General features: G+C 42.9%; 54 protein-coding genes and 1 other RNA gene (1 of these 55 running past the window's edge). 33 read left to right on the top strand and 22 right to left on the bottom strand.

The annotated features are described in order from the left end of the window. On the bottom strand, positions 1-1,842 hold the 5' portion of the coding sequence (gene hrpB, locus K1M91_RS17245) for an ATP-dependent helicase HrpB (RefSeq protein ID WP_232803500.1). Its footprint begins 618 nt before the window's first position; only the first 1,842 of its 2,460 coding nucleotides appear in the window; it begins with the start codon at positions 1,840-1,842; the stop codon falls past the left edge of the window. Positions 1,843-2,005: 163 nt separating this feature from the next. On the opposite strand from hrpB, the gene sfsA reads away from it, so the two are divergent. The 8 genes from sfsA to panD all read left to right on the top strand — a co-directional run bounded on the left by sfsA (position 2,006) and on the right by panD (position 8,538). After that, positions 2,006-2,722 (top strand): DNA/RNA nuclease SfsA, encoded by a 717-nt coding sequence (gene sfsA, locus K1M91_RS17240; protein WP_232803499.1) that lies wholly within the window; start codon positions 2,006-2,008, stop codon positions 2,720-2,722. Positions 2,723-2,879: 157 nt separating this feature from the next. Beyond that, on the top strand, positions 2,880-3,329 hold the full coding sequence (dksA, locus tag K1M91_RS17235) for an RNA polymerase-binding protein DksA (protein ID WP_232803498.1): 450 nt from the start codon (positions 2,880-2,882) through the stop codon (positions 3,327-3,329). Positions 3,330-3,400: 71 nt separating this feature from the next. After that, complete coding sequence (gene gluQRS, locus K1M91_RS17230; RefSeq protein ID WP_232803497.1) at positions 3,401-4,300, top strand: tRNA glutamyl-Q(34) synthetase GluQRS; 900 nt, start codon at positions 3,401-3,403, stop codon at positions 4,298-4,300. A gap of 297 nt (positions 4,301-4,597) precedes the next feature. Further along, positions 4,598-5,896, top strand: a complete 1,299-nt coding sequence (gene pcnB, locus K1M91_RS17225) for a polynucleotide adenylyltransferase PcnB (RefSeq protein ID WP_303511573.1) — start codon at positions 4,598-4,600, stop codon at positions 5,894-5,896. Beyond that, positions 5,893-6,393, top strand: a complete 501-nt coding sequence (gene folK, locus K1M91_RS17220) for a 2-amino-4-hydroxy-6-hydroxymethyldihydropteridine diphosphokinase (RefSeq protein ID WP_232803496.1) — start codon at positions 5,893-5,895, stop codon at positions 6,391-6,393. The genes pcnB and folK overlap by 4 nt, the downstream gene beginning before the upstream one ends. Positions 6,394-6,425: 32 nt before the next feature. Further along, a complete protein-coding gene (panB, locus tag K1M91_RS17215; protein WP_232803495.1) occupies positions 6,426-7,220 on the top strand; it encodes a 3-methyl-2-oxobutanoate hydroxymethyltransferase in 795 nt (264 codons plus the stop codon). Positions 7,221-7,230: 10 nt separating this feature from the next. Continuing rightward, the gene (gene panC, locus K1M91_RS17210; protein ID WP_232803494.1) at positions 7,231-8,085 is read left to right on the top strand and encodes a pantoate--beta-alanine ligase; all 855 of its coding nucleotides are present in this window, start codon (positions 7,231-7,233) and stop codon (positions 8,083-8,085) included. 72 nt (positions 8,086-8,157) lie between these two features. Further along, positions 8,158-8,538 (top strand): aspartate 1-decarboxylase, encoded by a 381-nt coding sequence (gene panD / locus K1M91_RS17205; RefSeq protein ID WP_232803493.1) that lies wholly within the window; start codon positions 8,158-8,160, stop codon positions 8,536-8,538. A gap of 64 nt (positions 8,539-8,602) precedes the next feature. Here panD and K1M91_RS17200 read toward each other — a convergent pair whose 3' ends face one another. The 4 genes from K1M91_RS17200 to hpt form a co-directional block, all read right to left on the bottom strand. Next, positions 8,603-9,259, bottom strand: coding sequence for an SAM-dependent methyltransferase (locus K1M91_RS17200; RefSeq protein ID WP_232803492.1), 657 nt, complete (start codon positions 9,257-9,259; stop codon positions 8,603-8,605). Then, entirely contained in the window at positions 9,256-10,029 is a 774-nt protein-coding gene (locus K1M91_RS17195) for an ABC transporter permease (protein ID WP_232803491.1), read from the bottom strand. The genes K1M91_RS17200 and K1M91_RS17195 overlap by 4 nt, the downstream gene beginning before the upstream one ends. 1 nt (position 10,030) lies before the next feature. Further along, positions 10,031-10,951 carry an ABC transporter ATP-binding protein gene (locus tag K1M91_RS17190; protein WP_232803490.1) on the bottom strand — a complete coding sequence of 307 codons (921 nt, stop codon included), beginning with the start codon at positions 10,949-10,951 and terminating at the stop codon, positions 10,031-10,033. Positions 10,952-11,020: 69 nt separating this feature from the next. Continuing rightward, a complete protein-coding gene (gene hpt / locus K1M91_RS17185; RefSeq protein ID WP_232803489.1) occupies positions 11,021-11,548 on the bottom strand; it encodes a hypoxanthine phosphoribosyltransferase in 528 nt (175 codons plus the stop codon). Positions 11,549-11,788: 240 nt separating this feature from the next. Here hpt and K1M91_RS17180 point away from each other — a divergent pair, with 240 nt between their 5' ends. Then, the gene (locus K1M91_RS17180) at positions 11,789-12,409 is read left to right on the top strand and encodes a TetR/AcrR family transcriptional regulator (protein WP_232803488.1); all 621 of its coding nucleotides are present in this window, start codon (positions 11,789-11,791) and stop codon (positions 12,407-12,409) included. Positions 12,410-12,464: 55 nt separating this feature from the next. On the opposite strand, the gene K1M91_RS17175 is transcribed toward K1M91_RS17180, so the two are convergent. The 3 genes from K1M91_RS17175 to K1M91_RS17165 all read right to left on the bottom strand — a co-directional run bounded on the left by K1M91_RS17175 (position 12,465) and on the right by K1M91_RS17165 (position 14,960). Next, positions 12,465-13,082 (bottom strand): flavin prenyltransferase UbiX, encoded by a 618-nt coding sequence (locus K1M91_RS17175; RefSeq protein WP_232803487.1) that lies wholly within the window; start codon positions 13,080-13,082, stop codon positions 12,465-12,467. After that, positions 13,082-14,440 (bottom strand): UDP-N-acetylmuramate:L-alanyl-gamma-D-glutamyl-meso-diaminopimelate ligase, encoded by a 1,359-nt coding sequence (mpl, locus tag K1M91_RS17170; RefSeq protein ID WP_232803486.1) that lies wholly within the window; start codon positions 14,438-14,440, stop codon positions 13,082-13,084. The genes K1M91_RS17175 and mpl overlap by 1 nt, the downstream gene beginning before the upstream one ends. A 136-nt stretch (positions 14,441-14,576) precedes the next feature. After that, on the bottom strand, positions 14,577-14,960 hold the full coding sequence (locus K1M91_RS17165; RefSeq protein WP_232803485.1) for a hypothetical protein: 384 nt from the start codon (positions 14,958-14,960) through the stop codon (positions 14,577-14,579). 157 nt (positions 14,961-15,117) lie between these two features. Between K1M91_RS17165 and K1M91_RS17160 the strand changes: the two genes are divergently transcribed. The 7 genes from K1M91_RS17160 (at position 15,118) to K1M91_RS17130 (ending at position 21,134) form a co-directional block, all read left to right on the top strand. Next, the gene (locus tag K1M91_RS17160; protein WP_232803484.1) at positions 15,118-16,023 is read left to right on the top strand and encodes a hypothetical protein; all 906 of its coding nucleotides are present in this window, start codon (positions 15,118-15,120) and stop codon (positions 16,021-16,023) included. Positions 16,024-16,450: 427 nt separating this feature from the next. Beyond that, positions 16,451-16,735: a hypothetical protein gene (locus tag K1M91_RS17155; RefSeq protein WP_232803483.1), complete on the top strand. Its 285-nt coding sequence runs from the start codon at positions 16,451-16,453 to the stop codon at positions 16,733-16,735. 64 nt (positions 16,736-16,799) lie between these two features. Further along, entirely contained in the window at positions 16,800-17,501 is a 702-nt protein-coding gene (locus K1M91_RS17150; protein WP_232803482.1) for a DUF2796 domain-containing protein, read from the top strand. A gap of 36 nt (positions 17,502-17,537) precedes the next feature. Next, entirely contained in the window at positions 17,538-18,233 is a 696-nt protein-coding gene (locus K1M91_RS17145; protein ID WP_232803506.1) for an ABC transporter ATP-binding protein, read from the top strand. Between the two features lies 1 nt (position 18,234). Continuing rightward, positions 18,235-19,491 carry an FtsX-like permease family protein gene (locus K1M91_RS17140; RefSeq protein ID WP_232803481.1) on the top strand — a complete coding sequence of 419 codons (1,257 nt, stop codon included), beginning with the start codon at positions 18,235-18,237 and terminating at the stop codon, positions 19,489-19,491. Positions 19,492-19,494: 3 nt separating this feature from the next. Further along, a complete protein-coding gene (locus K1M91_RS17135) occupies positions 19,495-19,980 on the top strand; it encodes a DUF3299 domain-containing protein (RefSeq protein ID WP_232803480.1) in 486 nt (161 codons plus the stop codon). 293 nt (positions 19,981-20,273) lie between these two features. Next, positions 20,274-21,134: a TIGR03899 family protein gene (locus tag K1M91_RS17130; protein WP_232803479.1), complete on the top strand. Its 861-nt coding sequence runs from the start codon at positions 20,274-20,276 to the stop codon at positions 21,132-21,134. A 27-nt stretch (positions 21,135-21,161) separates the two neighbouring features. Here K1M91_RS17130 and K1M91_RS17125 read toward each other — a convergent pair whose 3' ends face one another. The 6 genes from K1M91_RS17125 to K1M91_RS17100 form a co-directional block, all read right to left on the bottom strand. Beyond that, on the bottom strand, positions 21,162-22,463 hold the full coding sequence (locus K1M91_RS17125) for a GGDEF domain-containing protein (protein WP_232803478.1): 1,302 nt from the start codon (positions 22,461-22,463) through the stop codon (positions 21,162-21,164). Positions 22,464-22,809: 346 nt separating this feature from the next. Next, on the bottom strand, positions 22,810-23,205 hold the full coding sequence (gene gcvH, locus K1M91_RS17120; RefSeq protein ID WP_232803477.1) for a glycine cleavage system protein GcvH: 396 nt from the start codon (positions 23,203-23,205) through the stop codon (positions 22,810-22,812). Positions 23,206-23,360: 155 nt separating this feature from the next. After that, positions 23,361-24,569 carry an FAD-dependent monooxygenase gene (locus tag K1M91_RS17115; RefSeq protein ID WP_238481463.1) on the bottom strand — a complete coding sequence of 403 codons (1,209 nt, stop codon included), beginning with the start codon at positions 24,567-24,569 and terminating at the stop codon, positions 23,361-23,363. Beyond that, positions 24,566-25,774 carry a 2-octaprenyl-6-methoxyphenyl hydroxylase gene (gene ubiH, locus K1M91_RS17110; protein WP_232803476.1) on the bottom strand — a complete coding sequence of 403 codons (1,209 nt, stop codon included), beginning with the start codon at positions 25,772-25,774 and terminating at the stop codon, positions 24,566-24,568. Before ubiH ends, K1M91_RS17115 begins: the two co-directional genes overlap by 4 nt. An 18-nt stretch (positions 25,775-25,792) precedes the next feature. Next, on the bottom strand, positions 25,793-27,100 hold the full coding sequence (pepP, locus tag K1M91_RS17105) for a Xaa-Pro aminopeptidase (RefSeq protein ID WP_232803475.1): 1,308 nt from the start codon (positions 27,098-27,100) through the stop codon (positions 25,793-25,795). 242 nt (positions 27,101-27,342) lie between these two features. Further along, positions 27,343-27,915 carry a UPF0149 family protein gene (locus K1M91_RS17100; RefSeq protein WP_232803474.1) on the bottom strand — a complete coding sequence of 191 codons (573 nt, stop codon included), beginning with the start codon at positions 27,913-27,915 and terminating at the stop codon, positions 27,343-27,345. A 167-nt stretch (positions 27,916-28,082) separates the two neighbouring features. On the opposite strand from K1M91_RS17100, the gene zapA reads away from it, so the two are divergent. The 17 genes from zapA (at position 28,083) to K1M91_RS17005 (ending at position 44,743) form a co-directional block, all read left to right on the top strand. Continuing rightward, positions 28,083-28,397 (top strand): cell division protein ZapA, encoded by a 315-nt coding sequence (gene zapA, locus K1M91_RS17095; protein WP_232803473.1) that lies wholly within the window; start codon positions 28,083-28,085, stop codon positions 28,395-28,397. Positions 28,398-28,419: 22 nt separating this feature from the next. Beyond that, a non-coding RNA gene (gene ssrS, locus K1M91_RS17090) (6S RNA) lies at positions 28,420-28,603 on the top strand. A gap of 57 nt (positions 28,604-28,660) precedes the next feature. Next, positions 28,661-29,275, top strand: coding sequence for a 5-formyltetrahydrofolate cyclo-ligase (locus tag K1M91_RS17085; protein ID WP_232803472.1), 615 nt, complete (start codon positions 28,661-28,663; stop codon positions 29,273-29,275). 36 nt (positions 29,276-29,311) lie between these two features. Next, positions 29,312-29,965, top strand: a complete 654-nt coding sequence (gene rpiA / locus K1M91_RS17080; RefSeq protein ID WP_232803471.1) for a ribose-5-phosphate isomerase RpiA — start codon at positions 29,312-29,314, stop codon at positions 29,963-29,965. Positions 29,966-30,094: 129 nt separating this feature from the next. Further along, positions 30,095-31,324, top strand: a complete 1,230-nt coding sequence (gene serA / locus K1M91_RS17075; RefSeq protein ID WP_232803470.1) for a phosphoglycerate dehydrogenase — start codon at positions 30,095-30,097, stop codon at positions 31,322-31,324. A 582-nt stretch (positions 31,325-31,906) separates the two neighbouring features. Next, positions 31,907-32,491 (top strand): type IV pilus modification protein PilV, encoded by a 585-nt coding sequence (pilV, locus tag K1M91_RS17070; protein ID WP_232803469.1) that lies wholly within the window; start codon positions 31,907-31,909, stop codon positions 32,489-32,491. Next, positions 32,484-33,491: a PilW family protein gene (locus K1M91_RS17065; RefSeq protein ID WP_232803468.1), complete on the top strand. Its 1,008-nt coding sequence runs from the start codon at positions 32,484-32,486 to the stop codon at positions 33,489-33,491. The genes pilV (K1M91_RS17070) and K1M91_RS17065 overlap by 8 nt, the downstream gene beginning before the upstream one ends. A 3-nt stretch (positions 33,492-33,494) precedes the next feature. Further along, entirely contained in the window at positions 33,495-33,950 is a 456-nt protein-coding gene (locus K1M91_RS17060; protein WP_232803467.1) for a hypothetical protein, read from the top strand. 95 nt (positions 33,951-34,045) lie between these two features. Continuing rightward, positions 34,046-37,411, top strand: a complete 3,366-nt coding sequence (locus K1M91_RS17055) for a PilC/PilY family type IV pilus protein (protein WP_232803466.1) — start codon at positions 34,046-34,048, stop codon at positions 37,409-37,411. Continuing rightward, the gene (locus K1M91_RS17045) at positions 37,411-37,830 is read left to right on the top strand and encodes a type IV pilin protein (protein ID WP_282561178.1); all 420 of its coding nucleotides are present in this window, start codon (positions 37,411-37,413) and stop codon (positions 37,828-37,830) included. The genes K1M91_RS17055 and K1M91_RS17045 overlap by 1 nt, the downstream gene beginning before the upstream one ends. Further along, complete coding sequence (locus K1M91_RS17040) at positions 37,811-38,164, top strand: TapY2 family type IVa secretion system protein (RefSeq protein ID WP_232803465.1); 354 nt, start codon at positions 37,811-37,813, stop codon at positions 38,162-38,164. The genes K1M91_RS17045 and K1M91_RS17040 overlap by 20 nt, the downstream gene beginning before the upstream one ends. 359 nt (positions 38,165-38,523) lie before the next feature. After that, positions 38,524-39,084: a type IV pilus modification protein PilV gene (gene pilV, locus K1M91_RS17035; protein ID WP_232803464.1), complete on the top strand. Its 561-nt coding sequence runs from the start codon at positions 38,524-38,526 to the stop codon at positions 39,082-39,084. Beyond that, the gene (locus K1M91_RS17030) at positions 39,077-40,078 is read left to right on the top strand and encodes a PilW family protein (protein WP_348983276.1); all 1,002 of its coding nucleotides are present in this window, start codon (positions 39,077-39,079) and stop codon (positions 40,076-40,078) included. Before pilV (K1M91_RS17035) ends, K1M91_RS17030 begins: the two co-directional genes overlap by 8 nt. Before the next feature lie 11 nt (positions 40,079-40,089). Continuing rightward, positions 40,090-40,536 (top strand): PilX N-terminal domain-containing pilus assembly protein, encoded by a 447-nt coding sequence (locus tag K1M91_RS17025; RefSeq protein ID WP_232803462.1) that lies wholly within the window; start codon positions 40,090-40,092, stop codon positions 40,534-40,536. Between the two features lie 101 nt (positions 40,537-40,637). Continuing rightward, positions 40,638-44,006, top strand: a complete 3,369-nt coding sequence (locus tag K1M91_RS17020) for a PilC/PilY family type IV pilus protein (RefSeq protein WP_232803461.1) — start codon at positions 40,638-40,640, stop codon at positions 44,004-44,006. Position 44,007: 1 nt separating this feature from the next. After that, a complete protein-coding gene (locus tag K1M91_RS17010; RefSeq protein WP_282561177.1) occupies positions 44,008-44,418 on the top strand; it encodes a type IV pilin protein in 411 nt (136 codons plus the stop codon). Further along, on the top strand, positions 44,399-44,743 hold the full coding sequence (locus tag K1M91_RS17005; RefSeq protein ID WP_232803460.1) for a hypothetical protein: 345 nt from the start codon (positions 44,399-44,401) through the stop codon (positions 44,741-44,743). The genes K1M91_RS17010 and K1M91_RS17005 overlap by 20 nt, the downstream gene beginning before the upstream one ends. Before the next feature lie 153 nt (positions 44,744-44,896). Here K1M91_RS17005 and K1M91_RS17000 read toward each other — a convergent pair whose 3' ends face one another. The 8 genes from K1M91_RS17000 to K1M91_RS16965 all read right to left on the bottom strand — a co-directional run. Then, positions 44,897-45,418, bottom strand: coding sequence for a GspH/FimT family pseudopilin (locus K1M91_RS17000; RefSeq protein WP_232803459.1), 522 nt, complete (start codon positions 45,416-45,418; stop codon positions 44,897-44,899). A 157-nt stretch (positions 45,419-45,575) separates the two neighbouring features. Then, the gene (locus tag K1M91_RS16995; protein WP_232803458.1) at positions 45,576-46,286 is read right to left on the bottom strand and encodes an SIMPL domain-containing protein; all 711 of its coding nucleotides are present in this window, start codon (positions 46,284-46,286) and stop codon (positions 45,576-45,578) included. A gap of 58 nt (positions 46,287-46,344) precedes the next feature. Then, positions 46,345-48,288, bottom strand: a complete 1,944-nt coding sequence (locus K1M91_RS16990) for an EAL domain-containing protein (RefSeq protein WP_232803457.1) — start codon at positions 48,286-48,288, stop codon at positions 46,345-46,347. 9 nt (positions 48,289-48,297) lie between these two features. After that, complete coding sequence (locus K1M91_RS16985) at positions 48,298-49,014, bottom strand: transglutaminase-like cysteine peptidase (RefSeq protein WP_232803456.1); 717 nt, start codon at positions 49,012-49,014, stop codon at positions 48,298-48,300. A gap of 12 nt (positions 49,015-49,026) precedes the next feature. Next, the gene (locus tag K1M91_RS16980; RefSeq protein ID WP_232803455.1) at positions 49,027-50,340 is read right to left on the bottom strand and encodes a TolC family outer membrane protein; all 1,314 of its coding nucleotides are present in this window, start codon (positions 50,338-50,340) and stop codon (positions 49,027-49,029) included. 33 nt (positions 50,341-50,373) lie between these two features. Further along, positions 50,374-51,774, bottom strand: a complete 1,401-nt coding sequence (locus tag K1M91_RS16975) for an HlyD family type I secretion periplasmic adaptor subunit (protein WP_232803454.1) — start codon at positions 51,772-51,774, stop codon at positions 50,374-50,376. Next, positions 51,767-53,944 (bottom strand): type I secretion system permease/ATPase, encoded by a 2,178-nt coding sequence (locus K1M91_RS16970; protein WP_232803453.1) that lies wholly within the window; start codon positions 53,942-53,944, stop codon positions 51,767-51,769. Before K1M91_RS16970 ends, K1M91_RS16975 begins: the two co-directional genes overlap by 8 nt. A gap of 91 nt (positions 53,945-54,035) precedes the next feature. Then, on the bottom strand, positions 54,036-57,671 hold a 3,636-nt coding region (locus tag K1M91_RS16965), incomplete at its 5' end, for a type I secretion C-terminal target domain-containing protein (protein ID WP_232803452.1).

Genomic DNA, 57,671 nt, shown 5'->3' with positions numbered 1-57,671 from the left:
CTCAGCGTTGATTTTTGTCAGCGGTTGACTGCTTAATACAATCGACCCTACACGCTCCTGCTTCGTTCCTTTTACCTTATTACTACTGCTGTCCCAACACACCTCTTGATGCGTGTTGAATAAATGTGGCTGATATTGCTTGAGGGTTGACAGCTCAAGAGGAGCAGCCGTAAAAGCCTGTAACGCTTGTTGTTTGCCAACACCGCCAAGTTGCGGGATCACCAACCACTCATGATTAAACAAGCTTTGCTCGGAAAAAAGTTTCACGCCCAAACCTGAACTAAGTAGCCAATTGTCACTATTCGTCCCCGCTCGCTTACGAGCAATGCGATCAGGATAAGCCAGCACCAAAGCCAAGCCTGTTAATGCCACGGGTAAAGCCGCAGGGGGGACTAAATCTAACTTGTTCAAGGTTTGCAGATACTGCTGCTGGTCGACCCTATTAAACTTTGATTCCACTGCGCGGGATAAATCAAATTCCCTTTGCTGCTGGTTTAATAAAACCGCTAATTTTGCTGCTAACGCAGTAAAGCCAACCAGATTAAATTGTTGCTCTAATTCCTTAGCGGCCAATAACATATGTGCTTCGCGCGGCGAGCCAGAAAAAGCTAACATGGCTTGACCATGAGCCGTTAACTGGCCCGCTGGCGTGAGGGCGCCAAGTTGATTGAGTATGTTAACGGCTTGCTGCCAATTGCGCTCAGGCGGTAAAGTCAACCAAGATAGCGCATCTGCTTGCTGCACGCCCCAACCCGCTAGCTCTAACACCAGAGCGCTCAAATCAGCCACCATAATATCAGGTAAACTGTATTGCTCTAAACTCGCATACATTTCTTTATTGATCAGTCGATAACAACTACCTGCTTGAATCCGCCCTGCTCGCCCCATACGCTGTGTAGCAGCCGCTTGACTGATCAAACGTGTGGTTAAGGTGCCAATGCCGGTTTTGTGATCAAGTTTTAAGCGCCGCTCGCGCATCGAGTCCACCACTACACTGATGCCAGCAATGGTTAAACTGGTTTCTGCGATATTAGTAGCAAGCACAATTTTACGCTGACCCGCTGGTGGCTCAGCAATCGCAAGACGTTGTTCATTGAGAGGCATCGCGCCATAAAGAGGGCAAATATTCACGTCTTGCCATTCTTGCTGCTGTAACAATTTAGCGAGGTTAACAATTTCTTTTTTACCCGCTAAAAAAACCAAAATATTACCGCTTTCATTGGCAACGATCTGTTTGATCAACAGCGCTAAATCTTGCTCTATATACTGGTTTTTCGGGCTCCGGTAATGAAGCTCAACCGGATACATACGACCTTCACAAGTTAACACCTTAGCGTCAGGCATTAACTCAGTAAGGGGTTGGTTATCCAATGTCGCTGACATCACTAATATATGTAGATCGTCACGTAATCCAGCTTGTACATCCAAGCATAACGCTAAACCTAGATCTGCCTGTAAGTTACGCTCGTGGAACTCATCAAAGATCACCATCCCTATCCCAGTCAGTTCAGGATCTGTCTGTAGCATTCGAGTGAGCACACCTTCGGTGACAATTTCTAAACGCGTATGCTTTGATACAACCGTTTCACCACGCATTCTATAACCCACTGAATCACCGATTTCTTCATTAAGCTGCTCAGCCAGGTAATAAGCAATATTTTTTGCTGCAAGCCGACGAGGCTCTAACAAGATAATTTTACCTTGAACATGGGACGTAAGATTTAATAAGAATAAAGGTAATGCTGTCGACTTCCCCGCCCCCGTTGGCGCTTGTAATATAATTTGCTGATGACTAGATAAGCTAGACTGTAAGACTGGAAATATACTTTCTATGGGCAACACAACAACGACCGCAGTTAGATAATAGCTGGCACTATCTTAACGCAAGCGCCCTTGACTAAAAACTCTAACCCGCCCTCTATTTTATTTATCTCTTTAAAAAAATTGCCTCAATAACGAAAGATCTTTACCCTGCCTGCCATCTACCATCGCCAGTGGAGCATACATGCAATTTACCCCGCCATTACAAGCCGCCACATTAGTTAAGCGCTACAAACGTTTTTTAGCCGATGTCATACTAGAAGATGGCCGCGAAGTCACGGTACACATTGCTAATACAGGAGCCATGACTAACTGTGGTTCGCCGGGTGACACTATTTGGCTAAGTTATTCTGACAACAGTAAAAGAAAATATGCTTATAGCTGGGAGTTAAGCCAAACCCAAACTGGCCAGCTTATTTGTGTAAACACCCAAAGAGCGAACCAAATTGTAAAGCAAGCGTTGCTTGAACAGCGCATTCCCGAACTCGCGCAATATTCAACCATTCAAGCAGAAGTGAAATATGGCGATGAGAATAGCCGTATTGACTTTCTACTAAACGATGATGAGCTAGCAGATTGCTATGTGGAAGTAAAAAGCGTCACCTTATTGGATCAAGAAAACGGCTGGTTCCCAGATACTAAGACGCCGCGCGGACAAAAACATCTAAGGGAGCTGATGGCCATCAAACAAACTGGCGCACGTGCAGTGCTGCTATTTGCAGTAATGCATTCAGGGATAAAAACCGTCAGTGCGGCAAAACAAATAGATCCCATCTATAATCAGTTGATCAATGAAGCACAGCTGGCTGGCGTAGAAATATTAGTCTATCAGGCTGAACTCTCTGCCACAGAGCTTTATCTTAATAAAAAACTAGTTTGGTTAAATAACCAACAAGATTGATGAGTTCGTCATGTGTAATTGGCAGTAAAACCTAGGATTAATTGTAGCTTGAGCAAATAAATATAAATTGCAATTGATCCAAGTCAGCTATTTTGCTATAGATAGCCGCCTTATTTTTGCTTCCATCACTAGTTAAGTGTGAAAAAGGAGAAACGTCATGCCAGAAGGCAAGGCTAAAAAAACACTGGGCGTATTAGCTATTGCTGGGCTTGAACCTTATAAGGAAAAGCCTGGCGAAGAATACATGAATGACGCTCAACTTGAGCACTTTAAAGTCATTCTAGAAGCTTGGCGCAACCAGTTAAGACAAGAAGTGGACCGCACTGTTGGCCATATGAAAGATGAAGCGGCTAACTTTCCTGATCCAGTAGACCGCGCAGCACAAGAAGAAGAGTTCAGTCTTGAATTACGTGCTCGTGACCGTGAACGTAAGTTGATCAAGAAAATTGAGAAAACGTTGCAAAAAATTGAAGATGGCGACTTCGGTTACTGCGACAGCTGTGGCATCGAAATTGGCATCCGCCGTTTAGAAGCAAGACCGACAGCCGATCAATGTATTGATTGTAAGACCCTTGCAGAAATCAAAGAACGTCAATTGGTGGGTTAATCCCCCCTTAGTTGAAATTGAAGGGGCTTCGGCCCCTTTTGTTCACTTTAATGCGTGTATAAATACTTCTAATGACCCCCCCAACCCCACACTGCGTCCCAAATCACTATATTGGCCGCTTTGCCCCTAGCCCTTCAGGGCCGTTGCATTTTGGTTCACTGATTGCTGCTCTCGGTAGCTATTTACAAGCCAAGTCACAGCAAGGCACTTGGTTGGTACGGATAGAAGATATCGATCCACCGCGTGAAGTAGCTGGCGCAGATCAAGCCATTTTGCGGAGTTTAGAACAATATGGCTTACATTGGGATCAAGAAGTACGGTATCAAAGCCAGCAGTCTGACTACTACGAGGATGTGATAGCAGAGCTAAAGCAACGGGGCTTATGTTACGCTTGCCAATGCACCCGAGCGCAGATTAAACAACAAGGTGGTCTATATTTGGGCCATTGTCGCCACCTTGGCCTAGGCGCTAAAGGACACGCTATTCGCTTACAAGCCGATAAGGGCATCACCGCGTTTAATGATAAATTACAAGGTGAAGTGACGATTCCGCACAACATGGCAACGGAAGATTTTATTATTAAGCGTAAAGATGGTTTGTTTGCCTATAACCTAGCGGTTACTTTAGACGACATTCAGCAAGGCATTACCGAAGTTGTCAGAGGCGCAGACTTACTGCTGCCAACAGCAAGACAAATTGGCTTAATGCAACAACTTAATGCGCCCGTGCCTGACTATGTACATTTACCTTTAGCAGTAACAAAGCCAGGCTTTAAACTGTCGAAACAGAATCACGCACCAGCCATTTCAGACTTAGATGTAACCTTAACAACTTGGCAAGCGCTTGCATTTCTTGGCCAACAACCACCACCAGAACTGCAATCAAGTGGTCAACAAACCCTGCTAGATTGGGCGATTGCTCATTGGTCGTTGGATAAAGTTGCGCACCAAGATGAAATAATACTCAGTTAATAAGCCAACTTAAGGTTGCTTGCATAAAAAGAACTGCACGAATGTTGTAAATATGCCAAGCGAATACTGAACAAATACGGAGTTAAGTTGTGTTTAACTTAACCCTTGCATATTATAGGCGCCTAAAATATCAGCGCGATCTAGAGGACATAGACCATTAAGCGTATAAAAGAATTTTGCAAAAAAGTGTTGGGTAAAAAATCTCAACCGCGCACAACTCCAGCTGCGTCAGCAAACACCCCAACTACAACCAAACCTGCCACGCCAAAAGAAGCAAAGGTAAAGGCAAGTGTGCCTGTGACCAATAGCACCTCTATTCATCGCAGTGAACACAGCATTTCACGCAATGACATCAGTGAGAATGCATTGAAAGTATTGTATCGCTTACATAAATCTGGCCACAAAGCTTACCTAGTTGGTGGCGGTGTTCGCGACTTATTACTCGGGTTAAAACCAAAAGATTTTGATATCGCAACCGATGCAACACCGGAACAGGTTAAAAAATTATTTAGAAACTGCCGCTTAGTCGGTCGTCGCTTTCGTCTAGCCCATATACTATTTGGCCGCGACATTATTGAAGTGGCGACCTTACGCGGCCATCACAGTGACGAAGAAACGGAAAAGAATACTTCTTCTCAATCTCAAGAAGGCATGCTGCTACGTGACAACGTATATGGTTCAATAGAAGAAGATGCTGAACGCCGTGATTTCACCGTTAATGCGCTTTACTATGATATAGCCGACTTCTCACTACGTGATTTTTGTCATGGCCTAGACGATCTTGAATGCCGCCGCATTGAATTAATTGGCGATCCTGAAACTCGCTATCGTGAAGACCCCGTACGCATGCTGCGCGCAGTGCGCTTTGCGGTAAAACTACAGATGGAAATTAGTGAGCGAACCAAAGCCCCCATTACAAAGTTAGCTCCGCTATTGAAAGATATTCCACCTGCCCGTTTATTTGAAGAAAGCTTAAAGCTGATGTTATCAGGCCAAGGTTTAGCAACTTATAAAATGCTGCAGCAATACCAGCTATTACAACAGCTTTACCCAGTATCTTTTGTTAATGGTGACGATCCTAAGTCAGAAGCACTGATCCACGCGGCACTGGCCAACACTGATGAGCGAATTAAAGCCGACAAACGCGTCACGCCTGCATTCTTGTATGCCGCTATCTTATGGTATCCAGTCGAACAAAAGACCCAAGAAATTTTAACTGAAAGTGGTCTGCCATTTAACGACGCGTTTTTAATGGCAATGAACGAAGTACTCGATTTCCAAGTGAAAAGTGTGGCAATACCAAAACGCTTTACCTCGACCATGCGGGATATTTGGGTATTGCAAACGCGGATGTCAAAGCGTTATGGCAAACATGCTTACCGCATCTTCCATCATCCTAAATTTCGTGCTGCCTACGATTTCTTACAACTTCGTGCCGACAACGAAGGTGGTGAGTTGGTTGAGCTATTTGAATGGTGGACCGATTTCCAAGAGCAAGATGAAGACGGCAAACGCTCGATGGTGGCTAAATTAAGTAAACCTGCGACTAAAAAACGTCGTTATTACAAAAAAAAACCTAGGCCAACATCATCATGACCCGCACGACCAAACTTTGCTATATCGCTCTGGGCAGTAATCAGGGCGATCCCGTGAGCAAAGCCCAGTCCGCCATAGCCGTGCTTAAACAAACTGCAGAGCTAAACATTACGGCTGTTTCTAGCTTGTATCGCAGCGCGCCAATGGGACCGCAAGATCAACCCGACTATATTAATGGCGTTATCGCACTAGAAACTGAACTTCCCCCTCTTGCCTTGCTGGATTTACTGCAAAAAATTGAGCTAGAACACGGTCGCGAGCGTAAAAATGAACGCTGGGGCCCTCGCACCCTAGACCTCGATATTCTGTTGTATGGTCAAGAAAACATTAATAACGCGCGTTTAACAGTGCCGCACTATGGCATGAAACAGCGAGAGTTTGTAATATACCCCCTTTTAGAGATAGCGCCGCAGCTTATGCTACCATGTGGCGCAAGTCTAATCAGCCTTGCTGCTCAATGTGACAGAAATGGCTTAGAAATCTATCAGACCAGTTAGCTTTTATCCTGGCTGAGCGTAATGGAGACAAGATGAGTAAAATATCCGCATCCCGCCTATTGAAAATGAAGCAAGAGCAGCAAAAAATCACCTGCATTACCGCCTATGATGCCAGCTTTGCGAGCCTATTTGATCAAGCAGGCATTCAGGTATTACTGATTGGGGATTCTCTTGGGATGGTACTTCAAGGGCATGACTCTACTTTGCCCGTCACCATTGACGATATTTGTTATCACACGCGTGCCGTTAAAGCGGGTGCAGAAAAAGCGTTAGTGGTTGCTGACTTACCCTTTATGACTTACTCAAGCCCAGAGCAAACTTATGCTAGCTCAGCGCAACTTATGCGCGCGGGTGCCCATATGGTTAAGCTTGAAGGTGGACAATGGTTAACTGAAACCGTTACCGGCCTTACCCTGCGTGGTGTACCTGTTTGTGGTCACTTGGGATTAACGCCACAATCGGTGAATGTGTTTGGCGGTTATAAAATACAAGGGCGTGACGAAGAACAAGCCGAACAGCTGTTGCAAGACGCATTAGCACTAGAAGCAGCAGGCATACAATTACTCGTACTTGAGTGTGTACCGGTTCCCGTTGCTGAAAAAATTACTCAAGCTCTGAGCATTCCCGTTATTGGTATCGGTGCGGGCAACGTTACCGATGGACAAATTCTCGTGATGCATGATGCGTTTGGTATTTCAGCAGGCTTTTGCCCTAAGTTTTCAAAGAACTTTCTCTCTGAAACTGGCGATATTAGAAAAGCTGTGGCTTTGTACAAAAGCCAAGTTGAAAGTGGTGAGTTCCCCGCTCAAGAGCACAGTTTTTATTAGGCATTAATACATGGACATCACCCATAATATCGAGCAAATTCGCGCCACGGTAAACGAGTGGCGCCAACAAGGGCTAACAGTTGCGTTTGTACCCACTATGGGAAACCTGCATCAAGGTCATCTCACCTTAGTGAACACTGCGAAGCAACACGCTGACAAAGTAGTTGTGAGTATTTTTGTTAATCCGATGCAATTTGATAATGCCACAGATTTACAAGCCTACCCGAGAACCCTAGATCAAGATGCGCAGTTGTTAGTGGCTAACCACGCCGATTTGCTCTTTACGCCAACGCCAGAAGTTATATACCCACAAGGCATGGAAAAGCATACTTATGTGCACGTGCCAGGTATATCAGAATTGCTAGAAGGCGCCCTCAGGCCAGGCCATTTTCGCGGTGTTAGCACTGTGGTTACCAAATTGTTTAATATCGTCCAGCCAGATGTAGCCTGTTTTGGCGAAAAAGATTTCCAACAACTGGCTTTGATCCGAAAAATGACCACCGATCTTGCTTTGCCGATTGAAATTATCGGCGTGCCGACAGTCCGCGCCGAGTCTGGCTTAGCCCTTAGCTCGCGCAATGGTTACCTTACTCCTGAAGAATTAGCGATAGCGCCCTATTTACATCAAGTTATGCAGGCCATTGCTGATAAAATAACGGCAGGTGAGCGTGATGTGTCTGGGTTAGTCAACGAATTTAGCAAGCAACTCGATGCTAAAGGGTTTAAAACAGATCAAATTGATATTGTCGATGCTGATTCTTTGCTGCCACTGTCCGCCACAAGTAACACAGCTGTAATACTGATGGCAGCCTTTTTAGGCAAGGCAAGGTTGATTGATAATCGCACAGTAAATTTGCACCCTTAGACAATTTATTTTATATTGCACCGCTCAAATAGGCCCTAATTCATTTGAGTTGAACACGGAGAAAAAATTGCCATGCAAAAGGTAATGTTAACAGGCAAACTGCATCAAGCGCGTGTGACTCACGCAGAGCTTAATTATGAGGGCTCATGTGCTATCGACCAAGATTTTATGGAAGCGGCCGGTATTCTTGAGTACGAAAAAATTGAAATTTATAACATCGAAAATGGTGCGCGTTTTTCAACTTACGCCATCGTAGGTGAGCGTGGCTCGAAGATCATTTCAGTTAATGGCGCAGCAGCCCGTATGGCAGCAGTAGGTGATCGCGTGATCATTTGTACTTACGCTTCAATGGACGATGCTGAAATTAAGCAACATAAGCCAAGCTTAGTTTACCTAGATGCGCAAAATAACATAGTGCGCACGAGTAAAGACGTTCCTATCCAAGTTGCATAAACTGTCAGCTTTACGATGCATAAAAAAGGACGATAACTCGTCCTTTTTTATTGCCTATGAAAAATTACAAATGCAGCTGTAACCGCCAAGAATCCTGGCCACTGGCCCAATATTTTCGCTCAAATGGCGTAATTGCTTCCTCACTTTGATATTGCTCGACTTTAGTTTCAAAGCCTGCGATCCCTAACGATGCCGCAAACTCATCAACATAGGTTTGCCAATTACTGCGTACCTCTAACTTACCGCCAAGCTTGAGAATGTAAGGGAACACCGAACTGCCATGCCAACGACGTTGAAAGTGCTTCGCTTTTGGCCAGGGGTTTGGATAGAGTAAGTAATGATGACTTAGCTGCCAGCCAGCTTCTACCGCTAAACGCCAAAAGTCATTCAAATCAACTTGTAACAATACCGCATTGTCAGGCAAGCTGATCGGCGTTTTAGCCAAACGATGAGCTGACTTATCTAAGCCAATCACCACCGCGTCAGGATGCATTTGCGCAATTTTCACCGTGCTTTCACCAACACCACAACAAGAGTCAAAAATAATCGGCCGGCTATCGCCTGCTAATTGCTGTGCTAACGCATTAAATGCAGTTAACGTGTGCTCTTGATATGGTTTTTGAAAGTCAGTTGTTAAATGCTTTCGTACTACCGTTTCAAGCTGTTCGTTAAGCCCAACTTGATTTGAAACAACCTTACGAGAATTACCCAATTCGTTCAACTTCTTAACCCTATGCCTTTGTTTACTAAATAATATGCGACGCTATAAAACACAGCAATGAAGCTGCAAATCACTAGCAATGAGACCCAAACAGAGACATCTGATACACCCAAAAAGCCATAGCGAAAAGCATTTATCATGTAAACGATTGGATTAAGCTGAGACACCCCTTGCCAAAAATCAGGCAGCATACTGATTGAGTAAAATACGCCGCCTAAATACGTCAACGGAGTGAGCACAAACGTAGGGATGATACTAATGTCATCGAAGCTCTTTGCAAATATAGCATTAATCAATCCTGCTAAGGCAAAGGTAATGGACGTCAAGAGTACAGTAACAACTAATGTAAAGAAGTGGTGGATCTGTAAGGTAACAAAAAACTGCGAAATACAGGTCACAATCAAGCCGACTAATAGTCCACGAGCCACACCACCACCGATGTAACCCAAAATCATAATGTGATTTGGTACAGGCGCCACCAGCAACTCTTCGACATTACGCTGAAATTTAGCACTATAAAATGAAGAAGCTACATTCGAGTATGAGTTAGTGATTACCGACATCATAATTAAACCCGGTACAATGAAAGACATGTAGCTCACGCCCCCCATTTCACCAATGCGAGAGCCAATCAAGTTACCAAAAATAACGAAATAAAGGCTCATAGTGATCGCTGGCGGCACTAAGGTTTGTACCCAAATACGTGTAAAACGATAGATTTCTTTAATTAAGATACTTTTAAAAGCAGTGAAATACAGCTGACCTTTCATTTTAGTGACTTCCTTGTTGTACCAGTTCAACAAATAGCTCTTCCAGCCGATTACTCTTATTGCGCATACTTAATACTTGAACTCCCTGCTCGGTAAGCTTTGCAAAGGTGGCATTAAGTCCTTCATCTTTCAGCACTTCCACTTCTAAAGTGTGCTCATCTATGCGAGTAAACTCTTCACCTAACTGCAGTTGTTCAGGCAAAGTACTGGTGTCGAGCACAAAGGTCTCTTTTGCAATACGAGCAAGCAACGACTTCATACTGGTATTTTCAATCAGCTCACCTTGATTAATGATGCCGATATTTCGACACAAGGTTTCGGCTTCTTCCAAGTAGTGAGTGGTTAACACTATGGTAATCCCCTCTTTATTTAGCTGCTGCAAGAAAACCCACATTGAGCGTCTTAGTTCAATGTCCACACCGGCGGTTGGCTCATCTAAAATCAGCAGTTTAGGCTGGTGCATTAAGGCCCTCGCTATCATCAAACGACGCTTCATTCCCCCCGATAAGGTACGACTTTGCTGTTTACGCTTATCCCACAAGTCTAACTGCTTTAAGCAGATTTCAGCGCGTTGCCACGCTTCCTTGCGGGGCAAACCATAATAGCCAGCTTGATTTACTAGTATTTGTTCAACCGCTTCAAACTGATTGAAATTAAATTCTTGAGGTACTAAACCTATATGGCGTTTGGCATCTTCAAGGTGCGTGTCTATATCGTCACCAAATATTTTCACTTCTCCTGAAGTTTTATTCACTAGTGAACTTAAAATACCAATAGTTGTCGATTTACCTGCCCCATTAGGACCGAGCAAAGCGTAAAAGTCGCCTTGCTTGACGGTTAAACTAATTCCCTTTAAAGCAGTATTACCACCTTTATAAATTTTTATTAAATTTTTAATTTCAATCGCGTTCAACCAAGTCATCCTTTTATTAATAATGAGTGAATTACGGTACCTCGATTTGAGCGGTTAAACTCTTTTATATAGTATCTATTATTCAGGTACCACTTTACCGATAAAAGGTAAATTTCTATATTTTTGTGCGTAATCGATACCGTAGCCCACCACAAATTCATCAGGAATTGAAAAGCCAACCCAGTCAACAGGTACTTCTACCTGGCGACGGACAGGCTTATCTAACAGGGTACAGATAGTCAGCGACGCAGGATCACGCATCAGCAACATTTCACGAATTTTGTTTAAAGTAAAACCTGTATCAATGATGTCTTCAACAATCAGCACGTCTTTGCCACGAATTTCATCATCCAAATCTTTTTTGATTTTTACTTCACGTGAACTTTCCATTTTATTACCGTAACTTGATGCCGTCATAAAGTCTAACTGCACGGGCAAGTTTACTTTTCGGCTTAAATCAGCCAATAAAATACAAGAGCCTCTTAACAAACCGATCATGACTAAGCATTCAGTATCTTTGTATTTTAATTCTATTTCTTTTGCCATTTCACTGACGCGTTGTTGCACATCTTGTTCAGAGATTAAAACTTCTACTGAATGTTTCATATTCGATTCCTAAATATTGCTTTTTTAATAACACAGTTAATAATAAATTAGTAACTAACAAAACTCGGTGAGTTCAAACTCAAGTAGCGAATTATTCTGAGTTATGCGTTTTTAATATACTGAAAATGTAATTTTACAGTCTATTGAGTGTACTAATATGGCCGTAAATGATAGTCTTCCGCCGTATAAAATAAAATTATATTTTCATAATAATAACAGCAGTAGACAGTAGACAATATCATGGAACCACGCGCAGAATTTAGACGCCGAACAAGATTGGCACCGGAAGCCCGCCGCAAACAGCTCATGGAATGTGCACTTGAAGTTTTCTCTAAACGAGGAATCGGACGTGCAGGCCACGCTGAAATTGCTGAGTTAGCCCAAGTATCAGTCGCCACGGTGTTTAACTATTTTAACACCCGAGAAGACCTAGTAAATGCTGTACTCACCGAAGTAGAGCTTTATTTCAGAGGTATTGCCTCTGCCGCATTCGTGCAAAGTAAAGATCCGATGGAAACCATCCACGATTACATTGCCTTTGTAGTAGAAGCAGCATATACCAAACCCGATTATACCCACATTTGGTTAGAATGGAGTTCTTCAGTTCGTGAAGAAATCTGGCCTCGCTATCTCAAATTGCTGGCGCATAACACTGAGTTAATGAAAAAAGTCATTAAACCTGGGTTTGATAACAACACCTTTGAGTGCAGCTTAACCGTCGATGAGTTTTGTCGAGCATTAACAGGTTGTGGCTATATGATCATTCAAATGATCAATCAGCCTAGCAATCCGTCGCAAGAAAAAGTGATAGAGTTTGTTTATAACTACATCACCGCAATCTTAAGACCAACTGCTAAGTAATACATAATAAAAAAGCTGCTTCGGCAGCTTTTTTTTTCTTCAATTTAACGCTTCGCTAATCCTCACAGCCCCAACGCTGGCTGGCATTATTATCAATGCCAAGATGGTCAAGAATTCGCGCCACCATAAAATCGAGCAACTCATCTATTGAGCTTGGTTTATGATAAAAACCTGGCGCAGCTGGCATAATAGTGACCCCCATTTGCGATAGGCTCAGCATATTCTGCAAATGTAGCGTCGAAAATGGCGTTTCACGTGGCACCAAAATTAACCGCCCACGCTCTTTTAAAATAACATCGGCCGCGCGCTCCACTAAATTATCGGATAAGCCGTGAGCGATTGCTGCTAACGTGCCGCCACTACAGGGGCAAATAACCATGGTTTTAGGTGCGCCTGAGCCTGATGCGACGGGAGAAAACCAATCTTTCGATGCCCAGACCTTAATTTGTTCCGGCTGAGCTTGATGCTGCTCGGTTAAATGCGTCGCTAATGCCTGTGGCTCATCAGGCCAAACTTCTTCTAGTTCAGTACGCACCACAATTTTAGCCGCGTCAGACATTAAAAAATGCACTTGGTAACCCGCCCGAACTAAAGCAGATAATAGTCTGGTGCCATAAGCAGCACCAGAGGCACCGGTTAAGCCTAATGTTAAGCTACCGTTAAATTGTCTCACTATAACTCCTCTCGCTGAGCCAGTCGCTCAATCAACCGCTGATGAATACCACCAAAACCACCATTACTCATGATTAATACACTATCTCCTGATTTTACTTGTAACAGTATATGTTCAAGTAAGGCTCTGAGATCAGATTCAATGATGGCGGGGGTATCACTATTACTAAAACATGCGGGTAATGACCAGTTAAGCCCTTCTGGCTGCAAGCAATAGATCATATCTGCGGCTTGTAATGACGTGACTAATTCATGTTGGTGAGTGCCCATTTTCATGGTGTTGGAGCGCGGCTCTAATACAGCTAAAATACGCCCTTTACCGACCTTAGCCCGCAGTCCTGCTAATGTTGTTTTGATTGCTGTGGGGTGATGGGCAAAATCATCATAAACCTTAATCCCGGCCACCTCGCCTTTTAGCTCCATTCGACGTTTGGCATTTTTAAACTCACCTAACGCCGCAATACTGTGTTCAGGCAACACGCCAACATGTTTCGCTGCGGCAATGGTGGCTAACGCATTAGCAATATTATGATCTCCCAATAAAGACCAGCTCACGCGCCCTTGTAGTTGCTGTTGATAAAAAACATCGAATACGGTGCCATCAGCAATCACCTTTTCCGCTGACCAATCACCATTTAATGTTTGCAACTCACTCCAGCATCCTTGCTCTAATACTTGGTTAATGGCTGGTGTTTGGGTTGGATAAATGATTTGCCCTTGTTGCGGAACAAGACGGACAAGGTGATGAAACTGACGCTGAATAGCGGCCAAATCAGGAAAAATATCCGCATGGTCAAATTCTAAGTTATTAATAATCAGCGTGCGCGGTTTGTAGTGAACGAACTTCGAGCGCTTATCAAAGAAAGCACTGTCATATTCATCGGCTTCAATCACAAAAAATGGCGTGTCGCCCAAACGAGCAGACATACCGAAATTTTCTGGTACGCCGCCAATAAGGAAACCCGGAGCCATCCCTGCAAACTCCAATACCCAAGCCAACATGCTGGAAGTAGAGGTTTTACCATGAGTACCTGATGCTGCTAGCACCCATTTATCTTTGAGCACAAATTCGTTCAGCCATTGCGGTCCAGAAATGTAAGGCAAGTTAAGATTAAGCATGGCTTCAACGCAAGGGTTGCCTCGGCTCATGGCGTTACCAACGACAATCAAATCTGGCGTTGGGTTCAATTGAGATGGGTCATAACCCTGAATGAGCTCGATGCCTTGCTCTTCAAGTTGTGTGCTCATCGGCGGATAAACATTAGCATCCGAGCCCGTTACCCGGTGCCCTAATTGCTTGGCCAAAATAGCTAACCCCCCCATAAAGGTGCCGCAAATGCCTAGAATATGAATGTGCATACTGCTCTCTCTGTCTAATTTATTGAGCCCAGTAACGACTTAGGCTCCATTGAAAGCATGTTAACGTAACCACAAAACTAAGGCTAGAACACCCATAACTTAAACCGAGTTAACGCACAGTCAAAACAGCATTGGCCTAGGGCTTTAATTGCCCTTTTTCGGTTTTCCCCTGTCTAGGAGGCTTAATAGGATCAACAGGAACCATACTTTCCGGCGGATCGATTTGAATAAACATCGACGCCCCTGCGCCATGATAAGGGCGATAAAATAGGTCGTTACATTGGTAGAACAGCTGCGGTTTAGGCCAGCGCACACAACCCACAGGTAACTGATATAACCAGTTGAGCCCTTGTTGGTTTTTAAGCTGTTCACGCCATTGATGATCAGCCAAAATTTGCTGCTTAAGCGTCCATGGGTCGGTTTTTTGTTCGGTGCTTTTTTGCACTGTCACCGTTCCAGCTAACACCGGAAAAAATATTTGCAGGCAGCAAAGCAAGCAGCCCCATTGTTTATATTTCATTAGCCCAACTCTTTTGTTAGTAACTTTATTCGTGCTAGAAGCCATTTTACGAAGCAAAATTTATTCCATTTACTTAGAAAAAAATACAATAAAAAATTTGATCTAGATCGAGTTTTTGTCCTATTTGTTAAAGCAGGGTAAGTTTTATAAGGTGGATATGATGAAACAACTTTTAACTTTGCTAACACTGCTAATATCCACTCAGGCATATGCTGTCCTTCCCCAAGAAAATGACGGAGCGACGTTAAAACTGGATTGGTTTTGGCAGAATGAATCTGGGAAACAACAAGTAGTGCAAGCCTTATTTACCCGCAATCAGGTGAAACAAGGAGTGCAGGACCAACAAAAAATTAATTTTACCCTCAACGCCCCTATCCGAGCCTTACATGGTTATATTGGTCCACGGCTGATGCATGTACTAGATAGCATAAATTCAGTATCGCCCGAACATGCGACAAAATTTGTTAGCATCGAACATGCTTTTTCTGTCAAGGATACCAGCCCAGAATCAACTCTGTTTTGGCAAGCTTACTATCAATACCAAGATGACGCCTTTAATTTTTTAAGAGTTAGCCCTTGCTTGACGCAAAATGAGGTAGATGGCCCTTGCATTAGGCCAAATTACTCACAGATATTTTACAGCTATCGCCAGTCATTTAGCGGCTTAGCCGAGCAGTTAAGATCCCATGAAGGCGCATCGATCTCAATTCAAAATGCGCAGAGTTGGTTACTCAATATTCCTAATGCTGAGGAGCACCATGACCGCTTTTCCCCTCCGCTCACCGTGTTATTAGAAAACGTGGCTGACAGCGATGAACGCGCGTTACTATTGGCAACCTTGATTAGCCAGATTGCGCCAGATTACCGTATGTTTCTGGTTTATCCCGCTAACAGCAATGGCAGTGCTTCACCCGCTTGGTTGACCATTGAAGCCCGTAGTGGTGCAAGTGGCACACCAGTAGTGATAGATAATAATGAACACACCTTATTAACTGGCTCACCTGCACTATTAAAAGAAATGATGACCACACAAACTCCCATGGTCAGTGAACCGTTGTATTAGCGCTCTGTAATACAGGCCCAAATTGATAATCCGCAGTTTACTAGGGTCTGTTGAACTTTTGTGCTGGTTTTTACAGCGATTTGCTGGTAATTCATACAAAACGTTCGTTGTGGCCAGCACCTTGTGGCATAGTAATCTACGCGAACAGGCGCTAACGCGGTAGAAATGACCAACAAACGCTGTCCCACTGATTCGGCTAAAAGCGTTTTGACCATCGTTGAGCAGTATTTACTTAGAATGCTAAGCTACACACTGCTTACCTTGCTCAAAACGCTTTTAGACAAGGTCTCCCCTCTCGAACAAAAATTAACCATCAAAGATCAACAGACCCTAGTGGTTGGATAAAAAGGTCGAATAAATAGTAAAAACTTCAGACAGGTTGATATAACATAACACTCGTTTGTTATTTAGCTTTGTAGGGACTTTTTTGCCGTCGTCTCAGCGTGTGTTATCTATGCTTTGTTTAACCCTTTGGCTGCTTGGCCAAGGGGTACTTGCGTTGCACTGGCAACACGACCATTTAAGTGAAATCAACACATTAAATGATGCTTCTTGTGCACTTTGCATTCATGCAAAACAATATACTTCAGCTAATTTACCGATAGCCATTTCACTCGTGGCCATCACCCTGTTATTGTATATCACTCGAATACCTGCCACCGCGTCTTCTAGCCCCTTTTATGCAGCAGGCCCACGCGCACCACCTTATTAAACGTAATATCATCAATGCTTTTATCTATTACATACTATGAAAACCATTTATTAAGGTGTTTAACATGCAATTTCGTTTAAAAAAAATCGGTTCATTAAGTTTTGTCGCATTAGCCTGCATCAGTAGTCACGTATTGGCGGACGATCATGAACACCGCGCCCACGGCAGTCACGAGCATGGCGCAGCTAACATTGATTTAGTGCTCGAAGGTAATGAGCTCGCTTTTGACTGGATGTCGCCCGCGGCCAATTTACTCGGTTTTGAACATCAGGCGAAAAATGACGAGCAAAAGCAGAAACTGGCTGAAGTGGCATCTCTACTCGCACAACCAAAGCATATTTTAGTCTTACCCGACGCGGCAGGTTGTAAAGTGACAGAGCACAATATCGACAGTGAACTTTTCACGATGAACCTAAGCCCAGAGAAGCATAACGACAAGCATCATGACGACGAACATCATGACGGCGAGCATCATGACGACGAACATCACGACAGCGAGCATCATGACGGCGAGCATCACGACGGCGAACATCATGACGGCGAGCATCACGACGATAAGCATCATGAAGACGAGCATCAGGATGCTCACTCTGACGTCACTGTAAGCTATCACTTTGAATGTGCTAACCCTGACGAAATATCATCTCTTTCTTTTAGTTTATTTGACCATTTCTCATTAACCGAAAAAGTGCAAATCCAAGGTATCATCAACAGTCAACAAATGGCTAAAACTCTGACGCCGAAAGATCACTCATTAACTTGGTAAGGGAGCATCAGCTCAGTATCCATGAATAAATTACCTATTTTAACTATTCAGGATCTCAAGTTCGGTTGGCTGAAAAGCCAACCGCTCACTATTGAGATAGATCACCTTAGTATTAACAAAGGTGATAAAGTATTTTTGAAAGGCCCCAGTGGTTGTGGAAAATCCACACTACTAGGCCTAATGACAGGGATTAACCAACCCTATAGCGGAACCATCTCGATGTTGGATAAAGAGCTGACAGCGCTGAAAGGGAGCCAAAAAGATCACTTTAGAGCTGATCATTTAGGTTATATTTTTCAGCAGTTTAATCTACTGCCTTACTTGAGTGTGATTGAAAATGTAACGCTACCATGTTTCTTTTCCAAAGCACGAAAGGACAAAGCATTGGCCAGCTCCGGCTCATTAGAGCAAGAGGCAAAACGCTTACTGAGTCATCTTGAAATACCAAACAAGTTAATTCATCGCCAAGTAACTGAACTCAGTATCGGCCAGCAACAACGGGTGGCAGCAGCGAGAGCATTAATTGGTAAGCCGGAATTTATTATTGCAGATGAGCCCACCTCATCTCTTGATACCGACGCCAGAGAATCTTTCATCAAGTTATTGTTTAACGAATGTGTTGAAACGGATATTAGTTTAATTTTTGTCAGTCACGATGCCAGCCTACAAGGCTTGTTTGACCATCAAATAGACTTGCCAACACTAAACAAAGCCACTCAAACAGGAGCATAATATGGCCATTGCTAAATTAGCGCTCAAAAGTTTATACAATCGCCGTGGCACAGCCATTTTAACGGTGTTTGCAATTGCGCTTAGTGTCACCTTGCTACTCGGAGTCGAGCGAGTTAGAACACAGACCAAAGAAAACTTTGCTAACACGTTATCAGGCACCGATTTAATAGTTGGCGCACGTACCGGACAAGTACAACTGTTACTCTATTCTGTATTCAGAATTGGCAATGCCACCAATAATATTTCTTGGCAAACCTATCAAGAAATTGCCAATGATAAAGCCGTAAAATGGAGCGTCCCTTTTTCCCTAGGTGATTCACATCGAGGCTTTCGTGTTCTAGGTACCACCCCCGACTACTTTAAACATTACCGATTTGGTCAGAAACAAAATTTAAGCTTTAATCAAGGCCAGTCTTTTGACGGCCCCATTGAAGCTGTGCTTGGTGCCGAAGTGGCTAAAAAGCTTAACTACCAACTTGGTCAAAAAATAGTTATTGCTCACGGCAGCAGTGATGTGTCTTTTACTAAACACGACAACTTGCCCTTTAAAGTTGTGGGGATTCTTGACCCCACAGGGACCCCCGTTGACCGTACGGTACATGTTTCTTTAGCAGGCATTGAAGCGATTCATTTTGGCTGGCAAAATGGCGCACCAAGAGGTGGCAAATTACAAGCAGAGCAATTAGATCAAGTAACACTTGAGCCAGAGGTCATAACGGCATTTATCGTTGGTTTAAAGTCCAAAATGCATACCTTTGCATTACAACGGAAAATTAATGAATACCAACAAGAAGCCATCATGGCCGTACTTCCAGGTGTTGCGCTGCAAGAATTATGGAGCACGATGAATATGGCCGAAAATGCCTTGTTAGTGGTATCCGGTTTTGTCGTGGTATCTGGTTTATTAGGCATGCTAACCACCCTACTCACTAGCTTAAATGAACGTCGTCGCGAAATGGCTATCTTACGCTCGGTCGGCGCAAGACCTGGTCATATATTTAGCTTGCTTATTTCAGAAGCGGGCGTGCTCGCATTGGCTGGAGCCTTAACCGGTGTCGGCTTATTGTATGCATTAATTTTGCTGATAAGACCTATTGCTATGGATATGTTTGGTATATATGTAAGGTTATCGGCTTTAACCCATTATGAACTTATTTTATTATCTATCGTGGTAATATCAGGTTTTGTAATAGGTTTAATACCTGCATGGCGCGCGTACCGCATGTCTCTTGCTGATGGCATGACTATTAGGATATAAAAAATGAAATACTTAAAACGCATACTCTTAAGCACGATAGTTACTTTACCCATGCTTGTTCATGCTGAAGTTGTCACTATGGAATGGGAAGAGTTACTGCCCGAAGCGGAGCGTATTGCACAAGCCAAAGCTGCTGAGCTCAACCATGACGGTAGCGTAGCTAATCAACCTCAGAGTCAGGAAGTGAATGTTCGCAGTGATCTTAACAGCAAAACAATCCGCCTTCCCGGCTTCGTGGTGCCCTTAGAGGGCGATGAGAATAACATCACGGAATTCTTTTTAGTGCCTTATTTTGGCGCTTGTATTCACGTGCCACCCCCACCACCAAACCAAATCATCTACGTAAAATATCCAAAAGGAGCCCCTGTTGATGATGTTTGGGGAGCCGTTTGGGTTGAAGGAACCATTAAAGCTGAAACCATGAGTAATGATCTAGCTACGGTTGGATACACTATGGAAGGCATTAAAGTTGAGGTTTACGAAGAATAACACTTACTGATTGGTGATAGCTAAATAAACGCTATCGCCAATCAGAATAACGAGCAGAATGACAATAAAATTAATAGATATAAGCGGCCAACGCGACCAGCCCCACTAAATAGCCGACACCTAACAGAATATTCCATACTTTCTTTTTCAAAATAATCATGCCATTCTCCTTTAGAGCCTGTCTATCTACATTGGATAACAAACGCTAGCTTTACCTGTTAATAATTTTAACATTTTAGCAACAATGCGCAACCGCTATTGTTTAACATAATGATAACAAACGAGGAAAGGGTATGGCTGACGCAAAAAGCTCCCTTGATAAACTAAGTGAAAAATCGGAGAAGCAGCTCTTTAATAGTAAACATAAAACCTTAGCATTGGCTCGACAATACGGGATTGAAGGCAGTCTCACAAATGTTGCAGACACAACAGTACTAGCGAGAGCCAAAAAACGCATGGCCTTAGAGCTGTCACAAAAGCAGCACAACCTCGAACAAATCATGTTAGCGACTCATTCAGAGTGTGGTGAAGATGATGCTGCGAGAGAGGTTGACCCCGATTGGATGACAGCTTATTTGCGGCTAGCTGAAACCATTAGCAGCAAAAATATGCAAACATTATGGGGAAAAATATTAGCTCAAGAAATTACCAGTCCAGCGAGCTACTCAGTGCGGGCTCTCGAAACACTCAAGCAAATGACTAACCGAGAAGCCATTATTTTTCAAAAGCTGTGTCAGCTCAGCTCAACATTTTCAGGCGACCCAGCGCGTAAAATAATCACCGGCTATGTTCGCTTACCTAGCTCATTCCAACTTTTTACGCCACTTCATAGTCAAAAGCTATCGTTAGGTAAATTCCGCTTCCCCTATTCTAACCTCATGTTAATGGCTGACTTAGGCTTAATTTATCAAAGTGAATTAGAATCAGGAGAAATGAGTCCAGGCCAGCCTCTTAATATTAATTATCATGACTTACCTATTAGTTTAGTGCCTAACGGTAAACGTCTAAAGCTGTATTACTATAAGTTTACCCAAGTAGGAAATGAGCTCAGTAAACTGATCAGTAATGATGCATTAGTTGAGTATGTAGAGGAACTTACTTTAATGCTAGAAAGAGAGTTTCAAGTAACAAGCTCGATTAAAAGTAAGGCTTGAGCGAAAAAGCCCAAGCCTTAATGAACACTATTCTTTAGGGGGGTGAAAGCTAACCACTCTGTTTCGGCCTTTGGATTTAGCCTTGTATAAAGCTTCATCGGCACGCGCGATAAATTCCCCCGTACTTTCCTGTCCCATCTGGGTAACACCAAAACTACAAGTGACTTTAACCCCATCAGGCCATTCTGACACTTCTAATAAGGACCTAATATTTTCAGCAAGTTGAGCCGCATGATTAAGCTCAGTATTAGGACAAACCAATAGAAACTCTTCTCCTCCCCAGCGAACCAAGCTATCGCCTTGGCGAGTTTGTCCTGTGACTAAGCCAGCAAATGCTTTCAGTACTTCGTCACCGATATCATGGCCATGTACATCATTAATTTGCTTGAAATGGTCAATATCCATAAACACTATTGATAATGGTGTTCGCTGCAGATATACCAATTGAACTTGCTCAAACAGTGAATCTCGAATGCCTGCTCTATTTCTAGCACCTGTTAAGGGATCTCGCTTAGCCATGGTTTCAAATTTTTTACTTTCTAGCTTTAACGCTTCAGTGAGAGATTCCAGTTCAACGGCCTTCTGTCTCGTACTAGACAGATCTCCTTTAAGACGCCTTAAATCAGAGAGGAGATAAATAAGCGCAAATGCAATCCATATTCCGATAATCCCGGTTAAGAAGACAGTTTCAGGGATTAACTTACCGTCAAATCTTATTTCTTCCACGACAATCTTAACCGGACCTTCAGAAATAAGGCTACCCGTTGCTACCTCTAACACCGCAACATTAGTAAAATCAGGTGCAAAATGCTCTAGTGGAATGCTATGTTCTGAAATCCACCATGATGCAACCTGAAAGTTTTTAAGGGGTATTTTCACTTCTGACGCATATAAATTAGGCTCATATTCGATCTCATTCACCTTCATAGTCGTATCGTTATGAATATCACTGTAAGTAGGGTGAAAGTTACGAATATAGAAGCGGATACGTTGCGAGCCTTCGCCTTCATAGCGAACATCAAGAGAAACAGTATTATACTTAGAGATATCAATACCTTCTGATATTTCGGAAAGCTTAATCGCTAGTTCACAAAAAGGCCATGCATAAGCCTTTACGATGTTACACTCAAGTACTATTCCTTGCGGTGTTCGGGTTAAAGTTGCGGTTGTTTTACCACCTTGGGATTCATCAGTAATCGCTTTGAACCCATAGTCAGATTCTGAATTAATCACCAAGCTAGTATTAAAACTATGTTGATAGGCAAACAGCAAAACCACTGAAAAGAGTACCAAAAACAATAAGCCTGTACTTAAAGACCTTGACTGCATAGCACGCTCCATAGTTAATAAGCTACCCAATAAAAAGTTAACTTAAATGATTAATCTTATTTGGCAAAAGTGCCCAACTCATCATCTCAGTTACACTAGACAAGGGTCAAATAAATTAAACAACATATAATTGACAATTTTAACTATACAAAAACAGAAATAAAAAACTGAGAGCTATTTCAATAAGCTAATCTAAGGTAGTCAAATAAGTAGCAGGCAATTAGTTAAGATAATAAGCTTTATAAAGCAGTGCTAAACCACACCAACACGGTTAACTCAATTGGAAAAAATGATTTCCCGTTCAGTGCGCTAACGCAAGACAGCTACTAACACACTGAAAAATAATTTATTCCTCTTCTTCCAAGATTCCTTCAAGGTAGTCATCAGCATCTAACAAACTTTCAAATTCCGTATCATCAGACGCTCTAACTTGTAGCACCCAACCATCATCATAAGGATCGGCATTTACTAAACTAGGTGAATCAGCAAGTTCTTCATTCAGCTCAGCAATTTCACCACTCAACGGGGAGTATATTTCAACCGTCGTTTTTTCAGCATCGATGACAAAACATTCATCGCCGGCATCTAACTCATCACCAACATTGGGTTGTTCTATATTGTATATATTTCCTAATTGGCTTTGGCCATGATCAGTAATGCCTATGGTATAAATACCATCACCTTCATTTCTAACCCAAAGGTGAGTATCGGTATATCTTAAATCACTTGGCAATTGGCTCATTTTTACTCTCCCAATAAAATAGGCCTTGATAAAAAACAGGTCATTAACGAATGCGTTATCACTTACACAGCGTAGCCAAATAACACTTAACTGCAAGGTGATTTCGTATTGATTTTTAAAGTTTAAATAAAAAAATAACGATCAAACTTAGTACACTACTGACGGGCTAAATCTGGCAGTTCACCCGCTAACCCCATGGCTTGCTTAAGTAAGGTCTTTTTCACTAAAGGAGCATTATTCAATAGGCTCAAACCGACATCTCGGATTAATTTTTTCAACGGATGATTACCACTAAAGCCTTGCTTTAACCCTTCCATTGCAACAATCATTTCCATTGCCTGACTTTTACGCCAGCGCTCATAACCCCGTAACTGTGGCAACTGGCCAATATCTAAACCGAGGGTTACGTTTTTCTTAATTTCCTGTGCCAATGCCGCCGCGTCCATTAAACCTAAGTTAACGCCTTGTCCTGCAAGGGGATGAATGGTGTGCGCGGCATCACCAATTAAGGCCACGCGATGTTTGGCAAAGTCTCGCGCATAACGCATTCGTAGCGGCACACTATGGCGCTCACCTTGTACCCGACATAAACCCAATCGGTTATCAAATGCCATCGCAAGCTGCTTATTAAATTCGTCATCAGGTAATGCTATCAACTTTGATGCTTGCTCTGGGCTAGTTGACCAAACTATCGAACAATGATGTGGATTAAACAGCGGTAAAAAAGCCAGCGGCCCCTCAGGTTTAAAAATTTGCCAAGCTGTATTTTGATGCCATTCGGTAGTCGCTATCGTCGCCACTAACGCATGATGTTGATAATCACGAAAGGTCAGCGGAATAGCCGCTTGCTTACGTACCCAAGATTCTGCCCCATCAGCACCAACCACCAATTTACTGGTCAAAGCATGGCCATTATCTAGGGTGATCCAAGCTTCACCTTCTCCCAAAGCTAACTGGGCAATACGCTGAGGACAAAATATTTGCACATTTTCTTGCCTTTCTAAGGTATGAAGTAATGCCAGCTGTAAATTACGGTTTTCAATGATATGACCTAGATTTGCAGTCCGATTTTGTTGGGCTGAAAACTGTAATTGCCCAAAGCTATCTTGATCCCAAACCTGCATTTGTTCATATGCCTGGCTTCGTGAAAGGTTTAAGTTTGACCAAACTCCCAGTTTTTCTAACACGGTTTGGCTGGCGGCATTAATCGCACTAACACGGTTGTCTGCTATCTCACTAAATTCTAGCTCGAGCTCACGCCCCTCTATTACCGCAATTTTAATGGGTACATCATGTAGTGCTCGGGCCAATGTCAACCCGACCATACCGCCACCAACAATAACAAGATCAAAAGACTGGATCATAAAGGTTTCGCCTGAAAAAGTTCAAAATGGCCCAAGGCTTGGTAGCTTAAGGGTTGCTTTAAAGTGTCAAAGGTATCCATTAAATGTAACGCACTATTTCGAGCCTTGGCTAAAGGCCAATAGTTATTTGCAAATGTACGAGCTAATAAATCGGTCATAAAAATGGTTCGTTGATGATCTGCTTCCCGTTGCTGCCAATAGTGATCAAGTGTTGTAAACGCTCCAATATCAGAAGTTTGGGCTATGGTCTTAGCGAGAACGAACAAATCACGCAGGCCGAGGTTATAACCTTGTCCTGCAACAGGGTGTAAAGTATGAGCGGCATTACCAATTAACACGCAACGGTGACTGACCGGCATGGGGGACTGAGTGAGAGATAACGGATAAGCGGTACGAGAGCCTACTCGCGTAAAAACACCTAAACGGAAACCAAATTGTTGCTGTAAAGCGGCGCTAAAATCAGTATCAGATAAAGCCATTAACGGCTCAAACTGATGATTATGCACCGACCAAACCAATGCGCTACGGTTATCAGACATAGGCAATAACGCCAAAGGTCCTGCATCAGTAAATCGCTCAAAGGCACGACCTTGATGCAACTCACTGGTCAGTACATTGGCAATAATAGCGCTAGTACCGTAATCATCCGTTTGTTGCTGCAATTTAAGTAATTGGCGACAACGGCTGTGACCGCCATCGGCCCCCACCAATAACTGAGCTTGTAATTGCAGCCCCGAAGCTAAGGTAGCAGTGACACATTGCTGATATTGCACAATGTCGACAACGCTATCAGGACGGATCCAAGTTAAGTTTGGCAAATTGGATAAACGCTTATTGAGAATATCACCCGCATTGATAAGCTCAATAACATAGCCCAACGCGTCAAGCTGCTCTTGTTTCGCACTTAAGTGAACTAAGCCTGAATGGCCGCGATCTGAAACATGAATATGAGTGATAGGTGTGGTTTGCAATGAAAACTCAGACCAAAGACCTATTTGTTGTAGTAGTTGTGCCGAACCATACGACAACGCAATGGCTCGACTATCAAAGCCAGGGTGCGTATTTTGGTTTGCAGCGACCGCATCCACTAATGCAATATTAAGATGCGGCGCTAAATAAGCCACCGCACAAGCAAAGGAGGCCCCCACCATGCCCCCTCCTACTATGATTAAATCAACATCTAGCGTCGCATTGGTCTCAACCATGTCCCTCTTCACTTCTTATTAGTTAGATTGCGCCATTAACGCCTCGATATCGGCAATGGACTTAGGCGCCGCAGCTGTTAAGTTATCAATGCCTTGCTGCGTGATAACAATATCGTCTTCGATACGAACGCCGATACCGTGCCACTTAGGATCGACATCCGCAGACGATGAAATATACAAACCGGGCTCAACGGTAATCACCATGCCAGGCGCGAGTAAACGTGAACGGTCAACAGATTGATAATCGCCCACGTCATGTACATCTAACCCTAACCAGTGGGAGAGTCCGTGCATATAAAAAGCTTTATATGCTTGTTCTTCTATTAACTGCTCGACTTCACCCTGCATTATACCTAACTCAAGCAAACCAGAAACCATGATATTTAAAACAATATCATTAGCTTGCTTAATAGATTTACCTGGACCTAATGCCGCCAGCGCAGCTTCTTGTGCGTCAAGCACTAATTGATAAATCGCTTTTTGTTCTGAGCTGAACTTGCCATTAACAGGAAACGTACGTGTAATGTCACCCGCGTACCCCGCATACTCAGCGCCAGCATCAATGAGAACTAACTCACCGTCCACCAGCTGCGATTCATTTTCGGTGTAATGTAAAATACAGGCATTTTCGCCACCACCAACAATAGTGCTATAGGCAGCGTCGCGCGCACCGTGCATCGCAAACTCGTGTAAAATACCGGCTTCAAGCTGGTATTCCCAAGCGCCAACACGGCATTCTTTCATCGCTCGAATATGACCCGCAACAGAAATATCTGCCGCTTTACGCATTAGTTCAATCTCAGCAGCTGATTTAAACAAGCGCATTTCATGTAGTTGCGGACGCCAATCAATAATTTGGCGCGGTTCACGCCAACCTTGACGCCCCCCTTGGCGCAGACGTGTTAGGGTTTGTTGTACCGTGGCCTCAGCGGCAGGATACTGGTTAAGCACAAAATATAAACTATCACGCTGATTCAACAACTCGATTAATTGTTCATCCAACGAGGTTAATTCAAATGCTTGATCAATCGCCAACGTATTAATAGCTGCTTCTGCACCTAAACGTCGACCGTGCCAAATTTCAGCCAAAGTATCTTTTGGGCGGCAGAACAAGGTACGCGTTAATTGATTATCTTTTTTTACCAATACTAACCAAGCATCGGGTTCGTTAAAGCCCGTTAAATAATAAAAATCACTGTCTTGGCGAAAACGGTACTCCGTATCACGACTACGTGTTTGCTCGTTTGCTGCGACAAAAATCGCAGCACTGTTGTCTAGCATCAACTCGCCGAATGCTGACTGGCGTAGATGAAATTCAGATTGCATTTAAATAACCTATGTTAAAAAAAATTAATGGTTAAGGCTTACTTAGCGTTAATCAATAAGCGTGAGCTTAAAGACGATCAATAAGCGCGAGCTTAAAGACAATCAATAAGCGCGAGCTTAAAGACAATCAATAAGCGCGAGCTTAAAGACAATCAATAAGCGTGAGCTTAAAGATAATCAATAAGCGCGAGCTTAAAGACAATCAATAAGCGTGAGCTTAAAGATAATCAATAAGCATAAGCTTAGTGCAGCGTAGGCTTATCATTCGTCGTAGTGAGGGGCTGCGCAAATTCGTTAAAACACAGAAGAGCAGCAATACGTAAATACTCAACAACTTCATTGAAGGCCAGCTCACTTTCTTCATCTTCTTGTTCAAAATCGAGGGAGACTTGTGAAATGTCACGAATATCGGTAATCAACTCTTGAATATTTTCAGGCGCTTTATTTAATTTAGATTGCATAATGCCAAAGCCCACGAGAAAACTTTGCGCCCACTGCGCCATTGCTTCCGCTCGCTCATCAAGGGGTTGCTCATCATCTGGAAGCAATAAGGTAAACGCCATGTTACCGTCTGTAAGTTGCTCACAAATAGCAGAATAAAGCTGCGTAGCCACTTTCTTAGGTTCAGCAGGTAAACCCAATCCTTCATTGATTAAATCATTAAATGGGGCTTCCCAACTGGTCGCATCAAGCTTTACACCTGCGCAAACAAGTCCCGCTAATACACCATGAACTTCCGCCGCGCCTACCATTAATGACGCAGATTCGAAGATACGGGTAACTTCATCAAAATCCGGCAATGTGTTTTTATCCATGGTTAACCTAAACTCACAATTAAAATTAATATATTACCTTAAATCCTAACATTGCCTTACTGTTGGCGCTAGCTAGGACTTGAAAGTTCACCCGTTGGCCTTTATAGTCGCAGCAGTTAGACATCTGAAACAGATGTTCGGTTAATTCTTGTGTTCGGAGTTCAGTGATGAGCCAATCGGCTGTCGAGATCAATATTTTAGGCAAATGTTATAAAATGGCTTGTCCCCAAGGACAAGAAGATGCGTTGCTTGGCGCAGCAGAAATATTGAATGAGAAAATTGCTGACCTAAAACAGCGCACTAAAATAGCTAAAAGTGAACAACTTGCAGTCATGGCCGCATTAAACTTTTGCCATGAACTAAAATTAGAACAAGCGAAAAACAATGAGTATGCTGATACCATGGCTCAGCGTATTCAAATGTTACAAAGTACCATTGAAAATGCGTTGATCGAAAAAGGCGTCAGCTCTAACGAGAAGTAAGTCTCGCACAACAATACAATTTTAATTCCTGGGGTGTTTGTCAATACGGTGACGTCCCTGAGCCGATAATTACAACACCGGGGATTTTGCTTGCTACTATTGCGCAGGCTCAGCATGTACTGAGAAGCCTACGGTAATAACAAAATCACCACCTTGAGCCGTCGGGTTCAAGGGCTTATACCGTGTAACGGCACCCTGGGTACTCCACTTATAGACCCATACATACAATGGGCTTATGCAACAGGCCATACGGACTTTTCGTCATGCAGAAAACCCGTCATCAAATTAGACAAGATGTTCGCCAACTTAGGCGTCAACTTAGCCACCAGCAACAACATGATTACAGTCATCAGCTCAAGCAACAATTAACTCAGCACCCCAAACTAAACCAAGCCAAAAAGGTCGCCCTTTATCTGGCTAACGACGGTGAACTTTGTCCACAGCCATTAATAGAATGGTGCTGGCAACAAGGCATCAAAACATATTTGCCGGTACTTGATCCAATCAATGAAGGCCACCTGTTGTTTTTGCACTACCACGCTAATAGCCCAATGCAAACTAACAAGTTTGGTATTGCTGAGCCTTGCCTTCATTCTAACCAGAAAACTAGCATTGAGCAGCTTGATGTTATCTTCACCCCCCTTGTGGCGTTTGACCATTTTGGTAATCGACTTGGTATGGGCGGCGGTTTTTACGACCGTACCTTAGCAAGCTTAAACAATATCGGCACATCACCTTACACCATCGGCTTGGCACACGACCTACAATGCTTACCTAAACTCCCAATTGAAGCATGGGACATTCCTCTACCGGAAGTCATCACCCCCAGTAAAATCTGGTCTTGGGGGAGTGTTTTTAAACCTGATGATACGCTATAATCCGCGCTTCTTTTAGCGTACTCTCGGAGCATAAGCATGACACAAGATGAAATGAAAAAAGCCGCTGGTTGGGCTGCACTAAAATACGTCGAGGAAGGCTCTATTGTTGGTGTTGGTACAGGCTCTACCGTGAATCATTTTATCGATGCCCTAGGTACGATAAAACATGACATAAAAGGCGCAGTATCCAGCTCTGAAGCCTCAACTGAACGCTTAAAAGCATTAGGTATTGAAGTATTTGACCTAAATAACGTGAGCGACCTGAGCATCTATGTAGATGGTGCCGATGAAATAAATGCCCACAACTACATGATTAAAGGCGGCGGTGCGGCATTAACCCGTGAAAAAATCGTGGCAGCGGTAGCTGACAAGTTTATTTGCATTGTAGATAACACTAAACACGTTGATGTATTAGGTGATTTTCCATTGCCAGTGGAAGTGATTCCAATGGCGCGCAGTTATGTAGCACGCGAATTGGTTAAGCTGGGCGGCGATCCCGTATACCGAGAAGGCGTAATCACCGATAACGGTAACGTTATCATTGACCTGCATAATGTAAAAATTCTAGACCCGATCAAGCTAGAACAACAAATTAACAACATTGTTGGCGTTGTGACCAATGGCCTGTTTGCCCAACGAGGTGCAGATGTAGTGCTGGTTGGCAGCCCTGATGGCGTTAAAACGTTATAATTAGATCAAAAAAAGTGGTGTTAACGCGCCACATATGGGTTTTTTGTAGTAAATTTTCTAAAATAATTGTATCTTGTCAAGATTGACAAAATTTGAGCAATTGACACATTTGGGTTCGAGGGAAGTAGCATGACCACCTTTTCATTAGGCAAGGAAAAAATCAAAATTCTTCTGTTAGAAGGACTACATAGCAGCGCTGAAGAAACATTTAGAGCGGCGGGTTACACTAACATTGAAGCGTTAAAAACCTCCTTAAGCGAAGAAGATCTGAAAGAAAAGATCAAAGACGTTCATTTCGTTGGCATTCGTTCTCGTTCAAACTTAACAGAAGACGTGATCAACGCAGCTGAAAAGCTTGTTGCTATCGGTTGTTTCTGTATTGGAACTAACCAAGTTGACTTAAAAGCCGCGCAAATCAAAGGTATTCCTGTTTTTAACGCGCCATTTTCAAATACACGCAGCGTAGCTGAAATGGTGTTAGGCCAAATTTTAATGCTACTTCGTGGTATTCCAGAGAAAAATGCCAAAGCACATCGAGGCGAATGGCTAAAGTCTGCTGATAATTCGTACGAAGCGCGTGGCAAAAAACTGGGCATTATTGGTTACGGTCACATAGGTACACAGCTAAGTATTCTAGCTGAAAACCTTGGCTTTAACGTTTTCTACTACGACATCGAAAATAAACTATCGCTCGGTAATGCAACCCAAGTTGCCAGCCTACCAGAGCTGCTAGCTATGTCTGATATTGTTAGCTTGCATGTACCAGAAACGGCATCGACGAAACTCATGTTCGGCGCGACCGAGCTGTCACAAATGAAGCAAGGCTCAATCTTAATCAATGCATCTCGTGGTACCGTAGTTGATATTGACGCACTAGTTGAAACGTTGAAAACAGATAAGCTATTCGGTGCTGCGATCGACGTGTTCCCAGTTGAGCCTAAATCAAATAACGACGAGTTTGTATCGCCTCTTCGCGGTTTTGACAACGTGATCCTAACCCCGCACATTGGTGGTAGTACACAGGAAGCACAAGAGAACATAGGTTACGAAGTTGCTGGTAAATTAGTGAAATACTCCGATAACGGCTCAACACTGTCTGCAGTTAACTTCCCTGAAGTTTCGCTACCAGAGCACGTTAAAACTAGCCGTTTACTGCATATCCATGAGAACATTCCTGGCATCATGATCCAAATTAACCAAGCTTTCTCTGATGAAGGTATTAATATCGTTGGTCAATATCTACAAACTAACGAGAACATTGGTTACGTAGTCATCGATGTTGCGAGTGATGATCGTGAAGGCGCGCTTGATAAACTTAAAAATATTAAAGGCACACTACGTGCTCGCGTATTACACTAAGTTTGACAACGAGCGTTTTGACTCAGAAAAGGTGGCTTTAGCCACCTTTTTTATGGCCTAAATTTAACGGTATCAATCCTACCCTTCTGTTTTTTAACTATCATTATTTTTAATTGCTCTAAACAGAAACGAAAACAAGATGAAAGTGATGATGAGTAAGATCACAATATTCACAAAACAGTCATTAAAAAGACGTTCTTCTCAATTATATCTCTCCAATTGAAACAGCATAAAATACTGAATAGCATGAATTTATGTAACAATCTTGTAAAATAAGGACTACCTAATACGCTATTTAAAATAGCCCTTTCATTTAGTGATAGCGCTATCAATCAAGCCTTTCCCGCCTAAACGGATTAAAAAAACCGCTTTCTAATAATAACGCATTAGGCAGATTAAAATGCTAAAAAAAACCAAAAAAGCAGATTAGTTAGTTGGTTTACTCACTTTAAAAATACTCCTTTAACTATTAATTTTTTATTGATATAAAACATCGCAGCAAGGATTGCTAAGAATTGACGATTTTGTCGAGCAGCGGAACGCTCATTCATTTGTTAAATTTTTAGTCGTAGGTAACTCAACATGAGCCATATGATCCTCTGCCGACATCAAACTAAGTCCCAAAAGGGGTTTAGCTTAATCGAAACCATGATCACTTTATTCGTGCTCACCACTGGTTTGCTTGGCGTGGCGGCCTCTCAAGGCATAGCCAAAAAATCTGCCTATGAATCCAATCAACGAACACTCGCTAGCTTCATCGCCATGGATATCGCAGAGCGCCTACGCCTTAATCGCCAAGAGTTAATTTCTTCCCCAGAGCAATACGCTGTTGATAGCGTGGTAACCTCAGCTCTATCAATCGTAACCCCAAGATGTTCCGCTTGTGGGCAAGCTCAGCAGCGAGAGAAAGATCTCTTACACTGGGCTGCATTACTACAAGGGCAACAAGTCGTTCAAGACACTCGTGCCATTGGTGGCCTCAAACAAGCAGACGCCTGTATTGATTACGACACCAACAACGGCAAAGTACTTATTGTGATCAGTTGGACTGGTAGACAATCGCTTATTGATGGCGCCACTGACAGCAACAACTTTGAGAAAAAATGTGGCACATCCAGTAATGAGCGTCGTCAACTAATACTACGGACACTAGTAAAAGATGCATAACTCCCCGACTCAAAAACATCAAGCTGGTTACGGTTTAATTGAATGGATGATAGCTATCACTATTGGACTATTTCTGATCGCAGGCCTCTCTGCAGTATTCATAAACTCAAGAGTCGGCGCTCAAAGTACCAACCAAATGGGTGAGCTACAAGAAACCGGCAGAGTAGCACTGCAATTATTAACCCAAGATCTACGCCAAGTTGGCTTTTGGGGATTGGCCACAGCTAACCTTGTAACACGTTACAATGCGGTAAAAAGCAACGAAGTAATCGTGCCCAATTTAGCAAGTAGCAAAGATTGCCTTGATGATTTAGGTAATGGTTCCTTTCCGAAAAGTAGTGTGCAGTATCGTCAGTTTTGGTCATTCGAGCTGCCAGCTAATAGCAGTTTAAGCTATATGCATTGTCTCATTGACAATGACGCCAATACACAGCTGACTAAGGAAACCGATGTAATAAGCATCAAACGCTTACTAGGCCAATCAATATCTGTACCTAGTGCCGGCTTAACAACCGCAACAGCCCCCTTTTTCTTCCAAGCAAATAATACTAAAGCTATGATTTTCAAAGGCAATGCTGCCATCCCCTCAGTGCCAACCTTAAACGACAGTGAAACCTGGCAATTTCTACATCATGTTTATTACCTAGATCGTCAACTTTCAACCAATACACCTAATTTACGCAGGCTAACTTTAAATACATCAGGCATGACATTGGAGCCCGTCTTATTATCAGGCATAGAAAACATGCAGATTCAATACATCGTTGAGAATGCAACCGGTAAGACCAGCTTTCAAACCAATGCACAACCTAATGATAAGGTGATTGGCGCCCAAGTGTTTGTATTGGTTAGAGCGCTCGACCAAAGCCACGGTTATAAAAATAACAACAGCTACCAACTGGGAGATAAAACCGTTCAGGTAAATGACAATTATCGCCGTCTATTAGTTTCAACTTCAGTAACATTTAATAATCCAGTATGGTTAAGCCAAGGAATTTAAGCTATGAGAACCCCCCATACTCAACGAGGAATTTCACTCTTTATTAGCATGTTAATGCTGGCCTTACTATCTGCTTTAACAACCTTACTGATGGCAAATGCCAGCTTAGATTTAAAAATGGCAGGCGCCGCGGCATTAAAAATTGATGCGGATCAGCAGCTAGAAGGCGCAATTGAAGAGTTACTAGCCAAAAATGATAGCGCACTGCAATTTGCTAGCGCCATCAAAGGCAGTCAATTCACCTTAACCCACATTAGCGGCGTTAGCTCAGCTGTCGCACAAGTGCAAGACCAACCAAGTTGTGCACGCAGCCGTAGACCAAGCTCTGACGGCATTTTTGCTTGCCGCTATCTGCACACAAAATTAAACCGTGATTATGGCCGCGCTAAAACGGGCAGTGGTCGCTTAGGAAATAACAGTGCTGGCTTAGGCATAGAACAAAAAACACTTAAAAACTAAACACGCCTTCCTAGGATGGGAAAGTGATGCGGATACTACCGCGGCACGCATAGGACGTATTAATTCAATTTCCAAAAAACATGGAAAGGATACTAATGTACAGATTCAAATTCTTACTACCCTTTACTGCTTTGCTCTGCACTAATGCGCTCGCAGATGATACAGAGTTATATATTGCCGATATTTCTGCGCAAAAAGGCCTTCGCCCGCAAGTTATGATCATCTTCGATAACTCGGGTAGCATGCGTGACTCAGAAATGCTCACTAAAGAAGCATTTGATCCCAATAAAGATTATGGCGAATCGGGACAACAAAAAATCTATTGGGGCGCGGCCGGACAACCGGTACCTGACGTAACCAGTAGCAATCAATTCAACATGAGTGAAAACAACTGCCAATCATCAATTAACCCATTGATAGATAATGGTAAATATACAGGCAACTTGAGGAGATGGAGTAGTAAAAGCCAAACTTGGCTGACTCTCAAAAAAAGTAGAGGGGTATATTTTGATTGTCGCGAAGATGCAGACAAGGATTTACTACAAAATCCAGGCTCTCAAGTTGACGGATACCCTATAAATGGCACGAAAACGGGCTACCAAGCAACAAAAGGGAGTAGTGTATTTATCGGTTCAGATGGTATTACCCTTTATACCGAGAAATACCTCGCTTGGTATCATCAACCCGATACAGTTAAGAAAAGTCGCTTAAGTATTGCTCAAGATGCGATTTCCGATTTGGTCAAATCAACACCTTCGGTTAACTTTGGTTTAACGGTATTTAACTACAATGACAGTGATGGTACCCGCAACGGTGGCCGTGTGGTTCGCGCCATTAAAGATATGAGCACTCAAGATCGACTGGATTTTAGTAGCGTCATTAATAACCAAGAAGCCAAAGGTAACACGCCGTTATGTGAATCACTCTATGAAGTCTATCGCTATTTTTCTGGAACAGGTGTTTACTTTGGTGATGATGATGCTGACTACGGTGGATATTATTTGGCTAATAAGCCGCCCAGAGATACCAATGCAGAAGCGCCAGAAGGCACTTATAAATCGCCTTACAAAACCTGTCAAGATAAGGCTTACGTAATCCTGATGACCGACGGTCAGCCGACTCAAGATAAAATGGCCGACAGTTTAATTGCTAGTTTAACCGGTGCTAAAGATTGGTACTCGAGCTACTTGCCAACACTAGCAAAACATCTCAACACAAAAGACATTAATAGCGATAAAGCTGGCACCCAAACAGTGTCCACTTTCACTATTGGCTTTGGTGAAGCCGCAACAACAAAAGCCGGTGTTTTATTGTTAGAAACCGCCACTCAAGGTGGCGGCGAGTACTACCCCGCCACCGATGCAAAAGCGCTACAACAAGCTTTTCAAGAAACGATCATTAAAATTCTCGACCAATCCTCTAGTTTTAACGCACCTGCTGTTTCAGCCACTAGCTTTGATCGCACCCAACATCAAAACAACGTGTATTACTCAATGTTTATGCCAAGTAAAAAACAGCGCTGGCGTGGCAACATTAAAAAACTCACTATTGATAAAAAAGGAATTTTACGCGACGCCAACAATTTACCCGCTATTTCGGCCAATGGTTACATCAGTGAAAATGCATCAACTGGTTGGGGCGGCGTAAATGATGGTAACTCTGTCAGCCAAGGAGGTGTAGCCGCAGCAATAGCTAAACAAACTAGCCGTAAAATTTTCACCAATATTCAAGGTGCCTTGGTTACGCTAAACAAGCAAAACATTAAAACATATTTTAATGTCGCCACAGATAGTGACCTAGCTGTTGAGCTAGGGATAGATGTCACCAATCTTGATGAACACTTAAATTGGCTATTAGGCTACGATATCAATGACGCCAATGGTAATAATAACATTGCCGACTACCGCACCGATATCTTTGCCGATCCACTGCACTCAAAACCCACCGCCATTGTTTACCCAAGTGGTAACGACTCCACTCGATTAATGGTTGGCACCAATGCTGGCTTTGTCCATTTTTTCCATGATGAAGGCCAAACTGTCACAGAAGACTGGGCCTTTATTCCTGCTGAATTACTCAGTCATGGCTTAGGATTAATCAATGACAAAGATGCAGCGAGCCACCCTTATGGCATGGATGGCACAGCAACAGTATTTGACGTGACCCAAGGCTCCACAAAGCAATTGATTGCTGTAATGGGCATGCGCCGTGGTGGTAAAAGCTACTATGCCTTTGATATTACGACGCCAACCTCACCAAAACTACTTTGGGAAAAAAGCAAATCAGATAGCTCATTTAGTGAACTGGGACAAACTTGGTCAAAACCAAAATCCGGTTGGCTTAATGTTTCTGGTGATACAATCCCTGTATTTATTTTTGGCGCCGGTTACGACGTCAATAAAGATAATTGTAGTGGAGGCGACAACTGCTTAGATACTGAAGGGCGCGGCATTTTTATTGTCAATGCTAAAACAGGAGAGTTGATCTGGTCGAATAATACGACTTGCAGCGCCACTGATGCGCACTGTATGCAGCACAGTATTCCGAGTGAAATAGCAACTCTAGACAGCAATAGCGATGGCATTATTGATCGCCTGTATGCAGGTGATACTGGTGGCAACCTTTGGCGTATCGACTTAAAAGGCGACTCACCGTCGGCTTGGAGTACCATCAAGCTAGCAAAACTCAGTGATGCCACAAGCACAGGTGATCGCCGTATTTTCACCCCACCCACCATTGCTCGTAGCTTGATCCAAAAAGTGATTAAAGTAGATGAAAGCTATCAAGTTTACGATCAAGCCGTTGATATGGTGCTGGTTGGCACAGGCAATCGCGCCAAACCCGCCTCTGACATCAGTAATCAAGATACGTTCGTGATGATTAAAGATACTCATATTTTACCCACTACTTTTGGCAGTAACGGCGTGGAAAAGCCAACCCCCATTAAATTTGGCGATCTGTTCGATATCACTAATAACCCGATTGAAAGTAGTACTGACTTAATGCTGTCTCGCGCCACTTTAAGCAGCAATTCCGGCTGGCGCTATCAATTCAAAGGCAAAGGTGAAAAGTCGCTGGGGGGCCCCTTAGTACTCGCTGGCACAGTATACTTTACCTCTTTTTCCCCTAATGCCACTGCAAACTTACAATGTGGTATTGGTGATCTTGGTCTAGGCAAGCTCTATGCCGTTAATCTATTTGATGGCACCAATACTCAAACTTGGCGTGAAAAAGAAATTGGTAACCAGGTTCCTGATACCATTGTGGCGCATTCTGGTGAAGATGAGCAGGGGCAATCAGTCATTCGTCTTCTTGGCGTCGGCCAGGGCGAACAAATATCAGTAGTGATCCCAGAAGATCCCAACAACGGCACTGAAGAGCAAGAAGTGAACACTGGCACCCAATCAACCGATGCCAACATGAAACCAAACCGGATCTACAGCTACTTTGAGGAATTATAATGAGGGGCGAATACGTGAAAAACCAGCAAGCTTTTACCCTTATTGAAATTATGATCACAATAGCAATAGTCGGCATATTGGCTGCTATAGCCTACCCAAGTTATATGCAGTATGTACTCACTAGCAGCCGATCTCAAGCAACTACAGAGTTGACTGAAATAGCCAATTTACAGGAACAATACTATCTCGATCATAATCGTTATGCAGCCAGTTTAGATCAGCTAGGCTACTCCAGTAGTAGCATCTCGACCGAAAATGGCCGATTTAACATCAAGGTAAGTTCAACAAACCGCGAAATTGATTTTACTGTAACGGCAAAAGCCATCGGCCAGCAATTAAAAGATACGGCGTGTTTAACGTTCACGCTTAATTATCAGCAACAAAAAGGGGCGACATCGAATGATTGCTGGAAAAAATAACCCTAAACACTACCGTCATCGCATTGGAGTGCTCTTAGTATCAAGCCTACTGCTGAGCCAAGCGCAAGCGCAAGTGCAAAAGCCATTACAAGAATACCGCTGCGCTATGATCTTGGCTGATAATGAACCCTATATAGGTCGCTACCAATATCAATCAGAATATAAATCAATGGATAAAATGCAAAAAAGCACCATAGAAAAAGCCGGAGAATCAGTATTTCAAGCAGACGGGACAACTTTAATCGCAGTGAAAAAAGTACTTGAATGCGCACACTCAGGCCAGAGCTTTACCTCTGACGCAGCAAAGGCAGTAGAAGAAAATTTTGATTACTAAAATTTTCTAGTCAGTAACACAGAACTCTGTTTGTGATTTAGTCATGTACCTGAAGTCATTACTAAACCACATAGAAACAGAACAAGGTTATTAATGCTCTCCCCTCGTGATGAGGGGATTTTTTATCTCGAATAATTTTCCCGTCGTAATTATTGCTCGCAACAAAAATCAAAAAATAAAAACAAGCATAATCAAACACCTTGCAAAAATGATCACATTAAAGGTCATAGTTGTAAAGGATCCTGACAGCAAGAAAAAAAAACGCAGATATACTTAAGTAATAGACGGATTAGCTTATTTGTTTTCTAACCAAAAGGAGGCTGGTAATGGTAACAACAGACTGGCTTCAAAGACCCCAAATGAAAACTACGTTTTTGCGCGGCTTTAGTTTAATTGAAGCAATGATCACGCTGTTTATATTAACCACCGGATTATTAGGTGTGGCAGCATCCCAAGGAATCGCTAAAAAATCAGCTTTTGAGTCGCAACAGCGAACCCTTGCTAGCTTTATCGCCATGGACATAGCCGAGCGCATTCACCTAAATAGCAGCGAATTTATCAACGCCCCCGATCTTTATGCTGTTAGCAGTGTTATTGAAACCGCTAAGACGTTAACGCAACCCAAATGCTCCAGCTGCTCAGCCAGCGAGCGCCGTACTATTGATCTGATCCATTGGCAAAATCTGCTTAAAGGAACGCAAGTTAGTGACAACGCACGCGCAATTGGTGGCCTTACTAAGGCCGATGCCTGTATCGGTTACGAAACCACATCAGGCTTGGTCACTATCATTATTAGCTGGCAAAGCCGACAACAACTTGAAGATGGTGCAGATACCTCAGTGACGCTAGCCAAAAACTGTGGCGCAGAAAATAAAGAGCGCCGGCAAATCACTATTACAACGTTGGTCAGAAATGCGTAGAACAAGGCTAAAGCAACGAGGATTCGGCATCATCGAATGGATGATAGGAATGACTATCGGGCTATTTCTAATTGGCGGGATCACCGCGGTATTTGTTCAATCTCGTGCTGGCTCACAAAACACCAATCAAATGGGTGAACTACAGGAAACAGGACGAATTGCACTGCAATTAATCAGCCAAGACCTTAGGCAAGTCGGATTTTGGGGAGTGGCCACCTCACACTTAATGACAAGGCTGAATGCGACCGTTAACAAAGAAATTACCACACCAACGCTTAGCAGTAGTAGTGATTGCACTGACGATTTAGGCGGAGGCTCCTTCCCCAAAGGCAGCGTTCAATTTCGGCAATTTTGGTCATTTGAAATCCCTCAGTTGTCGAGCCTGAGCTATATGCGCTGTATTATTGATGACGACCCAGACTCACAACTTAAACGCGGTTCGGATGTTATCACGCTAAAACGCTTAATGGGCAAAAGAGAGCCAATACCAGCAGCAGGTACTGTTACTGCAGACAGTCCTTTTCTATTAATGGGTAGCCACAGTAAAGCCGCTATTTTTGCATCCGGCTCAACCCCGCCAAGTGACCCATCTTTCACTAGTAGTCATGCTTGGCAATACTTACATCATGTGTACTTTTTAGATCGTTCTCTCAGTACCAATACTCCTCGACTTCGCCGAATGAGCCTTAATAACAGCGGCATGGCTTTGGAGCCAATTTTATTATCTGGCGTTGAAGACATGCAATTACTCTATATCGTTGAAGAAGCCAATGGCAATACTAATTACCAGACCTCGGCATTATCAAATGACAAAGTGATTGGCGTTGAAGTTTTTATTTTAGTTAGAGCTTTAGAAGAGAGTAAAAGTTACTTAAACCAAAATACCTATACCCTAGCGGACAAAACAATCACAGTGAACGATAATTTTAGACGCTTATTGGTATCCAGTGTTATTAGCTTTAGTAATCCAATGTGGCTAGATAAGGCAATCTGATGGAGGCAGAAATGAAATTTCAGCAAGGCATTGCACTATTTATCAGTATCATTTTACTGCTCCTATTATCAGGATTAACGACACTGCTAATGTCTAATGCCAGTCTAGATCTCAAAATGGCGGGGGCCAGTGCGCAACGGATAGATGCCGACCAACAATTAGAAGGCGCAATCAGCGAAATATTAACGAATGCCAATGCTAGTCAACAATTTGCTACGGCCGCACTCGATACTAAATTTGAAGTAAAACACATTAAGAACATTAGCACCGCTATTATTGCCATAAACGAACAGCCTAGCTGCGCACGTAGTAAGGAGCCAAGCTCGGTCGGCTTATTCTCTTGTCGCTATTTAGACACCCGGCTATCGAAACAATATGGCCGCGCCAAAACAGGCGGTGGTCATCAAGGTGAAAACGCTGCAGGACTGGGCGTAGAACAAAAGTTACTGAAAAAATAGAACATACTTATTCTGGATGAATAAGCATGGATAAACACACTGTTTACGCGCCGTTATGGATCATAGGCACACAGCAGTATGTATCTAGAATAGGATGACCCATGGTAAAGCAAATTTTAATCGCCGCAGCCCTCACCGGAGTGAGCATGGCTATTCTTGCGGATGATACTGAGCTCTATATTGCAGATGTTTCCGCGCAAAATGGGTTAAGACCGCAAGTAATGATTATCTTTGATAATTCCGGCAGTATGCGTAACACCGAACTATTGACCAAAGAGCCTTTTGATCCAACGGCCAGTTATGGCGAGCCTAACAGCGGTAAAATATACTGGGCTAAAGCCGGTGATGGGGTTCCTAGTAAAAGTGATGATAACTACTTCTTAGTAACAAAAAATAACTGTCAATCATCTATCGCCCCCCTAAGTTCAGCAGGTAAGTACACCGGTAATATGCGCCGTTGGTTTGCTAAAAAACGAACTTGGCGGACCCTTTCTTCAGATAAAGGCACTTGGTTCGACTGCCGTGAAGATGTCGACTACAAAATCACCAGCAACCCAGCCAGTGGTGTTGAAGGTTATCCAAGAAATGGTTCAAATAACCCTTATAGTAGCAATACCAGCACCGATATATTTCGCGGTAACGATGGCGTGACCCTTTACACTGAAAAATACCTGTATTGGCACTATCAAAATAATACCATTAAAAAAAGCCGCTTAGCGATAGCGCAGGATGCCATCTCTGAGCTGGTGAAATCCACGCCTTCGGTTAATTTTGGCCTCACTGTTTTTAATTACAACGCGTCAGATGGCACTCGTAATGGAGGCCGGATTGTACGAGCTCTTAGTAATATGACTGAGCTAGACAGAGCCAGCTTTAGTAATACTATTAATGCTCAACAAGCGATGGGAAATACACCATTATGTGAGTCTTTATATGAAGTTTATCGCTACTTTGCAGGGTTAGGTGTTTACTTTGGCGATGATGACTATGATTACGGCTCTTACTTAGCAAATAAACCGCCAAGAGATCTGAAAGCTGAAAGCCCCGAAGGCACCTATGCCTCCCCCTATAAAACCTGTCAGGATAAGGCCTACGTCATTTTAATGACAGATGGAGAACCCACTCAGGACGGTAAAGCGGATTCGCTTATCTATAGCCTAACCAAGGGGAACTCGTCATATTCAAGCTATATGCCTGCACTGGCAAAATACATGAATAACAACGACATTAATCTCAATAAAACAGGTAAGCAAATCATCTCTACCTATACCATAGGTTTTGGCGATGGCGCCACCTCAGGCGCAGGTGGGTTATTACTTGAAACGGCCAAACAAGGTGGCGGTGAATACTTCCCAGCAACGGATGCTGCCGACTTACAGCAAGCTTTTCAAGAAACCATCATTAAAATACTCGATCAATCTTCAAGCTTTAATGCCCCCGCGGTATCAGCCACCAGCTTTGACCGCACGCAACATCAAAACACTATTTATTACTCGATGTTTATGCCCAGTAAAAAGCAGCGCTGGCGCGGCAACATTAAAAAACTCACCATAGACAATAAAGGCGTGCTACGTGATGCTAGTAATGCAGCAGCCATAGACGACAACGGCAATATTCGAGAAGGCGCATCAACCGCTTGGGGCGGAGTTAATGATGGTAACTCAGTGACTCAAGGGGGGGTTGCAGATGCCATCGCCGCACAAAGCTCTCGAACACTTTATACCAATAGTGGCAACAGCTTAATTACCCTGTCACTTGATAGTATAAAAAGCCACTTTGAAGCGAGCACCAATCTAGCCTTAGCCACTGAACTTGGCACCGACGAAATAGGTTTAACTCGACAAATAAACTGGCTGATGGGTTTAGACGTTGATGATATTGATGACGATGGTGATACCAGTGACTATCGCAACGATATTTTTGCGGATCCACTTCACTCAAAACCGACCGCTATAACTTATCCATCGGGTGATAACAGCAATACTCGATTATTAGTAGGAACCAATGCGGGTTTTGTTCATTTCTTCTATGACAAAGGCGATACTGTCACCGAAGAGTGGGCGTTTATCCCAGACGAGTTACTTGACCATGGTTTATCCCTAATTAAAAATATTGATGCCCCTGAGCACCCCTACGGCATGGATGGCAGCGCGGCTGTGATGGAGATAACCAATGGTGCTGAAAAACAAATAATCGCTATCATCGGTATGCGCAGGGGAGGAAGAAGCTATTACACATTTGATCTCACCACCCCCACCTCTCCTCGCCTGTTGTGGAAAGTTTCAAATAGTTCCGCTGGCTTTGAAGAGCTCGGGCAAACTTGGTCAAAACCACAATCTGGTTTCCTTCCTATCGATGGCAAAGTAACACCCGTGTTTGTTTTTGGCGCCGGTTATGACACTAACCAAGATACTTGTAGTAAAAGCTCTGCCAACGATTGCAGCGATAGCCAAGGCCGCGGGGTATTTGTAGTAAACGCACAAACAGGTAAAAAAATCTGGTCAGCCAATATTAGCTGTGACAGCAGTGACCCGCACTGTATGCAACACAGCATGCCAGCTGAAGTAACGGCTTTTGACAGTGATGATGATGGCTATTTAGACCGCATTTACAGCGGCGATACGGGTGGAAACATTTGGCGTATTGATATGGTTGGAGAGCCCAGTAACTGGACCCATTTGAAACTGGCGAGCTTGAGTGACGCCGGCGCTAAAGGCGACCGAAGAATATTTAACGCGCCGACCGTCGCGCGAACCTTAATTCAAAAAGTCGTGGCTGTTGATGACAATTATCAAGTATTCGATCAGGCTATTGATATGGTGCTAGTTGGCACGGGGAACAGAGCAAAACCCGCCTCAGATTTAAGCAATCAAGATACCTTTGTCATGGTCAAAGATAGCTACATCCTCCCTACCCTATTTGGCAGTGGCAAGGTAACAAAACCGGCCCCAGTCTCATTCACCGGTCTGTTTAATATAACCGATAACCCAATCGCAACCAGTACCGATTTAATGTTATCCCGCGCTAACCTAAGCAGCCATGCCGGCTGGCGCTATGACTTTGGCAATCTAGGGGAGAAATCACTCGGCGGTGCGCTCGTTATATCAGGGACGGTTTATTTTACCTCTTTTTCACCCAATGCGACGGCAAACCTAGATTGCGGAATAGATGACCTTGGATTAGGCAAGCTCTATGCTGTCAGTTTATTTGATGGGACCAGTCAACATTCGTGGCGCGACAAAGAAATAGGTAACCGCGTGCCCGACACATTAGTAGTTCACTCTGGCACCAACCAAGAGGGCAAATCAGAACTACGCTTACTCGGTGTCGGACAAGGTGAGCAGGTGAATGTAGTCGTTGGTGATAATCCAGAAGAGAATGCTGAAACTGAAACCGTCAACAGTGGTTCACAAACAACCAATGCAACCATGAATCCCAAACGCATTTACAGTTTCTTTGAGGAGCAATAACTTGAGCAGCAAACAGCCTAACCAAGGTTTTACACTAATAGAGGTTATGATAACGGTCGCTATCGTTGGTATTCTTGCCGCTATTGCCTACCCTAGCTACATGCAATACATACTAACCAGTAATCGTAGCCAAGCGACGGTGGAGCTGACAGAGATTGCTAACTTACAAGAGCAATACTACCTTGACCACAATCAGTATGCTGACGATCTGAGTTTGCTTGGTTATCCTAGTGCGAGCATAGAAACACAAGGAGGCAGCTACAAGGTGAAGCTAAGCAATACAGATCGGCTGATAGACTTTACCGTTACCGCCACCCCCATCAACCGCCAAGCGGGAGACAGCCATTGCGCGAGTTTCACTCTAAATCACCAACAAATAAAAGGAGCCACTCATGATGACTGCTGGCAATAGTCGCCCCTTAGTCTCGCTTGTGGGGGGCTTTTTGTTAATTGTCCCTCATTTCACTTATGGGCAAGAATCGATAATCAAGCAAGAGTATAAGTGTGCCTTGCAACTAGAGAATGGCGAACCCTATTTAGGCCACTTTTCTTACTTTTCCAATTATCCCTCAGACGATAAAATGCAACAGGATATAAAAAAATCTAACATAACAACGGTATACGACACTGATGGGAAAACCCCCATCGGCATCACTAAATGGGTTGAATGTGTCGCAAAGACAAATAGCTTTCAAACAAAAGCGGCTCAAAATATAGAGCAAACCTTTGATCAATAATTCAAAGGACAGGCAACTATTTGGCCGGCAATTAAAGCTATCTTATTGGTCTTGCATTGATAAACGTCAACCTTAAATGACGACGGGAGAAACCGAAATGCAAAGTCATTACAAATGAGGTTACTTATACTGAGATAGATTATATAATTGACGTTAACTATGACACTTTGAAATAGAGCCCTGTTCAGCCACTTTAGCTCTGCCTGAACTACTAATAACGACACCTTTTTTAACGCTTTCCTTGTCATCACAATAATAGAAAATAGCAGATCCTGAAACATTTCGGGTTAAGCCATCGGCGCCAAAGCGTACACTTTTTTGCTCAAAACTCACTTGGTCACTTTCATGAAAAGCACTACCCGACTTAAGTAAGGTTTCACCCGTATCGAGCTTGTCGTTTTCATTCGTGTCGATAAATACATCAACCCCCTTGCTCCAATCACTGGTACACGCAGAGCCACCAGCTAGCGGACAAACTGCAACGGTGGTCATATTATTAACGGCTTGGTTTCGTGCATACATTAAATCTCGAGCAATACCATTAACAGCGCTAAAAGCACGAGAATCGGCAGACAAGGAAGCAAAATTAGGGGCAGCAATCATTAGCATAATGCCTGCGATTGCGATGACGGTAAGCACTTCAACTAAGGTAAACCCATGACTCTTTTTTAACATAACAGACCTAGAAAGATTATTAGTAAATAGCATGCAACATATCCATGTCGCTCATTCAGTCCGTTAGTCACACATTAAGAGGCGTGTAATATCGCTGTAAAATAATACACACTCCTTAGTAAAAGTGCCTTATCTATAATAATTATAGGTCACAGTTTTACTTTTTATTTTTCACATTGAGGGTAAAAACAACCTGTATTTCATCTCTTACTGTTAATTCGTCATGGAGATAACCGCCTGATGGCGCGCTCTCCATTAACATCGCCGATTTAGCTCGCACAACTGGCACATTGTTACGCTGCTGGTAATTTATTTGGTAGATAGGCCCTAACGTGGCATCAAACGACTTAGCTAGCATTGCCGCTTTTTCTTTAGCTCTTTCAATCGCTAATTGGCGAGCTTGCATAGCAAGGGCGGTGTTATCTTGCATCACAAATCGTATATTATTAACTTGCTGCAATTCTTGGCTTAAAATCAGATCAAGTAATTGACTTAATTTGTCTAGCTCAGTCAGTGATACCGTTAAATTACGCGACGCTTTATAACCCACTAAAACAGGTTTGCCTTTACCTTGCTCTGGATACTGATATTCAGGGTGAGTATAAAGTGTTTGCGCCACAATTTGCTGTTCACTTAAACCAAGTTGCTTCGCAGCCAAACCAATAAACTGTTCAACACGTTTGTCTAATTCTTGTTTTGCCTGCAACCCATCAGAATGGATCACCTCCGCACTCACTTCAATAATCGCCATATCAGGACTCGCTTTGACTTCAGCAAAACCTGTAGTGATAACATGTGGCCCATCGGGCAGTTGCCCTGCAAATAATGAGGAACTGAATAAACAAAGTGAAATAATGATCGCGCGCATGTTTGATACTCCAAAAATTAATATACCGTTTTGTTAACCCATTTTTAAGAAAAAGGGGTTAGCTTTCAATATCAATTTTTTCTAGTTTCATTGGCGGTGAGATAAAACCTTGGTAAGCATCGATATGCAAACCTGACAATAGATCTAATTTAATTTGATTTTCAACTCGCGTGGCTATAGTGAGGATATTTAGCTTAGTTGCAGCCTGACAAACCGCTTCTAAAAACTCGCTATCTCCTTTAATTTCATTCACTTGATTGGTATAGCTGTGGTCAACCTTAACGTAACTAGGTCGCAACTGTTCCAAGTAATTTAGAGACTGAAAATGACGCCCATATTGGTCAATCCCAAAACAGAAACCAGCCCCTTTTATTATGTCTATCAAAGGGGCCACGTCTTCGGCATGAGCAACAAAAACTGTTTCTGGTAACTCTAAAATAACTTTATGCTTCAAAGCCTTATTTTGCTCCAAGAAGCGTCCTAGCCAATCGTGAAAATCACTATCTACACATGAAGTAAGCGTTAAGTTTACCGCTATCGACTCATAGGAAGAAAAGTTTAGCTGCTGAGGCAGTTTTTTCAGTACATATTGGTCAAACAAACACCCTAGTTTAAAGTGCTCTATCGCAGGCATAAACTGACCAGCAAAATAAGTATGATCTTCTTTTACAATGTAAGTAAATAGTTCTGCATGTAATACCTGCTGATCGACCTTGCTCAATACCGGCTGTGCCTTAAAGCAAAACAAATCTTGATGGATAGCTTCTTGTACTAAATGCTTCCAACCCACTCGACCTAAATTATACTGTTCGGTGCACTCAATTAGATGAATAGGCGCACCTCGTTGCGAACGAGCAATTTGCAAGGCATTGTCGGCTCGACTGAGTAACTCCGTCACAGATTCATTCTCGGTTCGCTGAACTAAACCAATATAAGAGATAGATGGCGCGGCATCCATCGGGCTCACAACCAACTCTGACACCGCCCACTGCATACGCTGTGCGATAGCCAGCAACTGATCCTTTTCCTGTCCCGGTAACAAACAAGCAAATTCATTCACCGACAATCGAGCCACTACAAAGCTGTCATCACTGCTTAAAGCCTCAACTAGTGCGCCAGCACATAGACTAACAAGTTGGTTTCTGCCATCTTCTCCTTGCTCTACGTAAACATCATCAAGTACATCTATCGATAATAAAGCCAAACCGCCGCTACCTGATTCGTCTATCCACGCTTTGGCTTGCCCCATAAAGTAAGCTCGATTACCTAATCCTGAAACCTCATCACGAAAAATTTTGTCACGGATCGTTTCAGCTACCTCCGCTTGCTGTTGAAACTGTAAGTTAATCGTAGAGCTCATCTCGTTTAATGCTTTGGCAACCCCTTCCAACTCTTGCACATGGGGAACTGAAATCGGCTCCACTGAGTGATGATGCTGTAAGTCTTCAGCGCCATGGCTAAGATCGTCTAATGGCTTGAGTAAGCGCTTTATTAATGTACACGCCAGTAATACAGAAAAGATATAAATAAGTAGCAGCCAAATAATTAATTCCTTAACTTGTTGCCACAATAAGCCATAAACAGGTAACGGCGATGACTCAAAGGTGAGCTCTAACTCACCAATGGCAGAGTCTGAAACAGGTAAAGATTGCGACAAAACGGGAACATGAAACAGCGCTTTAAACCAAGATGGCGCACTGTCCACTATGTTAGTGTTATCAATAATTAATACAGCTTTACCTTGATTATCAATCAGTTTAGCTCGCGCAATCCCTTGCTGCAGCAACTGCTCATTTAAGATATATTTAGCACCTTGTAACTGAGACTCGAATAAAGCAGGCTGTAGATCATTACTTATTTGCTCCGAAAGTTGTACAAACTGGCGCGACTCATTCCCTAGGGTCTCTCCTTTAATGGCCAAACACCCATAGTAAAAAGCGACGCAAAGTACCAAAGTAAAAATAAAAAACACAGCAAGACTTAATTGTTTATACAGAGTCATGATGATCCTTTAATCAAAGCTAACTAAGGGTAAATTCATACGATTATTTTTCAAACCACCGCGCAATTCATTCCAACTTTTTAATCTCGAAGCCTTGCCCGCTAACTGGCCTCGGCCCTTTTCCTTCATTAGCCACAAATTTTTACCATTGAAGCTATATACGGGTGCCAAATCTTTTCTTTGATTAGCGGGTTTAATATCTGCGTCTAAATTATCCAGAATTAATGGCATGGCAGCAGGCTCAGGATAATAGGCCACCACCATATGAAACTGATTCAAACTGAGTGCTTTAACATAGACCAAACGCAGCTTTTCTTCTGCAACCCCAAGCTCTGTTAAAGTAAAATACTTAGCGATACTAAAGTCTTCACAATCCCCTCCAGCAACCCCCAAAAATTCGACAGGCGTCGCCCAATAGTCCGCTTTCCCCCACAGTTTTATATCGTCAACAAAGTGCAACTGATTAAAAAATGCGTTCACCTCCGCTAACTTTTGCTGTTCGCTACTACTTTGCTGTTCATCTACCAGCGTTCGCCAAGCTTTTACACGCTTTACCGCTCTCTCACTTTGGTAAACCGAAAACACTTTTTTAAGTAATGCCGCTTCGTTAATCTGTGAACTGGCAAGAGCAGAAAAAACCATTGAAGAGATCAACAACGAAGCGTATAAAAAAGGCGTATTTCCCCCTACAAATCTAGAGGTAAATACGCCTTTAAGCCAATCCATACTGTGACTAAATTACTGAATATCGCGTAACTGTTGACGCCAATCTTCTGGTGGAGCAATACGCAATGAAGCGAGTAAACTGCCCATTGAATTAAGGATTCTATAGTTAGCTTCCATTACTTCATAACGCGTGGCAACCAAATCTTTCTTGGCTTCAAATAGCTCTGTTTCTGTGTTGAGAACATCTAGTAATGTGCGTTTACCCAAATTAAACTGCTTGCCGTAAGCATTACGAGTTTGTTCACTAGCAACCACATGCTTTTCTAAAAAGCGCTGCTGTTGCTCTAAGAAACGCTTTGCATCCCAAGATAAACGTGCTCCTTGATGAAGATCGCGCAGTGTTCCTTCACTGATATGTTTTGCTTCGTTTACCTGATATGCCGTCTCATCCACATAGGCTTGATCTTTACCGCCATTAAACAAGTTATAGCGCATACGTACCATGCCTACTAGTTCATCATTACGGCCCAACGTGCCATCGGCGTCTTCTAGAAAGTTGTTCTCAACTTCAATCGCTATTTCTGGGTAGTACTTAGACTTGGCCACTTCGTGTTGTGCATTGGCTGCGTAAATATCTTGGCGAGAAGATTTTAAGCGCGGATGATTATCCATCGCCCGTTGCACGATATTGGCAAATGATTCCGGCACACCTGAAAAATCTGGCTGGGGAACCTCTAAATTCTCTGGATATTCATTAACCAAACGTAAATATTGTGTTTCCGCATCTGACAGATTATTTTCCGCGTTCACTTTGTTAGCATGGGAGCGTGCTAAGCGAGCTTCAATTTGCGATAGATCAGATGTCGAGCCAATACCAGAGTCAGTACGTTTCTTAATATTTTTGTATATCTTTTCATGGATTTCTAAGTTTTGCTCAGCCAGTGATAAAGTTTCACTGTATTTCAATACATTCAAATAGGCTGTAATGGTTTTGAGAGAAATATCTTCCGCATCCGCCAATAACGCATACTGCTCAGCGTTAGCTTCAAAAGCGGTTCGGTCATATTCGGCCCCTGTTGCAAAGCCATTAAACAGAATTTGTCTCAGACTGAAGCCCAACTCTTTACGCGTGTAAGTAGTGGTATCAAAATTATCCCGGTCTGTTCGCTCACGACCAATGCCAGCATTAATATCAATAGTTGGCAAATAACCAGCAAAAGCACCATCATTAGCTTTTTGAAACGCGCCAACACGACTAAGCACTCGATTGATTTCAGGGTTTGATACTAAGGTTTTTGCCACACTACTTTCGAGAGTCTCAGCATAACCGGACGCTGAAATAAAGACTCCCGTAGCCAATACTGTACTGAAAAACATTTTTTTCATCTTAATAAATATCCCATTTAATTATGATTATAATTATCTTTCTCTTAAGGCTGATTGCTTTGCTCTTAAAATAGGCTTGAGTAAATAATCAAGCACACTTTTCTTACCTGTCATCACATCAACACTCGCGAGCATCCCTGGAATAATAGGTAATTTACTGTCGCCAACCCCTATCTTTCCTTGTTCAGTTCTCACGCGAATTAAATAAAAACTATTACCTTCTTCGTCCATGATCGTATCTGCACTAATATGCTCTAACGTTCCAGACAAGCCACCATAAATAGCAAAATCATAAGCCGTTAACTTCACCACGGCGTGAAGACCAGGCCTTAAAAATGCAATGTCTTTGGGTAATATTTTAGCTTCTACTAACAAGTTATCTTCTAATGGAACGATCTCAACTAAATCCATACCAGGCTTAATAACACCGCCCAGCGTATTGATATTAATCGTTTTAACCTTACCTTTAACGGGTGAGATAACATTGGTTCGTGAAACCCGATCCTTCAATCCAACTTGCACTTCACTAAGGGAAGCCATTTTACCTTCAGCTTCATCTAATTGCTCTAAGACTTTACGGCGATATTCTAACGCCATTTCGCGTCGTTTACTGATCGTTTCTTTTATTGATGACTTTATTTTTGGAATACTCAGCTTAGCGCTGTCTAATTCTGATGCTGTACTGTTAAGGTCACGCTCTAATTGAATAATCTCAACTTCAGATACCACGCCCTCTTTTGCTAATGGCCGTGTTAGGTTTATTTCTTTACGTACCAAACCATATGCGCGTTGTAGGTGTTTAATCTTTGAATTGACTTCGACTAACTCTTGCTCTTTTTGCTGAATTTGTTGCGCCATGATCAGCAACTGATTATTCAACCCCGCAATGCCTTGTTTGTAACGCGCCGTTTCTGCCGAAATTTGCATCGGGTGCTGTTGTTCAAACTCATCACTATATTCAAGTTCGACCATATCAATGCTTACTTGCTCCTGCCAAGGAACATTATTGTCTTTTGATACCTTTACACTTGCTTGCTCTGCCTTAAGACGAATAATATCACTGCTTAGAGTGAAAACATTTTGTTCTTGTTCACGATAGTCACTTCGGAATTTAGTATCGTCAATACGCATTAAAGCTTGGCCTTTCTCTACGACGTCGCCTTCTTTAATATAAATTTCACGTAAAATACCGCCTTCTAGGTTTTGCACTACCTGTACTTGCGAAGATGGTATAATTTTTCCCGTCCCAACCGTCACTTCATCTAATTCAGCAAAGTAAGCCCAAACCAACGCAGAAACAAAAAATAAAAACATCACCCAAAGTAACAAACGGGCTCTGAATGCGGTATTTAATAAACTGGCGGAGCTGGTTTCATCAACAAACTCAACATCATGTTTATTTGGCAATTTATTTTGATTGTGTAAATTATCCATTACTTGCCTCCCGCATGGTACGGCCTGCAATGGTGACACGCCCTTCTTTAAGCGCGTTAAGCACAGCTTCTTTTGGCCCATCCGCAACTATTTTGCCGCTGTCCATTACGATTAGACGATCAACAATGTCTAACATGCTGGTTTTATGAGTGATCAAAATGAGCGTTTGATGCTTATCTAAACTGGCTAGCTGTTGTTTTATATGCAGCTCTGAACGATTGTCCATCGCGCTGGTAGGCTCATCCATGACCAAAACATTGGGGTTAAGTAATAAAGAGCGTGCAATAACCACAGATTGACGCTGTCCACCGGATAAAAAACGACCACACTCACCTACCTGACGATCTAAACCATTAGGGTCACGGTCAGTAAATCCCGTCACACCCGCGCGACGAGCGGCTTTTAAAATTAAGTCGTCAGACGTAAATGGCACTCCTAAACATATATTTTCTCTAATCGAGCCAAAATAGAGAGGAGCATCTTGTAACACACAGCCTATGGTGCGGCGTAAGTCTGCCGGATGGATTTGATTTTGCTCAATGCCATCAATATGGATGCCGCCTGCAGTGGGACGGTACAAACCCATTAACAATTTTTGTAACGTGGTTTTACCCGAACCTATTCGGCCAATAATAGCGACCTTTTCACCAGCTCGAATACTCAAGTTAATATCTGAGAGCACATTGTTTTCTTGATCTGGATACTTAAAGCTTACCCCTTGAAACTCGATGTCTCCATTCATTCGAGCACGATGGATATAGCGTTTGCCCTCTTCCGTTTCATCTGGCATCGCCATAATATTTTCTAAAATAGCTAACCCTGACTTTGTTTGGGTATAGCGGGTGAGCAATAAAGACAGCTGACTTAAAGGCCCCAAAGCACGACCACTCAGCATGACTGCTGCGATCATTCCACCCATGCTAAGCTCACCATCTTTAATCAGGTACACCCCGTATACAATCAAACACACACTGAGCATTTGTTGTAAAAAAGAGGAGAGACTGGAAACAGAATTACTTAATTTACGAGTTTTGATGCTCCAGTTCGACATATGAGCAACTGCTTCTTCCCAGCGGTGTTGGTATAACCCTTCTGCTCCCGTCACCTTAATCCCTTCAATGCCATTAAGGCCTTCGACTAAGTTGGCATATTTCTGCGCGGCCAAGCGAGAGCCTTCGTCAATGCTACGTCGCAACGGCAACTGAATAGCAAAACTATAGGCGAGCAAAATGAACAAGCAGGCTGCAGGAATGAATACCATCGGGCCAGCAACTAACCAGATCACTGTTAATGTTAATAACGCAAAAGGCACATCAACTAGCGCAGCAACCGTAGCACTGGTAAAAAAATCGCGTACCGATTCAAACTCTTGTAAGTGACGAGCAAAAGCCCCTGTGGAAGCGGGTCGGGCCTCTAAGCGCATCCCCATTACCTTGGAAAAAATCTTAGAAGACAATAAAATATCTGATTTTTTCCCAGCAACATCGATAAAATAACTGCGCATTTGCCGCATGATAAAATCAAACACAAACACAATCGACACACCGATAGCTAACACCCACAAAGAGTCAAATGCCAAGTTAGGCACAATGCGATCGTAAACGTTCATTACGAATAAGGGGCTGACCACAGCAAAAATATTAATCAGCAAAGAAGCGATTAATACATCTCGATAAATAGGTAAAGATCCTCGAATGGTACTCCAAAACCAGTGACCATGACCGGTTTCAATTAGCTTAGGCGTTCGCTTATCAAAACGATGTTGTGGTTTTACAAAAATAACTTGGTTTTGATATAGGGCTTTAAGTTCAGCTAATTCAATCTCGGTTTCACCTTCCCCGGCGAGTGGGAAAATCACTTTAGCAGTGCTGTTCTCTTTATCGAGCGACAACAACACACAAGCTTGGTTCTCATCCAACACTAAAATACAGGGAAGTAATAACGCTGAAATATCTTTCAATGCCATCGCGCTGATCCGCGAGTTCAAGCCTCCTTTTTCAGCAGCCCGACTCACTAAACGCAGTGACAATTTACCATCTATCATAGGAAGACCTGCGGTTAGCACATCCCCAGAATGCGGCTCACCATAATGCTTGGTTAGAAAAACCAAACATTCTAATAATGGATCAACAAGTGGATCATTGACTGGTTTATCACCTTGGTTTGGCACGTAGTTTTTGCATCCTTTGCTTGGTAAACAAAACCACCATGCCTTTTTAACAAAGCATGATGGCTAATTCAGTGAAGAAAATAGCAAACAATTAATCGATGATTAACTTACCATCTTGAATTAATTTTTGAATAAATTCACTGCCGGTATCAATACCTGCTCCAGCATCACTGTAACTTACGCCCTCAAGAGTAATGGTCATGGTATCTGTTGAAGCGCCTTTTCCATCTGCATCAACAACAATATCAATTCCACCGTTAGCGTTTTCATATACCGTTAAGTAATCATCTATGGTGCTTGGTAATTCACCTTGTAGTAAATCGCTTAAGTGAAGTTTATCGCTATTAATATCAAAGTCGATAATCGTGTCTTTAACCCCAGTATCTTGCTTAGTATTGTCTGCTTCTTTTACGATGTCTTCAGCAAAGAAACGGAAAGTATCACTTCCTTCCCCGCCAATTAAGATATCATTACCTGAGTTACCGGCAATATCATCATCACCCTCACCGCCTTTGATAAGATCATTGCCTGAGCCACCACGAAGCACATCGTAACCCAAACCACCATCGATCATATCGTTACCGTCATTACCATAAATATAGTCGTAATGAGAAATAGGACGCTCAAGTGCATCTTGTGTCACGCTTGGATCATCAACGCCTTGACTACCACCGTAGATAACATCATCACCTGCACCGCCATCAGCTATATCCACAATAGAACTAGAAACAGAACTAGTATGATATGCATCTAACTCAGCTTGATCTTTTAACGCTTCTTGATCAAGGAAAGCCTTAGTTGAAGCAGCATCAAGCTCTCGGAATCCATCGCCCAAATAGATGGTATCTGAACCAATCGATCCCTTAACGTAATCATTACCACCAGATGAATCTATCAACTGTTCCTCTTGCGTCGCAATTAATCGTTCGTCACGCGCACCAATGTTTACCCAAACTCGCTGACCATTTTCGGTTTTATAACCATTATAGCCACCTAATTGGAGCTGGAACTCTTTTGAACCACTATCAGTCCCTGTCACAGTGGTGATCTGATCATTACCACTTTCGCCAGTCAAGGTTGAACCAGTAAAATCTCTCTGAGTAACGTTCACCGTGACCACAGCAGTATCAACTTCACCACGACTGTTGGTGACATAATATTCTATTTGCGCGGTTTCTTGATCTTTGCCTGGCACATAAACTAATTCACCATTAACAATATAAGCCTCGCCGCTACCACTAATGACTTTAATACCTGTAATGGTTATTTCGGTGTTGGCATCATTAGGATTTGAATCAGCAGGATTGACATCATTATTTAAAATATCAATGTACACAGGCTGACCAACAAAGGTACTAGCAGAATCATCGATGGCATCAAGCATTGGGTCGGTTACACCATTGATAGTGATGTTAAGAACCGCAGAAGATAGATCACCATTATCGTCGGTGATGGTATAAGTAAAGCTATCTAATAATGTTTTACCTTCATTCAACGCTTGGACTTGTGCGTTTTTATTATTCAAGATGTATACATAGCTACCATCCGTATTCAGTACTAGGCTACCAAAGCTGCCGGCAATTGTTTGACTTGTTCCACCGCTAACATTGCCGTTTTGCGTCCCCGCAACAACACCGATAACGGGGTTTGTAACATCTTTACCGAACATATCATTAACTAACACGTTGCCGTTAATCATTGCACTAGGGTCATTATCAGGTTGGCTAACCGCCTCATTGACCTGATCAGCATCAACATTAGCTACAGGAGTAGTATCAATCACTGGGAATTTAACACTGATATCAAAATCAGAACTCACTTTATCACCATCATTATCGACAATATTAACGATGATGCTGTCAGCAAAAGTGTCTGAATTGGCAGGTTTGTCACCCATAGTCACTACATAAGAGTACTCACCTGTCGCAAAGTCAAATACTAACTCCCCGCCATTTTGCGTATCAATTTTAACTTTAAGATCAGTGCCACTCGGTCTATTGACAACTTTACCATCAACCTCTATTGACTCAATAAAGCCACCATCAGCGCCATAATTAATACCCGTTGATATGTTACCTAAAACCTTAGTATCGACATCTCCATTGACGACAGCTTTAACCGAATCTAATAATACTGTCATCAAGCCATTTGCCGTGGTCACAATTTGGGTTGGCTCACTACCGTCAGGTTTAGAGGGATGCGAAACTATATCAAGATATTGTGATGGTACATTAGATCCGATACCAACTGCCTCAGCTTCAATGCCTTGCTCATTAACAAAAGCTTCCCAAGTTGGCTGGTAGCTAGTGATTTCACTCCTATCAGTATTAGAGCCGGGCTCCCCATCAGATAAAAAGTAAACCTTAGTTAAATCAGCAGCGCTTCCATCAGCCTTAGTTGGCGGATTAAAGCCGTCTACAAGTGCCCTAAGAGCATCATCGTAATCTGTTCCACCACTCGCATTTAATTGGGCGAGAAATGATTTTGCCTCAGCAAGGGTTAACCAACCCGATTCTTTGTCTACTGATGATTGGAAAGACACTATCTTAATATTGACATCACCGAGGTTGCTATAAGCATCGATAAGCTTAGACAAGCTTTGTTTTGCAATTTCAAGACGACTTGTGCCACCCCAATTGGCATCGCCAGACCTGTCACCTTCCATATCCCAACCCATAGATCCGGAAACATCAAGAACAAATATGAGGTTTGTGGTTTGTTGGGTAAAGTCGATAGGATCTGGCGATACAATATTCGCCGTTGGGATATCGTCAACAATATCCACATTAAGTTTCAGGTTAGTAGCCACACCATTATGACCTGAAACAGTGATATCAAATGAATTAGCGTTATCAGCCGTGTTGGTGCCATTGCCAGCTTGATGAGCAAAGGTATCATTTAACTGGTATTGGTACTGACCTGCATTAGCCCCCGTGGTCTCAACCGTTAACACACCTTGCGCTGTGGTTACTGTAATAATGCCCGTATTTGCATCTAATACACCGCCTGCAATATTGCTGATGGATAAGCTCGCATCACTACCCAATAAGTTGCCTGTCACAATGTGGCCAATGCCAGGGTTACTGCCATCCACCAATCCAGCTTCATTTACCACCACATCAATTGGATTTAATACAGCGGCATCATCATTTAAAATCGTTGTTTCAACGCTACCGCTAACCGAGCCTAAAGAAGTGGATTCAAGGGAAACGTTGAAATTCTCATTTGATTCATACACTGTATCTTCAACTGTATTAGCGCTTAGATTAGCAACCACTGAATTTGGCGCTAATGGACCTGTTAAGGTCACAACATATACGCCCTTAGCAGCATCGAATGTGATCCCTTGTAGGCCAGTAAAGTCTTCAGGGTTTAGTGCCGTACCCTCAGTCACTTTTAACTCGAGAGTCACATCAATCCCATCTGCAACGCCTTTATTTCCAATACGAATTTGATATCCCGCGACCTCTCCTTCATTAACGGCATTGCTAGCTGAACCATCGATTGCAGTTAACGTAAACGTAGGTAAGTCGTTATCCACAATGCTTGTGATCACTTGGTTGTTATTGCTATCCGCTGCAATGGCTTCAAATACGCCGCCATCATTGATGTTGCCTAAGGTAATAGTGAAGTCTTCACTGCCTTCGGCGAGCACATCGTCCAGTGTCGTAATATCAAACTTAACGCTGGTCTCACCCGCAGGGATGGTCACTTGCGCCACTTTGGT

The sequence above is a fragment of the Motilimonas sp. E26 genome, assembly GCF_021278025.1.
Taxonomy (GTDB): Bacteria; Pseudomonadota; Gammaproteobacteria; order Enterobacterales; family CBDFNC01; genus Motilimonas.
Note: the sequence above shows the minus strand (reverse complement) of the source record. Positions and strands in the feature narration are given on the sequence as shown.

What these genes read in the sequence shown, in the direction of transcription:
- sfsA (WP_232803499.1), top strand. Translation starts at nt 2,006, where the DNA reads ATGCAATTTACCCCGCCATTACAAGCCGCCACATTAGTTAAGCGCTAC.
- dksA (WP_232803498.1), top strand. Translation starts at nt 2,880, where the DNA reads ATGCCAGAAGGCAAGGCTAAAAAAACACTGGGCGTATTAGCTATTGCT.
- gluQRS (WP_232803497.1), top strand. Translation starts at nt 3,401, where the DNA reads ATGACCCCCCCAACCCCACACTGCGTCCCAAATCACTATATTGGCCGC.
- folK (WP_232803496.1), top strand. Translation starts at nt 5,893, where the DNA reads ATGACCCGCACGACCAAACTTTGCTATATCGCTCTGGGCAGTAATCAG.
- panB (WP_232803495.1), top strand. Translation starts at nt 6,426, where the DNA reads ATGAGTAAAATATCCGCATCCCGCCTATTGAAAATGAAGCAAGAGCAG.
- panC (WP_232803494.1), top strand. Translation starts at nt 7,231, where the DNA reads ATGGACATCACCCATAATATCGAGCAAATTCGCGCCACGGTAAACGAG.
- panD (WP_232803493.1), top strand. Translation starts at nt 8,158, where the DNA reads ATGCAAAAGGTAATGTTAACAGGCAAACTGCATCAAGCGCGTGTGACT.
- K1M91_RS17195 (WP_232803491.1), bottom strand. Translation starts at nt 10,029, where the DNA reads ATGAAAGGTCAGCTGTATTTCACTGCTTTTAAAAGTATCTTAATTAAA.
- K1M91_RS17190 (WP_232803490.1), bottom strand. Translation starts at nt 10,951, where the DNA reads ATGACTTGGTTGAACGCGATTGAAATTAAAAATTTAATAAAAATTTAT.
- hpt (WP_232803489.1), bottom strand. Translation starts at nt 11,548, where the DNA reads ATGAAACATTCAGTAGAAGTTTTAATCTCTGAACAAGATGTGCAACAA.
- K1M91_RS17180 (WP_232803488.1), top strand. Translation starts at nt 11,789, where the DNA reads ATGGAACCACGCGCAGAATTTAGACGCCGAACAAGATTGGCACCGGAA.
- mpl (WP_232803486.1), bottom strand. Translation starts at nt 14,440, where the DNA reads ATGCACATTCATATTCTAGGCATTTGCGGCACCTTTATGGGGGGGTTA.
- K1M91_RS17165 (WP_232803485.1), bottom strand. Translation starts at nt 14,960, where the DNA reads ATGAAATATAAACAATGGGGCTGCTTGCTTTGCTGCCTGCAAATATTT.
- K1M91_RS17160 (WP_232803484.1), top strand. Translation starts at nt 15,118, where the DNA reads ATGATGAAACAACTTTTAACTTTGCTAACACTGCTAATATCCACTCAG.
- K1M91_RS17150 (WP_232803482.1), top strand. Translation starts at nt 16,800, where the DNA reads ATGCAATTTCGTTTAAAAAAAATCGGTTCATTAAGTTTTGTCGCATTA.
- K1M91_RS17140 (WP_232803481.1), top strand. Translation starts at nt 18,235, where the DNA reads ATGGCCATTGCTAAATTAGCGCTCAAAAGTTTATACAATCGCCGTGGC.
- K1M91_RS17135 (WP_232803480.1), top strand. Translation starts at nt 19,495, where the DNA reads ATGAAATACTTAAAACGCATACTCTTAAGCACGATAGTTACTTTACCC.
- K1M91_RS17130 (WP_232803479.1), top strand. Translation starts at nt 20,274, where the DNA reads ATGGCTGACGCAAAAAGCTCCCTTGATAAACTAAGTGAAAAATCGGAG.
- K1M91_RS17125 (WP_232803478.1), bottom strand. Translation starts at nt 22,463, where the DNA reads ATGCAGTCAAGGTCTTTAAGTACAGGCTTATTGTTTTTGGTACTCTTT.
- gcvH (WP_232803477.1), bottom strand. Translation starts at nt 23,205, where the DNA reads ATGAGCCAATTGCCAAGTGATTTAAGATATACCGATACTCACCTTTGG.
- K1M91_RS17115 (WP_238481463.1), bottom strand. Translation starts at nt 24,569, where the DNA reads ATGATCCAGTCTTTTGATCTTGTTATTGTTGGTGGCGGTATGGTCGGG.
- ubiH (WP_232803476.1), bottom strand. Translation starts at nt 25,774, where the DNA reads ATGGTTGAGACCAATGCGACGCTAGATGTTGATTTAATCATAGTAGGA.
- pepP (WP_232803475.1), bottom strand. Translation starts at nt 27,100, where the DNA reads ATGCAATCTGAATTTCATCTACGCCAGTCAGCATTCGGCGAGTTGATG.
- K1M91_RS17100 (WP_232803474.1), bottom strand. Translation starts at nt 27,915, where the DNA reads ATGGATAAAAACACATTGCCGGATTTTGATGAAGTTACCCGTATCTTC.
- zapA (WP_232803473.1), top strand. Translation starts at nt 28,083, where the DNA reads ATGAGCCAATCGGCTGTCGAGATCAATATTTTAGGCAAATGTTATAAA.
- K1M91_RS17085 (WP_232803472.1), top strand. Translation starts at nt 28,661, where the DNA reads ATGCAGAAAACCCGTCATCAAATTAGACAAGATGTTCGCCAACTTAGG.
- rpiA (WP_232803471.1), top strand. Translation starts at nt 29,312, where the DNA reads ATGACACAAGATGAAATGAAAAAAGCCGCTGGTTGGGCTGCACTAAAA.
- serA (WP_232803470.1), top strand. Translation starts at nt 30,095, where the DNA reads ATGACCACCTTTTCATTAGGCAAGGAAAAAATCAAAATTCTTCTGTTA.
- pilV (WP_232803469.1), top strand. Translation starts at nt 31,907, where the DNA reads ATGAGCCATATGATCCTCTGCCGACATCAAACTAAGTCCCAAAAGGGG.
- K1M91_RS17065 (WP_232803468.1), top strand. Translation starts at nt 32,484, where the DNA reads ATGCATAACTCCCCGACTCAAAAACATCAAGCTGGTTACGGTTTAATT.
- K1M91_RS17060 (WP_232803467.1), top strand. Translation starts at nt 33,495, where the DNA reads ATGAGAACCCCCCATACTCAACGAGGAATTTCACTCTTTATTAGCATG.
- K1M91_RS17055 (WP_232803466.1), top strand. Translation starts at nt 34,046, where the DNA reads ATGTACAGATTCAAATTCTTACTACCCTTTACTGCTTTGCTCTGCACT.
- K1M91_RS17045 (WP_282561178.1), top strand. Translation starts at nt 37,411, where the DNA reads ATGAGGGGCGAATACGTGAAAAACCAGCAAGCTTTTACCCTTATTGAA.
- K1M91_RS17040 (WP_232803465.1), top strand. Translation starts at nt 37,811, where the DNA reads ATGATTGCTGGAAAAAATAACCCTAAACACTACCGTCATCGCATTGGA.
- pilV (WP_232803464.1), top strand. Translation starts at nt 38,524, where the DNA reads ATGAAAACTACGTTTTTGCGCGGCTTTAGTTTAATTGAAGCAATGATC.
- K1M91_RS17030 (WP_348983276.1), top strand. Translation starts at nt 39,077, where the DNA reads ATGCGTAGAACAAGGCTAAAGCAACGAGGATTCGGCATCATCGAATGG.
- K1M91_RS17025 (WP_232803462.1), top strand. Translation starts at nt 40,090, where the DNA reads ATGAAATTTCAGCAAGGCATTGCACTATTTATCAGTATCATTTTACTG.
- K1M91_RS17020 (WP_232803461.1), top strand. Translation starts at nt 40,638, where the DNA reads ATGGTAAAGCAAATTTTAATCGCCGCAGCCCTCACCGGAGTGAGCATG.
- K1M91_RS17005 (WP_232803460.1), top strand. Translation starts at nt 44,399, where the DNA reads ATGATGACTGCTGGCAATAGTCGCCCCTTAGTCTCGCTTGTGGGGGGC.
- K1M91_RS17000 (WP_232803459.1), bottom strand. Translation starts at nt 45,418, where the DNA reads ATGTTAAAAAAGAGTCATGGGTTTACCTTAGTTGAAGTGCTTACCGTC.
- K1M91_RS16995 (WP_232803458.1), bottom strand. Translation starts at nt 46,286, where the DNA reads ATGCGCGCGATCATTATTTCACTTTGTTTATTCAGTTCCTCATTATTT.
- K1M91_RS16990 (WP_232803457.1), bottom strand. Translation starts at nt 48,288, where the DNA reads ATGACTCTGTATAAACAATTAAGTCTTGCTGTGTTTTTTATTTTTACT.
- K1M91_RS16985 (WP_232803456.1), bottom strand. Translation starts at nt 49,014, where the DNA reads ATGGATTGGCTTAAAGGCGTATTTACCTCTAGATTTGTAGGGGGAAAT.
- K1M91_RS16980 (WP_232803455.1), bottom strand. Translation starts at nt 50,340, where the DNA reads ATGAAAAAAATGTTTTTCAGTACAGTATTGGCTACGGGAGTCTTTATT.
- K1M91_RS16975 (WP_232803454.1), bottom strand. Translation starts at nt 51,774, where the DNA reads ATGGATAATTTACACAATCAAAATAAATTGCCAAATAAACATGATGTT.